We start from the raw sequence: 43,561 nt of genomic DNA, 5'->3' as shown, positions 1-43,561 counted from the left end.
GAGTTGGCTGGTTAATCGCCATCGCGAGCAAGCTCGCTCCCACATTGGAATGCATCCCCCTGTGGGAGCGAGCTTGCTCGCGATGAGGCCGTCAGCAGCCACCTCTAAACCTCAGGCTTGACTCGATCCGCGGGGCGCCGCACTCCGGCAACAATCTTATCCACAGCCTTGGTCGCCGCGACCATGCCAAACGTCGCCGTCACCATCATCACTGCCCCAAAACCACCCGCGCAGTCGAGCTTCACACCGTCCCCGACAAAACTCTTCTGCAAGCAAATGCTGCCATCCGGTTTCGGGTAGCGCAGTTGTTCGGTGGAAAACACACACGGCACGCTGTAATGACGGGTCACGGTACGTGAGAAGTTGTAATCCCGACGCAAGGTCGAGCGCACTTTCGAAGCCAACGGATCATTGAAGGTCCGGTTCAAATCGCAAACCTGAATCAACGTCGGATCAATCTGCCCGCCCGCACCGCCGGTGGTGATGATCTGGATCTTGCGGCGCTTGCACCAGGCGATCAGCGCCGCCTTGGCATTCACGCTGTCGATGCAATCAATGACGCAGTCGATGTTCGGCGTGATGTACTCGGCCATGGTCTCGCGGGTCACAAAATCCGCCACCGCGTGCACGGTGCAGTCCGGGTTGATCCCGCGCAGGCGCTCGGCCATCACGTCAACCTTGGGTTTGCCGACTGTGCTGTCCAGCGCGTGCAACTGACGGTTGGCGTTGCTGACGCAGACGTCATCCAGGTCGAACAGCGAAATCTCACCCACGCCGCAACGTGCAACCGCTTCCGCCGCCCAGGAACCGACGCCACCGACGCCGACAATCGCCACGTGGGCCGCGCGCAAGCGCTCCAGGCCGTCGATGCCATACAAACGGGCGATGCCTGCAAACCGCGGATCTTCTGTACTCATGACCATTACCCCAAAAACCGGCGCGCATTATAGGGCCACAGCGCGAGAACTTTTAACCTTCCAGCGACAAGTGAAAGAACTTATGTGAAACCAGAGTGCCCAATGTCGGGCATTTCCCTGTTCGCTGTACGGTCAGAGAACCTCCAGTGTAGGATGCGCGCCCCTGCCCCCTGGCAGCCAGCCGCAAACCGCTCCTTAGTTCCACAGCCTTTGGAACCCGAAAAAGCTATGTCATCGCGTAAATTTGGACTCAACCTGGTCGTGGTGCTCGCCATCGCAGCCTTGTTTACCGGCTTCTGGGCGCTGATCAATCGTCCGGTCACCGCCCCCAACTGGCCTGAACAGATCTCTGGCTTCTCATACTCGCCGTTTCAACAAGGCCAGTACCCACAGAAAGACCAGTATCCGACCGACGATGAAATGCGTCGCGATCTGGAGATCATGAGCAAGCTGACGGACAACATCCGTACTTACTCGGTCGATGGCAGCCTGGGTGATATCCCCAAGCTCGCCGAAGAATTCGGTTTGCGCGTGACGCTGGGTATCTGGATCAGCCCGGATCTTGCGCGCAACGAGCGTGAAATCCTGCGTGCCATTGACCTGGCCAATACCTCCCGCAGCGTGGTTCGCGTGGTGGTGGGCAACGAGGCGATCTTCCGTAAGGAAATTACCGCCGCCGAACTGAGCGTGATCCTTGATCGCGTCCGCGCGGCAGTGAAAGTACCGGTGACGACCTCCGAGCAATGGCACGTCTGGGAAGAAAACCCGAGCCTGGCCAAGCACGTCGACTTGATCGCCGCCCACGTCCTGCCGTACTGGGAACATGTGCCGATGGAGCAATCCGGGCAGTTCGTACTCGACCGGGCCCGCGACCTGAAAAAGATGTTCCCGAAAAAACCGCTGCTGCTGTCGGAAGTCGGCTGGCCGAGCAACGGCCGTATGCGCGGTGGCGCCGACGCGTCGCCGGCAGACCAGGCGATTTATCTGCGGACCTTGGTCAACAAGCTCAATCGCCAGGGCTTCAACTACTTCGTGATCGAAGCCTTTGACCAACCGTGGAAGGCCAGTGACGAAGGTTCCGTAGGCGCTTACTGGGGCGTTTTCAACGCCGCGCGCCAGCAGAAATTCAACTTTGAAGGCCCGGTCGTCGCAATCCCGCAATGGCGCGTGCTGGCCATCGGTTCGGTGGTGTTGGCTCTGCTGTCCCTGACCCTGCTGATGATCGACGGCTCTGCCTTGCGTCAACGCGGCCGCACCTTCCTGACCTTCACCGCGTTCCTCTGTGGTTCGGTGCTGGTGTGGATCGGTTACGACTACAGCCAGCAATACAGCACCTGGTTCAGCCTGACGGTGGGCTTCTTGCTTGCCCTCGGCGCACTCGGGGTGTTTATCGTGCTGCTGACCGAGGCCCATGAACTGGCTGAAGCAGTCTGGACCCACAAACGTCGGCGTGAATTCCTGCCAGTGGTGGGCGATTCGGACTACCGACCGAAAGTCTCGATTCACGTGCCTTGCTACAACGAGCCGCCGGAGATGGTCAAACAGACCCTCAACGCCCTGGCCAACCTCGACTATCCGGACTTCGAAGTCCTGATCATCGACAACAACACCAAGGACCCGGCGGTCTGGGAGCCGGTGCGCGATTATTGCGAAACCCTCGGCCCGCGCTTCAAGTTCTTCCACGTTGCACCGTTGGCCGGCTTCAAGGGTGGCGCGCTGAATTACCTGATTCCGCACACCGCCAAGGATGCCGAAGTGATTGCGGTGATCGACTCGGACTACTGCGTCGACCCGAACTGGCTCAAACACATGGTGCCGCACTTCGCCAATCCGAAAATCGCCGTGGTGCAGTCGCCGCAGGATTACCGCGACCAGAACGAAAGCACTTTCAAGAAGCTCTGCTACGCGGAATACAAGGGTTTCTTCCACATCGGCATGGTCACCCGTAACGACCGTGACGCGATCATTCAGCACGGCACCATGACCATGACCCGTCGCTCGGTGCTCGAGGAACTGGGCTGGGCTGACTGGTGCATCTGTGAAGACGCCGAGTTGGGTCTGCGGGTATTCGAGAAAGGCTTGTCAGCGGCGTATTACCACACCAGCTACGGCAAAGGCCTGATGCCCGATACCTTTATCGACTTCAAAAAACAGCGTTTCCGCTGGGCTTACGGTGCGATTCAGATCATCAAGCGTCACACCGCCAGTCTGTTGCGTGGCAAGGACACCGAGCTGACCCGTGGCCAGCGTTACCACTTCCTCGCGGGTTGGTTGCCGTGGGTCGCGGATGGCATGAACATCTTCTTCACCGTCGGCGCCCTGTTGTGGTCGGCAGCGATGATCATCGTGCCGCAGCGGGTCGATCCGCCGTTGTTGATTTTCGCGATCCCGCCATTGGCGCTGTTCGTGTTCAAGGTTGGCAAGATCATCTTCCTGTACCGCCGTGCGGTGGGGGTCAACCTGAAGGATGCGTTCTGCGCGGCACTGGCAGGGTTGGCGTTGTCGCACACCATCGCCAAAGCAGTGCTGTACGGTTTCTTCACCAGCAGCATTCCGTTCTTCCGCACCCCGAAAAACGCCGATAACCACGGCTTCTGGGTCGCGATTTCGGAAGCTCGCGAAGAAATGTTCATCATGCTGCTGTTGTGGAGCGCGGCGCTGGGGATTTTCCTGGTGAACGGCCTGCCGAGCAACGACATGCGCTTCTGGGTGACGATGTTGCTCGTGCAGTCGCTGCCGTACCTGGCGGCGCTGATCATGGCGTTCTTGTCTTCGCTGCCGAAACCGGCGGTCGAGGGCGAGACGGCTCCAGCGCTCTAAATCGTTCCGGATGCACTAAACGGCGGCCAATGGCCGCCGTTTTGCTTTAAGATAACCGCCATTTTGCGCGCCTTGCCCCCCAGCTTTCGGAGTTCCCCATGACGGCCCACGCCGACCTTTCGCCGACCCTTCAACTCGCCATCGACCTGATCCGCCGTCCGTCCGTGACGCCGGTCGACGCCGATTGCCAGAAGCAGATGATGCAGCGCCTGGGCGATGCCGGTTTTGCGCTTGAGCCAATGCGCATCGAAGATGTGGATAACTTCTGGGCAACCCACGGTAAACACGACGGCCCGGTGCTGTGCTTCGCCGGTCACACCGACGTGGTGCCGACCGGCCCGGTGACCGCCTGGCAGATCGACCCGTTCAACGCAGTAATCGACGAACACGGCATGCTCTGCGGCCGTGGCGCAGCAGACATGAAAGGCAGCCTCGCTTCCATGACCGTGGCGGCCGAGCGTTTTGTCACCGACTACCCGGATCACAAAGGCAAGGTCGCTTTCCTGATCACCAGCGACGAAGAAGGCCCGGCGCACCACGGCACCAAAGCGGTGATCGAACGCCTTGCCGCCCGTAAGGAGCGTCTGGACTGGTGCATCGTCGGCGAACCGTCGAGCACCACGCTGGTCGGCGATGTGGTCAAGAATGGCCGTCGCGGCTCCCTCGGTGCCAAGCTGACCGTTCGCGGTGTGCAGGGACACGTGGCCTATCCGCACCTGGCGAAGAACCCGATCCACCTCGCCGCCCCGGCGCTGGCCGAACTGGCCGCCGAGCACTGGGACCACGGCAACGATTTCTTCCCGCCGACCAGCTTCCAGATCTCCAACGTCAATTCCGGCACTGGCGCGACCAACGTGATTCCGGGTGATCTGGTGGCGGTGTTCAACTTCCGCTTCTCCACCGAGTCCACCGTTGAAGGCCTGCAAAAGCGCGTCGCCGACATCCTCGACAAGCATGGCCTGGACTGGCACATCGACTGGGCGCTGTCCGGCTTGCCGTTCCTCACCGAGCCGGGTGCGTTGCTGGATGCCGTTGCGTCGAGCATCAAGGACGTGACCGGTCGCGAAACCAAGGCGTCCACCAGCGGTGGCACCTCCGACGGGCGCTTCATTGCGACCATGGGTACTCAGGTTGTTGAACTGGGCCCGGTCAACGCGACGATCCATCAGGTCAACGAGCGTGTGCTGGCTGCCGACCTCGATGTGCTGACCGAAATCTACTACCAGACCCTGATCAAGTTGCTCGCCTGATGCTGGCCTGCCCGATCTGCAGCGAACCGCTGAATGCGGTGGACAACGGCGTGGCCTGCCCCGCCGGGCATCGTTTCGACCGTGCGCGCCAGGGTTACCTGAACCTGTTGCCGGTGCAGCACAAGAACAGCCGCGACCCTGGGGATAACCTGGCGATGGTCGAAGCCCGACGCGACTTTTTGAACGCTGGTCATTACGCGCCAGTGGCCAAGCGTCTGGCAGAACTGGCGGCGCAATACGCGCCACAGCGCTGGCTGGACATCGGTTGTGGCGAGGGTTACTACACCGCGCAAATCGCCGAGGCTTTGCCGAACGCCGACGGTTACGCACTGGATATTTCCCGGGAAGCGGTCAAACGCGCCTGCAAACGCAACCCGCAGCTGACGTGGTTGATCGCCAGCATGGCGCGGGTGCCGTTGGCCTCGGGCAGCTGCCAGTTTCTCGCCAGCGTCTTCAGCCCGCTGGATTGGGAGGAAGCCAAACGCCTGCTCAGCCCCGGCGGCGGCTTGATGAAAGTCGGACCGACCAGCGGCCACCTGATGGAACTGCGCGAACGTCTGTACGACGCAGTGCGTGAATACACCGACGACAAGCATCTGGCCCTGGTGCCGGAAGGCATGACGCTGCAACACAGTGAAACCCTGGAATTTAAACTGACGCTGGAAAAGGGTCAGGACCGTGCGAACCTGTTGGCTATGACCCCTCACGGCTGGCGCGCCAGTGCTGAACGCCGAGCGGCAGTCATCGAACAGGTCGAGCCGTTCGAGGTCACTGTTTCAATGCGCTACGATTACTTTGTTCTTCAATAACTCTTTAATTTTTTGGTCTTCGGCAGTTGCCGTAGGCCGGCTAAATCCGCGAATGGATTTTTCAAACCCGCAGTGAGGACATCCATGCGCCAACCCGATATCGAGATTTACCTGAAAGACGCCGACGTCGACTACAAGGCCGTCTCGGCCTGGCTCGGCACTGCTTTGGGCCCATGCACCGACTGGGTCCAGAAAGGCCAGACCTACAAGTGCAAGGCCGGCAACGTGTCGGTCACCTGGCTGCCGAAAGCCGTGGGCAAATGGAACAGCCTGTTCCTGGACAGCGACAAGACCCCGTGGGAAGACGACATCGCCTGTGCCCGCGCAGCGTTTGCCGCACTGAACGTCGAAGTGCGTTGCGCACCGGGTAGCTGGGTCGAGGAAGAAGGTGAAGAGACAGCGGATCGCTGGATGCGCATCAGCGCGGATGGTGAAGAAGAGATCACCTGGAAAACCGCTTAAGCAACACTCAGGCAGGCCGTCGAGGCGACCTGCCCTTCTCTTCTCCCCTTAAATGCCTTGGTCCTCATTTCTGTAGCTGAACAGTCTCGCTGCCGGCATGTTGGGTGCCACCCGGATGACCGGAACCGATCGGCCCGTCACCTTGTAGAAATCCCGTTGTATGAATTTCGCCTGTTCAAGCCCCGCATTTCCATTTGAACCGTCAAGATAAAAGAACGCCTTGATGGGCAACGTCGCGGTGTTCTGAGGCCAGGTTTTGATCACTACTTCATTTTGTCTCCAGCGTACATGCTCAGCCCCCGGGTTATCCCTCGCGGAAAGGCTCAGGGCAAATGAGGGCTGGTCAATTCCGAAGCCACACTGATGCAGGTAGCGGTTTTCATTGGTGGGAGGATAGGCCTGTAAATGCGCGCGCCAAGCTGCAACGGTTGCGATGCCCTGTGCAGCACAAGGCCTGCTGGTTTGTGGAAACTGCGGGGAGTCACCACACCCATTCGTGTACCGCTTGCCGCTCCCTGCGTCATAGGCGAAGGAACAGAGCACCTGCAATGGGTATCCCCCGTTCTCGGTGAAGGCGTGCGCAGACTTGAGAATCAGCCCGTGGTTTCTGCCTTCCTGCAGTCGACTCATCCCAAGGTCCGCTCGCATATAACTGAACGAAACACCACCCAGCGCCACAGCGCCCGGACTGGGATTCCACGCGCGAAACTCGGGTGAGGCATCGACAACCCTGACCAGCACTCCGTTGCAGAAAAATGCAGCCTTGTTGCCGGTGCAGGAACTGCTCGTGTCGGAATACTGCGCATTGAGCTCATTCGCCACACGCTGTCCATCGGTCGGGGCCGTTGCACCCACAATCCCGACCGCCAGCGGCGACGACGTAATCAAACTGCCCGCGCCGCCCACCTTGTAGGTGTAGGTGAGGTTGACATTGCGATTGAGGTTCTCGGTAATCCACGCCTTGGGCAGATTGAAGCTCAAGATACCGACGGTGGATACCGTCTGGATTGGTGCATCCCGCAGTGTCACGCCGGCCAGGCGCACACCGACGGTATCGCGGGCCGCCAGTGTTGGGTAGCTCACCTGCACGGTGGCGTTAGCGCCCAGGGTGTCGGCATTCAACTGACCGGCCGGCGCTTCCACGACCTTGAACACCGCTTGGCCCTGAGCAGCACCCACTACACGGATGCTTAAGGGGCTGGAGGTAATTAAGCTGCCGGCACCACCTACCTTGTAGGTATAGGTCAAGGTCACCGTGCGATTGAGGTTCTCGGTGATCCACGCCTTGGGCAAGCTGAACGTAAGTACGCCGATCGTAGATACGGTCTGAATCGGTGCATCACGCAACGCCACACCAGTCAGGCGCACGCCAACGGTATCGCGGGCCGCCAGCGTCGGGTAACGCACCTGCACCGTTGCGTTAGCGCCCAAGGTGCTGACGTTCAACTCGCCGGCTGGCGCCTCGACCACCTTGAATACTGGCTGGTCCGCAACGACCGTAAACGCACGGGTCAGCCCCCAGTGCGATGTTTTGCCATCAAGAACTTGTCGCCCAGCCATCGAAAAGGGGCCCGGCGACAACTCCAACGCACTGCGACCTGTCCACTGCCCCTGAGCATCAACCGGGACACTTACCAGGACATTATTGACGTGGCTACTCTGCATGACTTGCACGGTCGCCCCCGGAATCCCCGTACCGGAAATCAACGGGTAGCGACCGTTGAGGCTGCCCTGCAGCGGGTTTTCAATCACCGGAGCAGTGGGCGCGTCAACGACGGTAAACACACGCGTCAGGCCCCAGCCCGATGTTTTGCCATCAAGAACTTGTCGCCCAGCCATCGAAAAGGAGCCCGGAGCCAACTCCAACGCACTGCTGGCAGCCCACCGCCCATTCGCTCCTACGACCGTGCTGACCACGACGCGGTTGATCTGGCTGCTCTGCATCACTTGCACCGTCGCTCCCGGAGCCCCTGTACCGGCGAGCAATGGAAAACGGCCATTTAAACTGCTTTGCGTAGGGGTCTCGATGACGGGGGCGGCGGGGGCCGACGCTTGCGAAACTGACAAGGCGCTGGCAAACCCACCATGGGCCTCGGCCAGCGGCGCAGTCGCCCGACCATCACTGAGCTTTCCAGTTTCATCATGGGGAGCACTCGCACAGCCGGCCAGAAAAATGAACAACACTAGGGTCAGTCGACGTTTCATCGTCATTCTCCTTCAGCGAGATGGGCTTCTTATATTTGAAGCAAGAGCTTGAAGGACGAATGTAAGGCTATTAATTTTCTAACGTCTACTGTCAGATATGACAGGTGGTTGAACATCCAGCATCAACGTAAGGACGAGAAAATTACACTACGTTGGTTGAGGAGGAAGGTGAAGAGACAGCGGATCGCTGGATGCGCATCAGCGCGGATGGTGAAGAAGAGATCACCTGGCAAACTGCCTGACACTGATCATTCCCACGCTCCGCGTCACTAGTGTCCTGCACCTGTTCCACCGTCGCTCAGGGTTTCCCGGCTCGTTATTTGAGCTGACGGTCCGGATTGCTCATGTCCTGCATGAGCGTCCTGCTACCCAAGAATTCAAAGGCCGACGAAGGCAAGAGCGAGAAAAGCTGAAGGCTGCCCAAGGCAGCCTTCAGCTATGAAACATGTTTACCGGACACTCGTGACGCGGAGCGTGGGAACGATCTTTAGAGGCCGACTACATCCTCAGCCTGCAAACCCTTCTCGCCAGTCACCACGCCGTATTCCACCTGCTGACCTTCAGCCAGGGAACGATGCCCCTCGCCGCGAATCGCGCGGTAGTGCACGAACACGTCCACCCCGTCTTCGCGCTGAATGAAGCCGTAGCCCTTGGCGTCGTTGAACCACTTCACATTGCCGGTTTCGCGCGTTGCCATGAATCAGTACCCCCTTATTTTTATTTTGAACGGCCGAGTATATGACAGCCGCCAAAACTCTCAACTCACTTTACTTAGGCGCTTTTTTGCCGATTTTCGGCGAATACGGCACACTATCCGCCGCCCGAGCAAACGCTCGGTTTTATTCACTCATGCAGAAGCCGTATGACCCGTTCCCCGCTCCGCCGTCTTGTGTTTGGCACCCTGCGTCGACTGTTGTACCTCTGGGTTCGCTCGGAGACGATCAATCAGTCGTCGTTCACCCTCAACCTCGACCGCAGCCGTCCGGTGTTCTACGTCCTGCAAAACCCTTCGCTGACCGACCTGGCCGTGGTCGATACGGAGTGCAGCAAGGCCGGCCTGCCGCGCCCGGTGTTGCCGGTCTCGGTAGGTACGCTGGTGGAGCCCGCCGCGTTCTTTTACCTGACGCCAGAGCCCGATTGGCTCGGCCGTCAGGATAAGCGTGGTGCACCGCCGACCTTGACCCGCCTGGTCAGCGCCCTGAGCCAGAACGCCGCCGAAGACGCGCAGATCATTCCGGTCAGCGTGTTCTGGGGTCAGTCGCCGGACAGCGAATCGAGCCCGTGGAAACTGCTCTTCGCCGACAGCTGGGCGGTCACCGGGCGCCTTCGCCGGTTGCTGAGCATCATTGTGCTGGGGCGAAAAACCCGCGTGCAGTTCTCCGCACCGATTAACCTGCGCGAGCTGATCGACCATAACAAGGGCCACGAGCGCACCGTGCGCATGGCCCAGCGGATTCTGCGTGTGCACTTCCGCAACCTGAAAGCGGCGGTGATCGGTCCGGACATTTCCCACCGCCGCAACCTGGTCAAAGGTCTGCTCAATCAGCCGCTGGTCAAACAAGCGATCCTCGACGAAGCCGAGCGTGAAAACATCTCCCCGGAGAAAGCCAAAGCCCAGGCCCTGCGCTACGGCAACGAGATCGCCTCCGACTACACCTACACCGCGATCCGCTTCATGGAAGTGGTGCTGAGCTGGTTCTGGAACAAGATCTACGACGGCATCAAGGTCAACAACATCGAAGGTGTGCAAAAGGTCGCACCGGGTTACGAAGTGATCTACGTACCCTGCCACCGCAGCCACATCGACTACCTGCTGCTGTCCTATCTGCTGTTCCGCAACGGCCTGACCCCGCCGCACATCGCCGCCGGGATCAACCTCAACATGCCGGGGATCGGCGGCCTGCTGCGTCGCGGCGGTGCGTTCTTCATGCGCCGTACCTTCAAGGGCAACCCGCTGTACACCTCGGTGTTCAACGAATACCTGCACACCCTGTTTACCAAAGGTTTCCCGGTCGAGTACTTCGTCGAGGGCGGCCGTTCGCGCACCGGTCGCATGCTGCAACCGAAAACCGGAATGCTCGCTATCACCCTGCGCAGCTTCTTGCGTTCGTCGCGGATGCCGATCGTCTTCATCCCCGTCTACATCGGTTATGAACGCGTGCTGGAAGGCCGGACCTACCTAGGCGAACTGCGTGGCGCGACCAAGAAGAAAGAATCGATCTTCGACATTTTCAAAGTCATCGGCGCGCTCAAGCAGCGTTTCGGTCAGGTGGCGGTGAACTTCGGCGAGCCGATCAAACTGGCGGAATTCCTCGACAGTGAACAGCCGGACTGGCGTAAACAGGAGCTCGGCCCGCAGTTCAAACCGGCCTGGCTCAACGAAACCACCAACCGTTTGGGCGAGAAAGTCGCGCAGCACCTGAACGAAGCGGCGGCGATCAACCCGGTCAACCTGGTGGCCCTGGCGCTGCTGTCCACCAGCCGTCTCGCGCTGGATGATCGCGCTATGGCGCGGGTGCTTGATCTGTATCTGGCGCTGTTGCGCAAGGTCCCGTATTCGCCGCACACCACGCTGCCGGAAGGTGACGGCCGGGCGCTGATCGAGCATGTGAAGGACATGGATCTTCTGTCCGAGCAGAGCGATGCCCTGGGCAAGATTCTGTATCTGGACGAACAGAATGCCGTCCTGATGACCTACTACCGCAACAACGTTTTGCACATCTTCGCCTTGCCGGCGTTGCTGGCGAGCTTCTTCCAGAGCGCCTCGCGCATGAGCCGCGAACAGATCCTGCGCTACACCCGCGCGCTGTACCCGTACCTGCAATCGGAGCTGTTCATTCGCTGGTCGCTGGAGGAACTGGATGCGGTGATCGACCAATGGCTCGACGCGTTCGTCGAGCAAGGTCTGCTGCGTTTTGAGAATGATGTCTACCTACGCCCGGCGCCGAGCTCGCGGCATTTCGTATTGCTGACCTTACTGTCGAAGAGCATCGCCCAGACCCTGCAACGTTTTTACATGACCGTTTCTTTGCTGCTCAACAGCGGCCAGAACAGCATCAGTGCCGAAGAGCTGGAAGACCTGTGCACGGTCATGGCCCAGCGCCTGTCGATCCTCCATGGCCTCAACGCCCCGGAATTCTTCGACAAGAGCCTGTTCCGCCATTTCATCCAGACGATGCTGGACCTCGACGTGCTCAAGCGCGACGAGGCCGGCAAGCTGAGCTATCACGAACTGCTCGGCGAACTGGCCGAAGGTGCGGCCAAGCGAGTGTTGCCGGCGGAGATTCGTTTGTCTATCCGTCAGGTCGCGTTGCATCGCAGTGAAGATGCGGCGGATCAGACTTAGTTGGAGTCGTCTGTAACTTTCTGACAATAACTATAGAAACAAGGATGTTCTTATAACCTGTCAATTATGGATTAATAGAGGCCCACTTCAATCCCGATATGGATATCGCGATGAACCCATTAGAAAACACCAGCAACTACGTCACTCTAACTTTCAGTTTGCCTGAAGACTTTCTACCCCCAGATGATGGCGAAGGCGAAACCTATATAAGCGTGCAAACTGCCAACTCGACCACGCCTATCAAAGTTGCGCAATCCCGCAAACCGGTACTGTATAGCGGGCGCTGGAACTTTTCATTTGCACACAACTATTCCGATGTCAGCGTCAAATACCTTGTCACAATCAGCATGACCCACAACGGCGTTCCACTGCTGATTGACCTGGACTACTTCGTGATTGTCCATCGTGCGCCGCACCGACAAACCCTGCATCTCAGCCCTGTTGGCCGCCTCTACCTCCAGGCGCAAGCGCCTCAAGCGGTTCAACCTGAACACGCAGTCACTGTTGTCGCCCACGAGCACGACGATACGGCTGCGCAACTAACGCCAATACATATCAGCGAAAAAATGGCCGAGGCGTTCTATCTGGAATACGACCCGGAGACTGTCGTACCGGGCAAGCGCTATACGCTGACAGCCACTGAAAACGAATACCACAATTCAATTGCGGTATATCCCGGGTCCGTTGTATTGAAACCCTTTAGTAGAGTTTGAAAAAACGCATATCAAAAGATCCATAGAGCGAAATCACCGAAAACCCGTTAAATTGTCGTCGGCGCTCATCAACTTCGGGCGCCAACGACAGGGATTTAACTCATGAAAAAACTCTCGTTTCTAGGGCTTACGGCTCTACTCGCTGCCTGCCAATCAATACAACCTGCCGCAAAAACCAGCCTCGATGGCGAAGTCTTTTACCTGCAACGCATCGCCCTGCCGCCGAGCGCCACATTGAGCGTCAGCCTGCAGGACGTGTCCCTCGCCGACGCACCCGCCGTTATCCTCGACGAACAGAATGGCCCGGTCAAAGGCCAGGTGCCGCTGCCGTTTCATCTGAGTTACGATCCAACGCAGGTCAAACCGGGTCATCGTTATTCGGTCAGCGCACGGATCGAAGTCAACGGAGAGCTGATGTTCATCACCACCGAACATCACGCCGTGCAGCTGGACGGCAGCGACCCGCAGCCACTGAAAGTCCGCGTCGACGCCGCCCGCTAATTCTCTATTTTGAACAAGGAAGCTGCCATGCTCCGTCCTACCCTTCGCTTCGCTGGCCTGTGCGCAGGCTTGATGATCTCCGCCAGCGCACTGGCGCTGTCACTCAGCGACCTGTCGCAAAAGGACGCCACCGGCGGCCTCAAGGATGCCCTGACCCAAGGCGCGCAACTGGCCGTGAAACAACTGGGCACGCCGGGCGGCTTCAGCAACAACCCGGACGTGAAAATCGAGCTGCCGGGCAAACTGGGCAAAGTCGCCAGCAAAATGAAACAGTTCGGCATGGGTGACCAGGTTGATCAGCTGGAAACCAGCATGAACAAAGCGGCTGAAACCGCCGTGATCCAGGCCCAACCGATCCTGGTGGATGCGGTGAAGAAAATGAGCGTGGAGGATGCCAAGGGCATTCTCAGCGGCGGCAAGGACTCGGCCACTCAGTACCTGAGCAAAACCAGCCGCGAACAGATCCGCGTCAAGTTCCTGCCAATCGTCAAGCAAGCCACCGATCAGGTGGGCCTGGCCAAGCAATACAACTCGTTCGCCGGACAAGCCGCGACGATGGGTGTGGTGGATGCGAAGAGCGCCAATATCGAAAGCTACGTGACCGAGCAGGCGTTGAACGGTCTGTTCGAGATGATTGGTAAACAGGAAGAAGCCATTCGCCAGAATCCTGCGGCGGCAGCGACGAGTTTGGCGAAGAAGGTGTTTGGTACGTTGTAGTTTTTGAGCGACTGAAACCCACAAAAAGCCCGCTGACCTTTACAGGTTCAGCGGGCTTTTTCGTTTGCGCTATTGCTGCTGCGATCTTTTGAACCTGATCGTGGAATTCAAGCTTAAAAGCTCGCAGCCTTTGGTAGTTCCTACAACGTGTTCAAGCTGATTCCTTTTTTACTCGGAACCACGCCGCATACAGCGCCGGCAAAAACAGCAACGTCAGCGCCGTTGCCACAATCAACCCGCCCATGATCGCCACCGCCATCGGCCCGAAAAACACGCTACGCGACAGCGGAATCATCGCCAGCACCGCCGCGAGTGCAGTCAACACAATCGGCCGGAAACGCCGCACCGTGGCTTCAATAATCGCCTGCCAAGGCTTGAGCCCGGAAGCAATGTCCTGCTCGATCTGGTCCACCAGAATCACCGAGTTACGCATGATCATCCCGGAGAGCGCGATGGTGCCGAGCATGGCGACGAAACCGAACGGCTGACGGAACACCATCAGGAACAAGGTCACACCGATCAAACCCAAAGGTGCCGTCAGAAACACCATCACCGTGCGTGAGAAGCTGCGCAGTTGCAGCATCAGTAACGTCAGCACCACCACGATGAAAAGCGGCACACCGGCCTTCACCGAATTCTGCCCGCGAGCCGAGTCCTCTACAGTGCCGCCGACTTCCAGCAAGTAGCCGTCCGGCAGTTCGGCGCGGATCGGATCGAGGGTCGGCATGATCTGCTGCACCAGCGTCGCCGGTTGCTCCTTACCGTAAATGTCGGCGCGGACCGTCACGTTCGGCAAGCGGTTGCGGTGCCAGATGATGCCTTCTTCGAAGCCGTATTCCAGCGTCGCGATTTGCGACAGCGCCACGCTGCGACCGTTGTCAGTCGGCACCGCCAGGCTTGGCAGCAATGACAGTTCGGTACGTTCATGCAACGTGCCGCGCAATAGAATCTCGATCAACTCGTTGTCTTCACGGTACTGGCTGACGCTGGAACCGGTCAGAGAGCTTTGCAGGAACTTCGACAGGTTCGCGGTGCTCACGCCAAGCGCCCGGGCGCGGTCCTGATCGACGTTCAGATAAACGACTTTGCTCGGTTCTTCCCAATCCAGATGGACGTTGACCACATGCGGGTTCTCGCGAACCTTGGCGGCCACTTTACGGGCCAGCGCGCGGACTTCCTCGATGTGCTCACCGGTGACCCGGAACTGCATCGGATAGCCAACCGGTGGCCCGTTCTCCAGACGTGTCACCCGCGCACGCAGGGCCGGGAATTGTTCCTTGAGGGCTTCGATCAGCCAGGTGCGCAGGGTTTCGCGCTCCTCGATGGTTTTGGCCAGGACTACAAACTGCGCGAAGCTCGCTGCAGGAAGTTGTTGATCCAGCGGCAGGTAAAAACGTGGCGAACCGGTGCCAACGTAAGCGACATAGTTGTCGATACCGGCGTGATCCTTCAGCAGTGCTTCGAGGCGTTTGACCTCATCTCGGGTGTTGCTCAACGAGGCACCTTCCGCCAGTTTCAGATCGACCATCAACTCCAGACGACCCGATGCCGGGAAGAACTGTTGCGGCACAAAGCGAAACAGGATGACAGAGCCGATAAACAACACGGCCGTAAGGACAATGACCGTCTTGCGCCGCCGTACGCACCACTCCACCAGGCGTCTGACGCGCTGATAGAACGGCGTGCCGTAAGGGTCGGGCTGACCGTCGCCGGTGCCATGTTTGGCTGCATGAATCTTCGCCAGATCCGGCAGGAGTTTTTCCCCCAGATAAGGCACAAACACAACAGCGGCCACCCACGAGGCCAGCAACGCGATGGTCACCACCTGGAAGATCGAACGCGTGTATTCACCCGTGCCCGATTGCGCAGTGGCAATCGGCAGGAAGCCGGCAGCGGTGATCAGCGTGCCGGTGAGCATCGGGAATGCAGTGCTGGTCCAGGCGTAACTGGCCGCCTTGATCCGGTCGAAGCCCTGCTCCATTTTGATCGCCATCATTTCCACGGCGATGATCGCGTCGTCCACCAACAAACCCAGCGCCAGCACCAACGCCCCGAGGGAAATCTTGTGCAGGCCGATTCCCAGGTAATACATGCAGGCGAACGTCATCGCCAATACCAAAGGAATCGCCAACGCGACCACCATGCCGGTGCGCACGCCGAGGGAGAAGAAGCTCACCAGCAGGACGATTGCCAGTGCTTCTACCAGCACCTGAACAAATTCACCGACACTGCTTTTCACAGCGGCGGGCTGGTCGGAGACCTTGCGCAGCTGCATACCGGCAGGGAGGTTTTTCTGGATGCGGTCGAATTCGATTTCCAACGCCTTGCCCAGCACCAGAATGTCGCCACCGTCCTTCATGGCCACGGCCAGACCGATGGCGTTTTCAGCCATGAAGCGCATGCTCGGCGCTGGCGGATCGTTGAAACCCCGACGCACATCAGCCACATCGGCGATGCGGAACGTACGATCACCGACGCGGATCGGAAAGCTCTTGATCTCTTCGACCGTCTGAAAATTCCCCGAGACGCGTAGCTGCAATCGCTCACTGGAGGTCTCGAAGAAACCGGCAGTGGACACCGCGTTCTGCTCTTCAAGGGCCTGCTGCACCGCCGACAAAGGTAGACCCAGGGTGGCGAGTTTGACGTTGGAGAGTTCGATCCAGATCTTCTCGTCCTGTAACCCGAGCAGATCGACCTTGCCCACATCCTTGACCCGTTGCAGCTGAATCTGCACGCGGTCGGCGTAGTCCTTGAGCACCGCGTAATCAAAGCCTTCGCCAGTCAGCGCGTAGATATTGCCAAACGTAGTGCCGAACTCATCATTGAAGAATGGCCCCTGGATGCCCGGTGGCAGGGTTTGACGAATGTCGCTGATCTTCTTGCGAACCTGGTACCAGAGGTCCGGGATTTCCACCGAGTGCATGGAATCGCGAGCGACGAACGTCACTTGGGATTCGCCCGGACGGGAGAACGAAACGATGCGTTCGTACTCGCCGGTTTCCATCAGCTTCTTTTCAATACGCTCAGTGACCTGGCGCGACACTTCCTGCGCCGTGGCCCCAGGCCAGTTGGTACGAATCACCATGGCCTTGAAGGTGAACAGCGGGTCTTCACTTTGGCCGAGCTTGGTGTAGGACAGTGCGCCGACAATGGCCAGCAAGAGCATCAGGAACAGTACGATCTGGCGATTACGCAGCGCCCATTCGGAAAGATTGAAACCCATCGGGGATTACTCCTTGCCCGCCAGATTGACCACGCGGTTGGAGCGATCCACCGGACGCACCTGCTGCCCTTCAAGCAGCACATGGACGCCAGCGGCCACCACCCAGTCGCTGGCATTCAGGCCTTCGAGCACCGGTACGGTTTTCTCGCCGAAGGCACCGACCCGGACCGGGGTTTTCTTCAAGGTGTTGTTGGCACTGACGACCCAGACGTAGGTCGCGCCGTTTTCTGCGGTGACGGCCGACAACGGTACCGACAACGACACCACGTCGGCGGTCTGGATAAACACCCGGGCGCTCTGGCCGAGTTCAGCGGGGACCTTGCCGGCAGTGAACGCGATGCGGGCGGCAAAGGTGCGCGATTTTGGATCGGCAGCGGGCGAAAGCTCACGGATGCGCCCGACGAAACGTTGGTCGGGTTGGGTCCAGAGTTCCACCGACACTGGCTGACCGACCTTGAAGCGGCCAAAGCTCTGCTCCGGCAAGCTGATCAACACTTCGCGCTCGCCATCGGTCGCCAGGGTAAATACGGTTTGCCCCGCCGCCACCACTTGCCCGACTTCAACCGCGCGTTTAGCCACCACGCCATCCTGAGGCGCACGCAGCACGGCGTAACTGGCCTGATTGGTCGAAACGTTGAATTCGGCTTTGATTTGCTTGAGGCGTGCTTCACCGGATCGGTAAAGGTTTTCGGAATTGTCGTACTGCGAACGGCTGACCATCTGACGGTCCATCAGGGTCTTATAGCGATCACGTTCGGCGCGTACCAGGCTCAGGTTGGCCTCGGCAGCGGCGACCTGTGCGCGGGTGGCTTCCAGTTGCAGGCGCACGTCCTGAGGATCGAGTTCTGCCAGAGGTTGATCGGCCTTGACCCGCTGTCCCTCTTCGACCAGTCGTCGACTTACTTTTCCGCCAATGCGAAACGCCAACTCCGGTTCATAGCGAGCGCGGACCTCCCCGGGGAAACTTTCCATCGCCTGGGACGACGGCTCTGGCTGCACCACCATGGCCGGGCGAACGGTGACTTGAGGCGCCTCTTCGTGACCACACGCAGACAATAAAAACGCCAGACTGACTGGCAACGCGAGGGGCAAGGCATAGCGGAACATGGTGAAGGACCTTTCGCTAATGGTGCTTGGAATAATTATACTGAGCGGTATGTTATTAATAGCAAACTCACCAGTCCAGTAATAAAAGCGCATATGCCTAACAATCTTTCAGTACCCAACGGCCCGGGCCGTCCCAAGGATCTGGCCAAGCGCCAGGCGATCCTCGATGCGGCGAAAATTCTGTTTCTGAGCAAGGGTTATGCGAATACCAGCATGGACGCCGTCGCGGCCGAGGCCGGCGTGTCGAAGCTGACGGTCTACAGCCATTTCAACGACAAGGAGACGCTGTTCTCCGCCGCCGTGATGGCCAAGTGCGAAGAGCAATTGCCGACGCTGTTTTTCGAATTGCCGGATGGCACTGCCGTAGAAACAGTGCTGTTGAACATCGCGCGTGGTTTTCATCAGCTGATCAACAGCGACGAATCGGTGAACCTGCACCGGCTGATGATGACCCTGGGCAGCCAGGACCCGAAACTCTCGCTGATCTTCTTCGAGGCCGGGCCTGAGCGCATGCTGCATGGCATGGAGCGGTTGCTGACCAAGGTTGATCACAGTGGCGCGTTGAGCATCGACAAACCGCGTAATGCGGCCGAGCATTTCTTCTGCTTGCTCAAGGGTGCGGGGAATTTCAGGCTGCTTTATGGCTGCGGCGAGCCGCTGACCGGGGATGCGGCCGAGAGCCATGTGCAGGAAGTGGTGGGCTTGTTTATGCGGGCGTATCGACCAGAGTCAGCCTGATAGAGGGTTGGTGCCGGGACTGACGCTATCGCGGACAAGCCCGCTCCCACAGGTTTCCGAGGTGTTCTCAGATGTTGTGCTCAACACAAAACCTGTGGGAGCGAGCTTGCTCGCGATGGGGGCGACGCGGTCTTAAGGTTTCAGCGCTTTCTTCGGATAAATGTCATACCGGCTGGATTTACCGTCCAGCGCATGACTCGGTTTCGGCCCTTCGATGCACGGCGCCTTGCGCGGGCGCTTGACCACCACCCGGTGGCTGGCCAACGCCAACGCCGCTTCGAGCAGTGCAGGCGCATCCGGATCATCGCCGACCAGCGGCCGGAACAGGCGCATTTCCTTCTTCACCAAGGCCGTTTTCTCACGATGGGGAAACATCGGGTCGAGGTAGATCACCTGCGGCGGCTCGCCTTCCCAATTGCGCATCACCTCGATCGAATTACCCTTGAGCAAACGCATCCGCGCCACAATCGGCGCCACGTCAAAGTCTTCCGCGCCGCGTGCCAGGCCATCTTCAAGCAACGCGCCAATCAGCGGCTGACGCTCGATCAGGCTCATCTCGCAGCCCAGGCTCGCCAGCACGAACGCATCTTTGCCCAGCCCCGCCGTGGCATCCAGCACGCGCGGACGCACACCTTGGGCAACCCCGACAGCCTTGGCGATCATCTGACCGCTACCGCCGCCGTACAAGCGGCGATGGGCCGCACCACCCTCGACAAAGTCCACCCGCACCGGCCCCGGCGCGTCCGGGCCCAGTTGCTGCAGCTGCAACCCCTGGTCGCCGACCTGCAAGGCGAACTCACCGTCATCCACCTGCATCGGCAAACCCAGGCGCTCGGCCCATTGTTCGGCTTGTAGCTGAAAAGTCGCGGCCAGGGCCTCGACGTGGATGCGGCAGGCCGCAGGTTGCTCAATCATGAGAAAACACGCTCAAAAAATTAATGATCGGCAAAAACGGCCGATAACAAAACTATCGAGCATTTTGCCAGAGCTGAGCGTCGACCGAGAGAAATGTCAGACATTCGAAGCACATCCGTAGGCTATATATCGCGTCATGGCGATTATGGTCTGCGAAATTCCCAAGCACTGAGCGGCGTCAGTCACCTGTGGCAGGATTTTTTTGCCCAGGCCCTGGCCGATCAGTCGGGCGATGTCGTACCGGCTTCTCTCAACTTTCCACCGGTCGATCTCGACAGCCCGGTCGAACCCACCGTTGGCAGCGAACTGCTGGCTCACATCATTTCCCAGCGCGAATGCGATGTGAAAGAAACCGAGATCCGCCCGCCTGAGCCACTGTTCCTGCCGATTGCCGAGTTCGAAATGGACCTGGCCGACAAACCTTTCCCACCGTTCCCGGCACAAGAAATCGTCGCGCAACAGAAACAGCAGGACTTCGAAAGCCGATGGGTCCGCCCGATCGTGCTCACCGCAGGTCAGCCTGTGCCGGAAGCAGGTCCGGCACCGCAACCGCGTCCGTTGCACCTGCCGATCGCCGAATTCGAACTCGATCTGCTGGACAAGCCATTCCCGCCGTTCTCGCCCGAAGAGCTGGTGGAACAACAAAAACAATTCGATTTCGATAACGGCTGGGCTCGCCCGATCGTCCTGCAAAACCTGCGAATCGCCGCCTGACCTTCAATAACAGGCCCTCAGCGACACACCCACCACGGCCCGACATCCACATGAAAGTGATTGCGATGGGCGGCGTTGTAATCCGGACTCAAGACCACACTGAACAGGTCGCAGGCGCCATCGCGGACCTGACGTAAAAACCGTGCGTCCTGATTATCCTTCGGCCAATCCTTGAGCACGTTGATGGAGCGGCCATCGGCCAAGCGAAAACCGGCGATGTCCAGCGCATCGGCGCTGGCATGCTGGCTGCGCCTGCCGTTTTCGCGGCTGTAGACGTTGCGACAGGCAAAGCTGCCGAGATGGTCCACACGCGTTACCGCTTGACCGTAGACCGCTTGTGCGGCGGGTTGCAGGGCATGGTGTTCGAACAGGGCGAACGTCACCGCCAGGCGGCAACTGGCGAGGAAACTGCTGCTCAGGGCCACCTCGCCGCCTTGCACACGCAAAGTGTTGATCAACGGGCACGTCGCGTCGGGGCTATCGGCCTGATGGGTTACGCGCAATCCAGAGCTGCTCAGGGCTTGATCGCACAACTGCGGATCATCGCGCAGGCGTATCAGTTTGTAGCGGGTCAGAAAATTGGGCGCGGCCTTCACGTCCAGCGGTGCCCAAGGGTTCCACTGCGCCGGCACTGAGATCCAGCCGCGCCAGACGCTCACGGCCGCCGCACCCATGAACAACAGCATCACCAGCAGCCACCACCGAAACCGCATCGTCAGCCTTTGAACAATTGATTGGCCTGGGCGTACGGCATGGACCGCGACGTGAACCCGAACGTACCCGACGTCTTGATCTCTTGGGCAGCGCGGAAAAACTCGCCATACGCTGCCAAGGCCAGCGCCGAACCGACGCTAATCCGCTTGACGCCCATTTCGCTCAACTGCTCGACCGTCAATTTCAGTCCGCCAGACATCAACACATTCACCGGTTTCGGCGCCACGGCACGGACCACCGCCAACACATCTTCAGCACTGCGCAGACCCGGCGCATACAGTACGTCGGCACCCGCCTCGGCAAACGCCTGCAAGCGGCGAATGGTATCGGCGAGATCAGGATTGCCGTGCAGAAAGTTCTCCGCGCGAGCGGTCAACATAAAGGGAAACGGCAAGCTGCGAGCGGCTGCCACGGCAGCCTCGATGCGCGCGACGGCATGCTCGAAGCAGTAGATCGGCGCTTCTTCACGGCCGGTGGCATCTTCGATAGAGCCGCCAACCGCACCGGCCTCTGCCGCACGCAAAATACTCTGTGCGCATTCGGCTGGATCATCAGCGAAGCCGTTTTCCAGATCGACGGCGACGGGCAGATCGGTTGCCGCAACAATCGCCCGAACGTTTGCCAGGGTGTCGTCCAGCGTCAGCGCGCCATCGGGGCGGGCGTTGGAAAAGGCGTAACCGGCACTGGTGGTCGCCAGCGCTTCGAAACCAAGGCTGGCGAGCATTTTCGCCGAGCCGGCATCCCACGGGTTAGGAATGACAAAAGCCCCCGCGCGTTCGTGCAGTGCTTTAAACGCTTGGGCTCGAAGGGTTTGCGCATCCATTGGCAGGCTCCTGAAAAGGGCAGGGAATCCGCTTCAGAGCAGGCCAAGTTGCTCGGAAGCGGGCTCTCTGTATAGCTCAGGCAGCGGCGGCAGGCCAGGTAAACGCAGCATCAGTTTTGCGTGGAAACGTTGCGCCAGTTTGGCGGCCAGCAGGTTGTCGGCGGTGTGCAGGAAGATATAAGGCGTACGACCCTCTTCGATCCACACGGCGATTTTCTCGACCCACGGCAGCAGGAACGGGTCGTTGGCCTCAAGCTGCGGATGGCCAATGAAGCGCACCTGCGGACATTGCGTGAAGGCTGCCGGACGGGGCGGCACCCTGGGCTTTTTCGATTGGGCGTGAAGTACAGAAGGATCGGTCGATGTGCAGCTGAACAGCGCGCGGGGATCGAGGCAGATACGCTCGACACCGCGATCCAGTAGCAGGCGATTGAGCATTCTCTCGGCATCGCCCTTGGCGAAGAACTCGTCATGCCGCACTTCAACCGCCAGAGGCCGGTCCACAGCATCGATAAAACCGGCAAGCTCCGACAGTCGCTGCGGCGTAAAGCTTTTGGACAGTTGCAGCCACAGCGGTGAAACCCGTTCGCCGAGGGGGCTGAGCAATTGCAGGAAGGTTTCGGCAGCGGTCAATTGTTCGCGCAGGTCACCGCTGTGGCTGATGTCACCGGGGAACTTGGCAGTGAAGCGAAAATGTTCGGGCATGGTCTCGGCCCAACGCTGCACGGTGGTCGCAGCCGGGCTCGCGTAGAAGGTCGTATTGCCTTCCACGGCGTTAAACACTTGGGAATAGAGATTCAAAAATTCAGCGGGTTTGGCGTCCGGCGGATACAGGTAGTCGCGCCAGGCGTTCTCACTCCAAGACGGACAGCCCAGGTAGTAAGGCAGCCGCATCAGATGTACAGGTCGAGGCCCAGCACATCGGAATCCCAATCAACAAAACCGGCGGTGCTCAGGTAGCTGGCCAGGGCCTTCGCGACACTGCTGCTCATGGCACGGTGATAAAGCATGTCTTGTTGACGGGCGGGGAGATTGCTCAAACGTTGCGCAGAGGCTTTGGCAGCGCGGGCAGCCATTTGCTCTTCGGATGGAATTTCCAGCTCGCCGTCGATATCGACGTAGTCGTCATCCGCCACAGGGCCTTTGCGAGGCTTGCGCTTGATGGGGTAGGACTGAGAGGGAACGCCGTCTATACGCATGAGTACATGTCCGGGATCAATGATGGCAGTTTAGTGGCGCAAAACCCACTACGCAAACCGCCGAGTGATAACTAGAACACAGAAAATGGAAAAGGTTTAAAACGGGCGGGTAGAAACTGACGATTGGCTGCGTTGCGCAGGCCGCCATCGCGAGCAAGCTCCCACAGGGATTAGCGTAAACCCTGTGGGAGCGAGCTTGCTCGCGATGAGGCCAACTCGGTGCAATTGAATTAACGCGCCTTTGGGGTCGCAACCTTATCCCGCAAATAAACCGGCTGAGCCTCATCAGCCACGATCGCCTCACCACGCGCCCAGGCAAAACGCGCCAGTGTCAGCAGGTCCTCAGCGTGAGGCAGCATGCCCGCATCCTGCCCGGTCAGGCTGACGGCGATTCGCTCGGCATAACCCCAGCCAGTGCCGGCGCCAAACCACTCACCGCTGGCGTCAGCCGGCAACGCGGCCACTTCCGGCGCCAGCACCGCTTCATTGCCGACCAGCCGCATCTCCCCCGCCGTTTCGCGGTAGCAGCCCCAATACACTTCGTCCATGCGCGCATCGATGGCGGCCGCGACCTGGCTCACGCCGTGTTCGCGATAGGCCCGCTGCGCCAACACGGCCAGGTTCGATACTGGCAACACCGGACGATCCAGCGCAAACGCCAGCCCCTGCACCACGCCGATGGCGATCCGCACGCCGGTGAACGCACCCGGTCCACGGCCGAACGCGATGGCATCGACCGCTTGCAGGGTGGTCCCGGCATCCGCCAGCAACTGCTGAATCATCGGCAGCAGCTTCTGCGCATGCAGGCGCGGGATCACCTCGTAATGGCTTGTGACTTTACCGTCATGCAGCAAGGCAACGGAGCAAGCTTCAGTCGCGGTGTCCAGGGCCAGCAAGGTGCTCATCGATGTTTCCGTAAGAGAGGTCAGAAAAAGTGCGCCAGTATAAACAACTACGGCCCGCAAGCGGGCCGTAGAAGATGAAGCGATTCAGACTTTTCAGCTCAGAGCTTCAAGCACCTTGCCGGTGATCACTTCAACTGAGCCGACGCCCGCAATGTGGCTGTACTTCGGCTTGCCGTCAGTAGCAGCAGACAGCGTCTGGTAGAACTCGACCAAAGGCTTGGTCTGGGAATGGTAGACGGACAGGCGATGACGCACGGTTTCTTCAGTGTCGTCCTTGCGCTGCACCAGCGCTTCACCGGTGATGTCGTCCTTGCCGGCGATTTTCGGCGGGTTGTAAACGGTGTGGTACACGCGGCCGCTGGCCTCGTGAACGCGACGACCAGCGATACGCTGAACGATTTCTTCGTCATCGACGGCGATTTCGACCACGTGATCCAGCTCCACGCCGGCTTTCACCAGGGCTTCAGCCTGAGGAATGGTGCGCGGGAAACCGTCGAACAGGAAACCGTTGGCGCAATCGGCCTGGCTGATGCGTTCCTTGACCAGATTGATGATCAGGTCATCGGAAACCAGACCACCGCTGTCCATGACGCTCTTGGCGATCAGGCCCAGCTCGGTGCCAGCCTTGACTGCGGCACGCAGCATGTCGCCGGTGGAGATTTGCGGAATGCCGAATTTCTCGGTGATGAACTTAGCCTGAGTACCTTTACCGGCCCCGGGAGCTCCCAGCAGAATGACGCGCATCGATGTGCTCCTCAATTTTTTATATAGATAACGTCAGATTCGCCTCGTGGGGCCAATCTCAAAAAAAGGGTCGTGACCGCCCAAACGGTCAAAGGCTGATCAAGATACACAGCAGGCCCGGAGCACACAAGCCGCCGAAAGTCGGAGAAACCCGCGCTTGATGTGGCCTTTCGTCGGGGTAACCCTAGTCGCAACCCCATCACTAACTGTCGCCTGGCAGCACTTTTCAAGCCCTCGCCCACAGGCAACTCGACGCTTGCGCCGAGTGCCTTGCCCACGACGAAAACCTTAGCCGGTATTACGCAAACCGGCGGCAATCCCCGCCACAGACACCAGCAGCGCCTGTTCTACCGGGCTGCCCTGTGCCACTTCCTGTTGTCGCGAACGCGCCAACAACTCAGCCTGCAATAGATGAAGAGGGTCGAGGTAAGTGTTGCGCAAGCGGATAAATTCAAGCGTGGCTGGGCTATGTGCCAGTAGCTGCGACTGACCGGTCAGCCCCAGGACCACCGAGCACGCCTGCGACAATAGGTCGCGTAAATGCGCCCCCAAAGGGAGCAGATCCGGCTCGACCAAACGCTCATCGTAAGACCGGGCGATATCGGCATCGGCCTTGGCCAACACCATTTCCAGCATATCGATGCGCGTGCGGAAGAACGGCCACTGCTCGCGCATCTGCCCCAGCAGCTCGCCTTCGCCGCGCTCCAGCGCCTTGCTCAGCGCTGCTTCCCAGCCAAGCCACGCCGGCAACATCAGACGCGTCTGGGTCCAGCCGAAGATCCACGGGATCGCCCGCAGGCTTTCAATCCCGCCAGCGCGGCGCTTGGCCGGGCGACTGCCCAACGGCAAGCGTCCCAGTTCCTGCTCCGGGGTGGACTGGCGGAAATACTCAACGAATTGCGGATTTTCCCGCACCACGGCGCGATAAGCGCTGACACCGTCGGCGGCCAATTCGTCCATCAGATTGCGCCAGGCAGGCTCCGGTGGTGGCGGCGGTAGCAAGGTCGCTTCCAATACCGCTGCCAGGTACAGATTGAGGTTCTGCTCGGCGATGTCTGGCAGGCCGAATTTGAAACGAATCATTTCCCCCTGCTCGGTGGTACGGAAACGCCCCGCCACCGAACCCGGCGGCTGCGACAGAATCGCCGCGTGTGCCGGGCCGCCGCCGCGACCCACGGTGCCACCGCGACCGTGGAACAACAGCAGTTCCACTTGCTGCTCGCGGCAGATGTCGACCAAGCGCTCCTGCGCCCGATACTGCGCCCAGGCCGCTGCCGTCGTGCCGGCGTCCTTGGCCGAGTCGGAGTAGCCAATCATCACTTCCTGCGGCCCTTGCAGGCGCGAGCGATAACCCGGAAGTAGCAAGAGCTTTTCAATCACCGGGCCGGCGTTGTCGAGGTCAGCAAGGGTCTCGAACAGCGGCACCACGCGCATCGGACGCAACACGCCAGACTCTTTGAGCAGCAGTTGTACGGCCAGCACGTCGGAAGCGGCGCCGGCCATGGAGATAACATACGACCCAAGCGAAGCACCCGGCGCGGCAGCGATTTCCCGGCAGGTCGCCAACACTTCAGCGGTGTCGGCGGACGGCTTGAAGTACGCCGGCAGTAACGGCCGGCGGTTGTTCAGCTCACGAATCAGGAAGGCGATACGCTCTTCCTCGCTCCAGTCCTCGTAGCGGCCCAGGCCCAGGTAATCAGTGATCTCGTTCATGGCCGCGGTATGTCGCGTCGAATCCTGACGCACATCGAGCCGCACCAGGAACAACCCGAACGTCACCGCCCGGCGCAGGCAATCGAGCAGCGGACCATCAGCGATCACGCCCATGCCGCACTCATGCAGCGAGTGGAAGCACAGCTCCAGCGGATCGAGCAGTTCGCGGTTGTTTTGCAACACATCGGCGGGTGCCGGCGTGGTCTTCGTCAAGGAGGCGTGAGCCCAGCTACGCGTCGCGCGCAGGCGGTCACGCAGCTGTTTAAGCACCGCGCGGTAAGGTTCGGCGCTGTCCCCGGCCTTGGCCTTCAAGTCGTCGCTGGCCTGCTGCATCGACAACTCGGCCGCCAGGTGATCGACATCGCGCAGGTACAAGTCAGCGGCCATCCACCGCGCCAGCAGCAAGACTTCACGGGTCACGGCGGCGGTCACGTTGGGGTTGCCATCGCGGTCACCGCCCATCCACGAGGCAAAGCGAATCGGCGCTGCCTCCAGTGGCAAGTGCAGGCCAGTCGCGTCATGCAGGGCTTTATCGGCCTTGCGCAAATAGTTGGGGATCGCCTGCCACAGCGAATGCTCGATCACTGCGAAGCCCCACTTGGCTTCATCCACCGGCGTCGGGCGGGTGCGGCGGATTTCTTCGGTGTGCCAGGCTTCGGCGATCAGGCGCTGCAACTTGGTGTGAATCTGCTCGCGTTCGGCAGTGGTCAGATCGCGATGGTCCTGAGCGGCCAGTTGCGCGGCAATGGCGTCGTACTTCTGGATCAGCGTGCGGCGCGCCACTTCGGTCGGGTGCGCGGTGAGGACCAGTTCGATCTCCAGCCTCCCCAGTTGCCGGGCCAGGGATTCGGCGCCATGACCTTCAGCACTCAGGCGGGCGAGCAGTTCCGGCAGTACGCGCGCTTCGAACGGCGCAGGCTGTGACTCTTCGCGACGGTGAATCAGCTGATATTGCTCGGCGATATTGGCCAGGTTGAGAAACTGGTTGAACGCCCGCGCCACCGGCAGCAACTCTTCTTCGCTCAATTGGTTGAGGCTGGCGCTCAGTTCAGCGTCCATCGAGCCGCGACGGTCGGCCTTGGCGCCCTTGCGGATCTGCTCGATCTTGTCGAGAAAACCGTCCCCGTACTGTTCACGAATGGTGTTGCCCAACAGCTCACCCAACAGGTGAACGTCCTCGCGCAAGCGTGCATCAATATCGGTCATCAGCAGTTCTCCAGCGAAAATCCGGGTGACTTGGTGTCCATGCTCTTGCGTTAGAGAGTGCCGCTGTAAAGCGGTTCTTACAAGCGGACGACGATGGGAATGCTATTGGGGATTGGGATTGGTGGGGTACATATCCGTTTCTTCGGTAACGGCGGCGGGCGGTTTCGCTCTTACAGCGAGTCACTTGGAAAAGCCCCAAGTAACCAAGGGCTCTTGCCCCGCCATTCGGTGCCTCGCCTAGGCTCGGCATGCCCTCACTCCGGCATTGCTCCGGGGGCCCGCCGCCATCGGCCATCCATGGCCGGGGGCGGCTACCGCGGCATCCTTGCCGCGGTGCCCCCTGCGCAACGCCTGCGTTCGGCCTCTGGGAAAGGGGCAACAGATCAAAATCAAAAGCCACAGCCACAGCCACAGCAAGATCAAAAGATCGCAGCCTCGTTTCACTCGACAGCTCCTACAGGGGGAGGCGATGTACGCACGCCCCTCACCACTCAACAGGCCGAGCGTTAGCTCGCCTGCAGCTTTTGATCTTGATGCACCGCCGCCTCGAGAGGCCGAGTGGAGGTTCTGCGCAGTGGGCAACCCGGCATGGATGCCGGGTTAGCCGCCCCCGGCCATGGATGGCCGATGGCGGCGGGCCCACGGAGCAGGACCGGAGCGAGGGCATGCCGAGCCTAGGCGAGGCACCGAACGAAAGTGGCAAGAGCGCTTTGGTTACTTTCGCGCTTTTCGAAAGTGACTCGCTGAAAAAGCGAAACCGTAATCAGCCATCACCGCAGAAACGGATATACACCCAATCCCCCCAACGGCATTAGACGACGAAGGGACTTTAAACCTTGGGCGTTAAAGCTAGTCTGAAGAGTAAGCCGTACAACGGCTGTCGCCGGCCATTGCCGGACACTGACACCGCCTGCCACGAGCAGGTGCGCATTGAGGTCACTATGAAAATCCGCGAGCTTGCCCATCACTGGGAAGAAAACGCCAAGGGTCGCCTGACCGACACCGGATACTCGATTCACCTGGATGTGGAGGCCGCCGCACGGCTGGCGGCCATTATCGATATGTACCCCAAACGGCAACCCGAAGAACTGCTCGGCGAGCTGATCGGCGCCGCCCTGGAAGAGCTCGAAAAGAGCTTTCCGTATGTGAAGGGCTCGACCGTCGTGGCAACCGACGAAGAAGGTGATCCGCTGTACGAAGACGTCGGTCCGACTCCGCGTTTTCTGGCATTGTCCCGTCGTCATTTGCACGATTTGTCGGCCGTCGACGACAAACAGAAACACTGATTACCACACTTCTTTCCCCCTCCAAAAATGCGTATTCCAGGCCCCCTACAGGGCCGGGAATACTGCTGATTGCGGGAAGAATTCCCGGTTTAGAGCCTTGTCCGCCCGGTCAAAGTTTTTTCGGGCAATGAGTCATATTCTCTGAACTTTCGAAAAACGCCTTGGGTCACACCCATTAACCACGCCTGGGACGGCCGTTTCAAAACACCCCCGGAAATTGAAAGTTGCGGCTCCATGCCCAGGATGGATTTTTAAGTTTTTCAGGAGTTTTTCCAATGGAGTTGAAGACCATGAAGACCCGAACTGCCAAATCCTCGTTCCCCCCTCTGCGTAGCCTGAAACTGGCTGCACTGGCCATCGGCAGCAGCCTCGTTCTGGCCGGTTGTGCCGGTAACCCGCCAAGCGAGCAATTCGCCGTGACGGAATCGGCGGTCAACAGCGCAGTCAGTGCTGGCGGTACCGAATTCGCGGCAGTGGAAATGAAGTCCGCGCAGGACAAGCTCAAACAAGCCGAAATCGCCATGCACGACAAAAAGTATGACGAAGCCAAAGTCCTGGCCGAACAGGCCGAGTGGGACGCTCGTGTGGCTGAACGCAAAGCCCAGGCGTTGAAAGCTGAACAGGCTGTGAAGGACTCTCAGAAAGGTGTTCAAGAACTGCGTCAGGAAAGCCAGCGCACCGTTCAATAAGCGGCCGGCACGACGCACTTCTTACTCGACTAAAAGGACGAAACCACCATGCGTAAACAATTGATGATCCCTGCCCTGCTGGCCGCAAGCGTTGCACTGGCTGCCTGCTCCACGCCGCCGAACGCGAACCTGGAACAGGCCCGTAGCAACTACACCGGTCTGCAAACCAACCCGCAAGCCAGCAAAGTCGCGGCGCTGGAAACCAAAGAAGCCAGCGATTACCTGGACAAGGCCAACAAGGCGTACCAGGACAAAGAAGACCAGGCCAAGGTCGACCAACTGGCTTACCTGACCAATCAACGTGTTGAAGTGGCGAAACAGACCATCGCCCTGCGCAACGCCGAAGCCAATCTGAAAAATGCTTCCGCGCAGCGTGCCCAGGCTCGTCTGGATGCCCGCGACGCGCAGATCAAACAATTGCAGAACAGCCTGAACGCCAAGCAGACCGATCGCGGTACCTTGGTGACGTTCGGTGACGTGTTGTTCGCCACCAACAAGGCCGACCTGAAATCCAGCGGCCTGGTGAATATCAACAAACTGGCCCAGTTCCTACAGGAAAACTCGGACCGTAAAGTGATTATCGAAGGCTATACCGACAGCACGGGTGCCGAGAACTACAACCAGTCGCTGTCCGAACGGCGTGCGACTTCCGTGCAAGTGGCTCTGATCAAGATGGGTGTCGATCCAGCGCGCATAGTGGCCCAGGGTTACGGCAAGGAATACCCGGTGGCCGAGAACAGCAGCGTCTCGGGCCGTGCGATGAACCGGCGGGTGGAAGTGACCATTTCCAACGACAACCAACCGGTGATCCCGCGTTCGGCGGTCAGCTCTAACTAAGCTTCATCTGCCGAAACACAAAAGCCCCGCCTGATCTGATCAGGCGGGGCTTTTTGTTTAGCAAACACACAACCCTGTGGGAGCGAGCTTGCTCCGGGCGGCGTTCCGACGATGAGGGCATAACATTCAACATCAATGTCGGCTGTTACACCGCCATCGCGAGCAAGCTCGCTCCCACAGTGGATATTTGGTGAACACAGACCGAGATTACTGCTCGAGCTTCTGTGGGGTTTCCTCACCCACGCAGCGCACCGCTTTTTTCTTGTTGTTGACCAACACGCCGCTCAGGCCTTTCTGTTCGGTGTCGAACATCACCAGCACGCCATCGATGCATTGCGCGACTTGCGGGGCCGGCTCGAGGGAGACTTTGTAGTCTTCGCCCGGCACAGTCTTGAGCATGGTGAAGTCGCTGAGCAGCAGCGCATCTTCGGGTTTGGCGAAGTGCAGGTAACCGTAGAACCACAGGGCCCCGACGGTGCCGAGGATGCTGCAGATACCGGTGATGATCAGCGGGATGGCGTTACGTTCTTCACTCATTGCGGACTCTCTGGTGGTTCATCTTCAGAATTTTTCGGCGCCGGGTAATTCGGGACTTCACCCAGGCGGCGCAGACCGTTGAAATGCTGCGGGTCGTCGAGAAAACGCAGCATGACTTTGCGCCAGACCGGGTCGGCGAACGTCTGCACATGACCGCCACGGGTCAGTTGCAGCACCCGCGGCGGCGGCGCAGCTTTATACAGACGGATGCCGTTGGAAAGGGGCACGATTGGATCGTCGATGCTGTGGTAGATCAGTTTCGGCACGCCATTGAGCTGCGCCATGGAGTTGATCGCGCTGTCTCCATCCGGCACCAGCCACGATAGCGGGACCTGGAACGTCCAGAACACCCAAGAGTTGCTCAACGCATAGCGACCGACACTGCGGTAACTGGCGGGCACGCCGTCGAGGACGAAGGCCTTGAGTTGTTTCTGGCGTTCGGGGTGCTGAACCAGATAATGCACGGCCATCGAACCGCCAAGGCTTTGGCCCAGGAGGATCAGCGGCTTGCCCTTGACCTCCGGCGCTTGGTCGAGCCATTTGAACGCCGCGTCGATATCCTGGTAGATCTCTGGCAGCGTCGGTTCACCCTCGGACAATCCATAACCGCGATAGTCCAGCAGCAGCACTTGATACCCTTCTTTGGGTAACCACCAACTCCCCCCGAGATGCATGGGCAGGTTGCCGCCATTGCCGTGCAGATGCAGCACCGTGCCTTTGACTTCGACACCTTGTTTGGCCGGCAACCACCAGCCGTGCAGTTTCAGGCCATCGGCGGTGGTCAGGGTGACGTCGCGGTATTCGAGTTTGGCTTTTTCCGGGGTAAACAGCTGGCCAGGCTCGGGGTAGAACAGCAGCGAGCTGCAGCCGCTCAAGGTCAGGAGAAGGCAGAAGAAGCCGAGGATTCTCATCCGATGAAACCTCGCGAAAATGGAGTTGGAACACAGTACCTGTGGGAGCGAGCTTGCTCGCGATGGCGGCGTTTCAGACAACAGCAGTGTTGAATGTTAGACAGCAATCGCGAGCAAGCTCGCTCCCACATTGGGTTCGGGTGATCCTTAGAGGATGTTGGAGTAATCCGCTTCGATCCGGTCCAGGCTCAGGTGATTGAGGAAGTTGGAGAAGCACATCCACGCCGACAGCGCGTTCAGGTCACGGAACTGATCCGGCAGATACTTGGGTGGCACCACCAGCCCTTCATCCACCAACTGGCGCAAGGTCCGCATGTCTTCCAGCGTGGTCTTGCCGCAAAACAGCAGCGGTATCTGCTCAAGCTTGCCTTTACGCACGGCCAACTGAATGTAGTTGTAAACCATGATAAAGCCCTTGAGGTAGGACAAGTCTTTGGTAAATGGCAGACCTGTCGGCACCGAGCCACGGAAAACCCGACTGGCGTTGCCGTAGCTTTCCGCCATTTCAAAACCTTGTTCGCGGAAGAACTCGAAGATCTGCAAGAAGTCAGCGCCCTCTTCCACCATGTGAATGGCACGGGTTCGGTTGGTCAGTTTGCGCAGGCGACTCGGGTAGGAGGCAAAGGTGATGATTTCCATCAGGATCGCCAGGCCTTCCTGAGTCACCGTCGACGACGGCGGACCTTTGGAGAGGAAGGTGCAGATCGGCTGGTTCAGACCATTGAGCGTGGTCCCCACATGCACCAGCCCTTCGTGGACTTCCAGAGCACGCACGTCACGGTCGTTGAACATCGCGTCGGCGCGGATCTTGATGTAGTCGGCGCCAGCCGCCGCATCGGCGACGATCCCGTCGGACTCGAATACGCGAATGGTTTCCTCGGCCTCGCCGAATACCTTGTTCAAGCGGGTTTGCAGCAGGTGGACGGCTTCCTTGGCGGTGAGGATTTTCGGTTCGTCCTTCAGGTCGCCACGGCCATCGATATTGTTCAGGTAATCGGAGAGCATCAGGCCCAGGTCGGAAAGGGTCGGATCGCCGGCGTGGAACGCGTCGGAAGCGGCACCGTAAAGCTCCTGTGAAATCAGCCCGAAATCCTCGGTGCCGCGCGCTTCGAGCATGCGCACCACCATCCGGTATTCCTTGCACATGCGGCGCATGATCTGGCCAACCGGGTTGAACTGTCCGAGCTGACGGGTGATGTCGCGTTCGATGTTCTGGAATTCCAGCTTCACCTTGCTGGAGTCGAACGCCAGCGGCCGGTTCAGGTAGTAATCGCGGTCCACCGCCGGCATTTCCTTGCCCTTGGCCTTGAGGAAACCCTTGCGGATGCTGTCGTCCCACTTGACTGCATCGAGGACGCGAATCGGCGTCTGCGCCAGCACAATGCGATCGGACAAAATGCGTATCGACTGCTGGTAATCGTCCACCCGAAACTCCTGTAGAAAACCGTTTACGTGCTGGTTTTATTTGACTTTGGCCAGGCGCTGATAGCGCACGGCCTCGACGAACACATCGGAATTGGCCGGGTCGTCAAGGTAGGCGAAGACCTGGTCCAGATTGTTGTTGATCAACACACCGTCGCCGTCGTCGGTCTGGAAGCCTTCGCCGCTGAGGACTTTTTGCCTCAGGGCCTGGTTGATCTGCTCGAGGTCGAGGTTATAGACCACCAGCTCATGCTTATCGGTGAGTTCAAAACCCAAGAGCGTGAAATGCCCACCGAATTGCGCCGGCACCTTCGCCGACAGGTACCAGCGACTGCCATGACGGGTCACCGTGAAGGGATAGGCTTCGCGTTGCTTGGGCTTAGCCTTGAAGTAGCTGACCGCCTGATATTGATTGTCGCCGAGGCGTGTCAGCTCCAGATTCAGCGGTTCGCCCCAGGCGTTGGTACTGGTCCATTTGCCGAGTAACCCCTTAGGCGCGGGCTCGCTCGAGGGCAGCGGCTCCTTGAAGGTCACCAGACAGCCGCTGAGCAGCAGGAACGACAAGGCGATCACAACGCCACGCCAGGCTTTCATTCAACACTCCCTATGAACACAACGCCGACCTCAGGTGGCCACGAACCCTGTGGGAGCGAGCTTGCTCGCGATTACGGTCTAACAATCGACATTGATGTCGCCTGACACTCCGCTATCGCGAGCAAGCTCGCTCCCACAGGGTTGAGTGTCCCCAAGGATCACACCGACGCCAATACCAAATGCATGTAACGGGTCAGGATGCCGAGCATTTCGGCTTCGGCGACAGGGTCGGCGTCGTTGAGCAGGCCCTGATATTCCATCCGTCCGATAATCGCCGTCAACACTTTGGCATCCTGTTGTGGCTCGCGGGAACCCAATACCTCGAAAAAATGGCAGGTGCCTTGCAGAAGAATTTGCTGATGCGAGCGCACCAACTCCGCCAGACGCGGGTTCAACAGGGCCTCTTGACGGAACGCCTGCTCGGCCATCAAGTGTTCGCGACGGTTGTGCAATTGGCGCTGCACGTAATCGGCGGTCAGGCGTGCGATATCGTCGGCCAGCTGTGAACGGGACGCGGGGCTGCCATCGCCATAAGCGACCATCTCACGTAGCAGGCCTTCGTTGCTGGCCCACAGCTTGGCCATGAACGCCGCGCTGCGTTCCACGTATTGGGCAAAGGTATCGGTGAGCAGGTCATCGATATCCTTGAAATAGTAAGTGGTGGCCGACAGCGGCACACCAGCCTCGGCGGCCACCGCACGGTGACGCACCGCCCGCACGCCATCGCGCACGACAATGCGCATCGCCGCATCGAGAATGTCCTGTCGACGCTGCTCACTGCCCTGTCGGCTGGCCTTGCGCCCCTGGTACTGAACACTTTCAGCGACCGCAGTGGCGACGTCCGCTGCACCCTCTTGAGCAATTGCACGGTTCACGACAGGTATTCCTCTCTTACGTCAAAAGTAACCAATTGATACGTTTGTACCAGACAGGCAATAAAAAGCCGCCTGTTTTAGGCGGCTTTTTTATTGAAACACTTACGCTTGTGGCCGCATGTGCGGGAACAGGATGACGTCGCGGATCGACGGGGAGTTGGTCAACAGCATCACCAGACGGTCGATGCCGATCCCTTCACCGGCCGTTGGCGGCATGCCGTACTCCAGCGCGCGAACGAAGTCGGCGTCGTAGTGCATGGCTTCGTCGTCGCCGGCATCCTTGTCGGCCACCTGGGCCATGAAGCGTTCGGCCTGGTCTTCCGCGTCGTTCAACTCGGAGTAGGCGTTGGCAATTTCGCGGCCGCCGATGAACAGTTCAAAACGGTCGGTGACGTTCGGGTTGTCGTCGTTACGACGGGCCAGCGGCGACACTTCGAACGGGTATTGAGTGATGAAGTGCGGTTGCTCCAGCTTGTGCTCGACCAGCTCTTCGAAAATCATCACCTGCAGTTTGCCCAGACCTTCGAAGCCCAGCACCTTGGCGCCGGCCTTCTTGGCGATGGCGCGGGCCTTGTCGATGTCGGTCAGGTCGTCAGCGGTCAGCTCAGGGTTGTACTTGAGGATCGAGTCGAACACCGACAGACGCACGAACGGTTCGCCGAAGTGGAACACCTTGTCGCCGTAAGGCACGTCGGTGCTGCCCAGAACCAGCTGCGCCAATTCGCGGAACAGTTCTTCGGTCAGGTCCATGTTGTCTTCGTAGTCGGCGTAAGCCTGGTAGAACTCCAACATGGTGAATTCAGGGTTGTGACGGGTCGAAACGCCTTCGTTACGGAAGTTGCGGTTGATCTCGAACACTTTTTCAAAACCACCGACTACCAGACGCTTGAGGTACAGCTCCGGCGCGATACGCAGGAACATTTCCATGTCCAGCGCGTTGTGGTGAGTCTCGAACGGCTTGGCTGCCGCGCCACCCGGAATGGTTTGCAGCATCGGCGTTTCCACTTCCAGGAAGTCACGCTGCATCAGGAAGCTGCGGATGTGCGCAATCACTTGCGAACGCACGCGGAAGGTCTGGCGCACGTCTTCGTTGACGATCAGGTCAACGTAGCGCTGACGATAGCGCTGCTCGGTGTCGGTCAGGCCGTGGTGTTTGTCCGGCAGCGGGCGCAGCGACTTGGTCAGCAGGCGCACTTCAGTCATTTCGACGTACAGGTCGCCCTTGCCGGAACGCGCCAGGGTGCCAACGGCTGCGATGATGTCGCCCATGTCCCAGGTTTTCACCGAGGCCAGGGTTTCTTCGGACAGGGTTTTACGGTTGACGTAGACCTGAATGCGACCGGTCATGTCCTGGATCACCATGAACGAGCCACGGTTGAGCATGATGCGACCGGCAACCTTGACCGGGATCGCAGCCTCTGCCAGCTCTTCCTTGGTCTTGTCCGCGTACTGCTTCTGCAAGTCTTCGCAGTAGTTGTCGCGGCGGAAGTCGTTCGGGAAGGCATTGCCCTTGGCGCGCTCGGCAGCCAGCTTTTCCTTGCGCAGGGCGATCAGGGAGTTTTCTTCCTGTTGCAGGGCTTGCGGGTCGAGTTCTAGGTCGCTCATGTCTTTAAAAATTCCATCACAGGTTCGTTGCCCCCACCGGTGGCAGGGGACTTGAGGTCTTGACTGGTGGTTTACAGGCCTTGTTTCAGGCTGGCCACCAGGTATTCGTCGATGTCGCCGTCGAGCACCTTGTCACAGTCGCTGCGTTCGATGTTAGTGCGCAAATCCTTGATTCGCGACGCATCGAGCACATAAGAGCGGATCTGGTGACCCCAGCCGATGTCGGACTTGGTGTCTTCCAGGGCCTGGGAGGCGGCGTTGCGTTTCTGCACTTCCTGCTCGTACAAGCGCGCCCGCAACATTTTCATCGCGGTGTCTTTGTTGGCGTGCTGGGAGCGTTCGTTCTGGCAGCTGACCACGGTGTTGGTCGGTACGTGCGTAATACGGACGGCCGAGTCGGTGGTGTTTACGTGCTGACCACCGGCACCGGAGGAGCGATAGGTGTCGATGCGCAGGTCCGACGGGTTGATGTCGATTTCGATGTTGTCATCGATTTCCGGCGACACGAACACGGCAGAGAAAGAGGTGTGGCGACGGTTGCCGGAGTCGAACGGGCTCTTGCGCACCAGACGGTGCACGCCGATTTCGGTACGCAACCAGCCAAAGGCGTATTCGCCCTTGATGTGCACGGTCGCGCCCTTGATCCCGGCGACTTCGCCGGCCGACAGCTCCATGATGGTCGCGTCGAAACCGCGTTTGTCAGCCCAGCGCAGGTACATGCGCAGCAGGATGTTGGCCCAGTCCTGGGCCTCGGTACCGCCGGAGCCGGCCTGGATGTCCAGGTAGGCGTTGTTGGCGTCCATCTCACCGCTGAACATGCGACGGAATTCGAGTTTCTCCAGGGACTCGCGCAGACGTTCGACTTCGGCAGCAACGTCATCGACGGCGGCCTGGTCTTCTTCTTCGGCGGACATCAGCAGCAGGTCTTTGGCGTCGGCCAGGCCTGTGTGCATTTCGTCGAGGGTTTCGACGATCTGAGCCAGCAGGGACCGCTCGCGGCCCAGCTCCTGAGCGTACGACGGGTTGTTCCAGACAGACGGATCTTCAAGCTCGCGATTGACTTCAGTCAGACGCTCATGCTTTTGATCGTAGTCAAAGATACCCCCGAATAGTTTCGGAGCGCTCGGACAGGTCCTTGATGCTGTTAAGGATCGGGTTGATTTCCATGGCGGGCAGCACTCGTTGGCGAACTTTTGAAAGCCGGCGAGTATAACGTAATCAGGCTGTCACGGCAGCCCGCCTGGCGGCTTTAGGGGCGAATGGTTTTTTACTGAATGCCGGAAGGGACAACGCTTGTAGCAGCTGCCGAGCTGCGCGAGGCTGCGTTCGGCGGCGTAGCCGTCGCAAAATCAGGCAACGCGTTCTTTCGGGTAAACCGCGTACAGACGATTTGCGAGGACTTCGTCCTCGAACGCAGCCTCGCGCAGCTCGGCAGCTGCTACAGGAAGTTGTATTTCGTAGCGAATTACTCAATCCCCACCTGATTACGCCCATTGTTCTTCGCCAGATACAGCCCCTTGTCCGCCGCCGAGATCAATTGTCGGCAATCGCTCCCCGGTTGCGGGGTCATGGTCGACAGGCCGATGCTGATGGTCAGGCTCGAACCTTCGGTCGGGGAGACGTGCGGGATCTTCAGCGCCGCCACGGTCTGGCGCAGTTTTTCCGCGACCAGTCGCGCGCCGCCCGGCGAAGTATTGGGCAGCACCAGAACGAACTCTTCGCCGCCGTAACGGGCCGGCAGGTCCGAAGGTCGCGAGCTGGCATCACGGATCGCCGTCGCCACTTTGCGCAGGGCCTCATCGCCTTCAAGGTGGCCGAAGCTGTCGTTGTAGGACTTGAAGTAGTCAACATCGATCATCAGCAACGACAGTTGACTCTGGTCACGCAGCGAACGGCGCCACTCAAGCTCCAGGTACTCGTCGAAATGCCGGCGGTTCGACAGCCCGGTCAGACCGTCGGAGTTCATCAAGCGTTGCAGCACCAGGTTGGTGTCGAGCAACTGCTGCTGGCTGACCCGCAACGCGCGGTAAGCGGCGTCACGCTGCAGCAACGTCATGTAGGAGCGCGAGTGATAGCGGATGCGCGCCACCAGCTCGATGTTGTCCGGCAACTTGACCAGGTAATCATTGGCCCCGGCCGCAAACGCCGCGCTCTTGATCAGCGGGTCTTCCTTGGTCGACAGGACAATGATCGGGATGTCCTTGGTCGCCGGATGGTTGCGGTACTCGCGCACCAGGCTCAAGCCGTCAAGACCGGGCATCACCAGATCCTGGAGGATCACCGTCGGTTTGATGCGGATCGCCTGGGCGATGGCCTGGTGCGGGTCAGCGCAGAAGTGGAAGTCGATGTTATCTTCGTTCGACAACCCGCGGCGCACCGCCTCGCCGATCATTGCCTGATCGTCCACCAACAACACCATGGCGGCGTTTTCGTTGGTTTTGAAGTCGTCGAGCTGTAAATCATTCATGGGCAGTCACCTGAGTACTACTTGGGCCAGATTGCTGTGAAAAGTCGTCATTTGGGGAAAATCTCCAGCAATCGTGGCGCTATCTTTTCCAGTGGGCGAATCTCCACCGCGGCGTCGATGGCCGCTGCCGCCTTCGGCATTCCGTATACCGCACTGCTGTTCTGATCCTGAGCGATGGTCAGGTAGCCCTGTTGGCGCATGAGTTTAAGCCCCTGTGCGCCATCGCGTCCCATGCCGGTGAGCAAAACACCTACGGCATCGCCGTTCCAGTAATTGGCCACGCTCTCGAAGAACACATCGATCGAGGGCCGGTAGATCTCGTTGATCGGTTCGGCGGTGTAGGCCAGCGTACCGTTTTTCAACAAGCGAATATGGTGGTTGGTGCCCGCCAGCAGCACCGCGCCGGCCTGCGGAGGCTCACCTTCCTGGGCCAGGCGCACGTTCAGGCCGCTGGCGCTGCTAAGCCATTCGGCCATGCCGGCGGCGAACACCTGGTCAACATGCTGCACCAGTACGATGGCGGGCGAAAAATCTACCGGCAACCCCTTGAGCAATACTTCCAGCGCGGCCGGCCCACCTGCCGATGAGCCAATGGCGATCAGGCGCTGGCGCGAAGCCGAACTGCGCAGCGGGCTCGGGGCGGTTCGCTCCCGATTGCCCCGGTCACCGATCAGCCAACCGACGTTCATGATCTTGCGCAGTAACGGGGCCGCGGCCTCTTGGGCATTGCCGGCACCGATGGCCGGCGTATCGACTACATCCAGCGCGCCGTGGCCCATGGCCTCGAACACCCGATGCACGTTCTGCTGACGGTCGACCGTGACGATAACGATCGCGCACGGCGTATCGGCCATGATCCGCCGGGTCGCCTCCACGCCATCCATCACCGGCATGATCAGGTCCATCAGGATCAGATCAGGCGTTTTTTCAGCGCAACGCTGCACCGCCTCGGCCCCATTACTGGCGACCCAGACCACCTCGTGCGCCGGATCGAAGGCCAGGGCGCGGCGCAGGGCCTCCACCGCCATGGGCATGTCGTTGACGATCGCTATTTTCATGCACGTGCTCCTCCAATGAGCTCAACCACCGCGTCAAGCAGGGCGTCGTCATGAAAACTGGCTTTGGCTAGATAATAGTCAGCTCCAGCGTCCAGTCCACGACGACGGTCCTCTTCACGATCCTTGTAAGACACCACCATAACCGGAAGGGATTGCAGGCGATTGTCCCGACGCAATAAAGACACCAGTTCGATGCCATCCATGCGGGGCATATCGATGTCAGTGATCAGCAGATCGAAATCCTCCGATCGCAAGGCGTTCCAGCCGTCCATTCCGTCCACCGCCACCGCCACGTCGTAGCCGCGATTGAGTAACAACTTGCGTTGCAGCTCACGCACGGTCAGCGAATCGTCGACCACCAGAATCCGTTTTCGAGCTGCTTCAACCGCCTGGCTGCCTTGACGGGCAATGCGCTCAAGACGCCCGGTATTGAGCAGTTTGTCCACCGAACGCAGCATGTCTTCGACGTCGACGATCAGCACCACCGAACCATCGTCGAGCAAGGCCCCGGCGGAAATGTCCTGCACCTTGCCCAGACGCTCGTCCAGCGGCAAAACGACCAACGTCCGCTCGCCGATAAAACGCTCGACCGCCACGCCGTAAATCGCCTCACGCTCGCGAATCACCACCACTTTGAGGGTTTGCTGACTGTTCTGGCTCGCCGGACGCTGCAACAGCTGACTGGCCGCGACCAGCCCGACATGCCGGCCTTCGTGCCAGAAATGCTGACGGCCTTCGACCTGGACAATGTCCGCCGGCTCCAGGTCGCACATCCGTTCGATGTGGGCCAGCGGAAAGGCATACGCCTCGTCACCGACTTCCACCACCAGACTGCGCACCACCGACAGGGTCAGCGGCACTTCAAGATGGAAGCGACTGCCCTCGCCCGCCACCTGCTCCAGCACGACCGCGCCACGCACCTGGCGGACCATGTGCTGAACCACATCCAGCCCGACACCGCGCCCGGAGACTTCGGTGACCGCGTCGCGCAGGCTGAACCCCGGAAGAAACAGGAAGGTCAGCAGCTCTTCTTGACTCAATTGCGCGGCGGTTTCGGCCGGGGACAATTGGCGCTCGATGATGCTGCGGCGAACCTTTTCCAGATCGACGCCATTGCCGTCATCGCTCAGCTCCAGCACCAGCAAACCGGCCTGATGGGAAGCGCGCAAACGGATCAGGCCTTCAGCGGGTTTACCCGCCAATAGCCGTTGCTCCGGGGATTCGATGCCGTGATCCACGGCATTGCGCAGCAGGTGAGTCAGCGGCGCTTCAAGTTTCTCCAGCACGTCGCGGTCGACCTGGGTTTTCTCGCCCTCGATCTCCAGCCGCACCTGCTTGCCGAGGCTGCGACCGAGGTCACGGACCATGCGCTCTTGCCCGGCCAACACATCGGCAAACGGCCGCATGCGGCAGGCCAGCGCGGTGTCGTACAACACTTGCGCCCGTTGACTGGCCTGCCAGGCGAACTCATCCAGTTCGGCGTTCTTTTCCACCAGCAATTGCTGAGACTCAGCCAGTAGCCGACGAGCGACTTCGAGGGCTTCCTGTGCTTCCAGACTCAAGGCATGTTCCTTGAGGTGGACGTTGAGGTTTTCCAGGGCCCGCAGGCCGTTGTTCTGCATACGCTTGAGGCGTTGCATGGTGGCCAAGTGCGGTTTGAGCCGCAGGGTTTCCACCAGGGACTTGCTCGACAGGTCAAGCAGGCTGTTCAGGCGTTCGGCCGTGACTCGCAGTACCCGCTCGCCGTTTTCGGTGGTGCGTTTGGCCTTGCGCGGCAGCTCTGCGGGTTGCAGTTCGGCGACCGGGATGGGCGTCTCGACCTTGGGCGTCGGTGGTTCGAGCTGAAGTTCCGCCATCACTGGGGCCACAGGCGCAGTGACCGGCGCGGGCGCCGCCATCGGATCAAGCAACAGCGCCATCAACACCACATAGGCCTCGATTTCCGCCAGTTCAGGGTTGTTGCCCGGCGTCGCAATGCGCATCAGCAAATCGGTGCCTTGCAGCAAGGCATCGATGTGCTCGGGCCGCAGGTGCAGGCGCCCTTCCTGGGCACTGACCAGGCAATCTTCCATCACATGCGCGACGCTGACCCCGGCATCGACGCCGACAATCCGCGCCGCGCCCTTGAGCGAGTGCGCCGCGCGCATGCACGATTCAAGGTGATCGGCCTGGGTCGGGTCGCGCTCCAGCGCTAGAAGACCTGCGCTCAGCACCAGCGTCTGGGCCTCGGCTTCCAGACTGAACAGTTCCAGCAAAGAGGCGTCGCGCATTTGCTCGGGGGTCATGTAAGGCTCCGGGTCACGGCGGACAGCAGCTGTTCTTCATCCAGCCACCGCAGGCTGCGACCTTGGAATTGCAACACGCCACAGGTGTATTTGGCGCTGGCCTGCGTGCCGGAGCGGGACGCCGCCTCGAGGATGCTTTCGTCGATGGCGTGAATCCCGTCCACCTCATCCACCGGTACCACCACCGGTCCGCCGTGGGCGGCGATGATCAGCATTCGCGGCATGACCCGCGCGCCGGACGCCACGCTGCTGGCGCCGTCGAGCCCCAGCAATTCCACCAGCGACAGGCACGCCACCAACGCGCCGCGCACATTCGCCACGCCGAGCAAGGCCCGGGAGCGCTGATGCGGCAAGGAATGTATGGCTTGTAGCGGCGCCACTTCCACCAGGCTGCGGGTGGCCAGGCCCAGCCATTCTTCGCCGAGACGGAACATCAACAGCGAACGGGTTTTCACCTCGCTCTCGACTGCCGTGGAGACTTGCCCGCGGTCTTCCTGCTGCAACGCGTAGCGGTCAAGCAATCGCGTTGCAGCGGCCGAATACACCGCGCAATTGCGGCAGTGAATGTGATCGCTCAGCAGCGGGCAGGACTTATCGCCGTGGATACCGATGCGGTTCCAGCAGTCGTCGATGGCCTGGGCATCTTCATGGGTGAGGCTAAAGGTGTCGACGGCGTTCATCGTTTGCGCTCACTGTCAGCGGCGCGCTCGCTGCGGGCGGCGCGGTCCTGCAATCGTCTGGCTCCCGCCGTGTCGCCCAAGGATTGCAGCAACGCCGCCAGGTGCATCAACGCGTCGGGATGTTGCGGGTCGAGGTACAACGCCTTGCGATAAAAACCCTGAGCCTCAAGGACTCTACCGGCGACATCGCTGAGCAAACCCAGCCAGTAGAAGACCTGGGCCACTGGCTCGTGACTGCGCAAATAGCTATCGCATGCGGCGCGGGCCTCGGCACTTTTGCCTTCGTTGGCCAGCGCGGCGATGTTCGCCAGCAGCGCGGCGGTGTCCGGGTTGGCGACTTTCGTCACGACAGGTAGCGGCGCTACCGTTGCGAAGGGCCGACTGAGAACGGGCGGCGGTGTCACGCTGCGCACCGGTTGGCGCACGGGCAGAGGCGTCGGTATGAACGTCGGGAAATGCTCCGGCTCAGGTGCGCTTTGACGACTGAACGCAAAGGACTGCGGGATGCCGATCGAACGCATGCCAAAACGGCCGAGCATACTGCCCTCGGCGGGGCCGATAAACAGCACGCCAT

Annotated in this window: 38 protein-coding genes (1 of these 38 running past the window's edge); 13 read left to right on the top strand and 25 right to left on the bottom strand. The window is 59.8% G+C overall.

The features are described from left to right. Window positions 1-104: 104 nt before the first annotated feature. The gene (gene tcdA / locus MO767_RS25335) at window positions 105-923 is read right to left on the bottom strand and encodes a tRNA cyclic N6-threonylcarbamoyladenosine(37) synthase TcdA (protein WP_008146693.1); all 819 of its coding nucleotides are present in this window, start codon (window positions 921-923) and stop codon (window positions 105-107) included. Between the two features lie 222 nt (window positions 924-1,145). Here tcdA and MO767_RS25330 point away from each other — a divergent pair, with 222 nt between their 5' ends. The 4 genes from MO767_RS25330 (at window position 1,146) to MO767_RS25315 (ending at window position 6,258) form a co-directional block, all read left to right on the top strand. Further along, the gene (locus tag MO767_RS25330) at window positions 1,146-3,737 is read left to right on the top strand and encodes a glycosyltransferase (protein ID WP_282482758.1); all 2,592 of its coding nucleotides are present in this window, start codon (window positions 1,146-1,148) and stop codon (window positions 3,735-3,737) included. A 98-nt stretch (window positions 3,738-3,835) separates the two neighbouring features. Next, window positions 3,836-4,987: a succinyl-diaminopimelate desuccinylase gene (gene dapE, locus MO767_RS25325; RefSeq protein ID WP_282482757.1), complete on the top strand. Its 1,152-nt coding sequence runs from the start codon at window positions 3,836-3,838 to the stop codon at window positions 4,985-4,987. Further along, a complete protein-coding gene (locus MO767_RS25320; RefSeq protein WP_282482756.1) occupies window positions 4,987-5,796 on the top strand; it encodes a putative RNA methyltransferase in 810 nt (269 codons plus the stop codon). Before dapE ends, MO767_RS25320 begins: the two co-directional genes overlap by 1 nt. An 84-nt stretch (window positions 5,797-5,880) precedes the next feature. Next, window positions 5,881-6,258, top strand: a complete 378-nt coding sequence (locus MO767_RS25315; protein WP_282482755.1) for a hypothetical protein — start codon at window positions 5,881-5,883, stop codon at window positions 6,256-6,258. 48 nt (window positions 6,259-6,306) lie between these two features. Here MO767_RS25315 and MO767_RS25310 read toward each other — a convergent pair whose 3' ends face one another. Together MO767_RS25310 and MO767_RS25305 are read right to left on the bottom strand one after the other, a co-directional pair. Further along, a complete protein-coding gene (locus MO767_RS25310) occupies window positions 6,307-8,463 on the bottom strand; it encodes a hypothetical protein (RefSeq protein ID WP_282482754.1) in 2,157 nt (718 codons plus the stop codon). A gap of 487 nt (window positions 8,464-8,950) precedes the next feature. After that, complete coding sequence (locus MO767_RS25305; RefSeq protein ID WP_008146705.1) at window positions 8,951-9,160, bottom strand: cold-shock protein; 210 nt, start codon at window positions 9,158-9,160, stop codon at window positions 8,951-8,953. Window positions 9,161-9,325: 165 nt separating this feature from the next. Between MO767_RS25305 and plsB the strand changes: the two genes are divergently transcribed. The 4 genes from plsB (at window position 9,326) to MO767_RS25285 (ending at window position 13,740) form a co-directional block, all read left to right on the top strand. Continuing rightward, window positions 9,326-11,809, top strand: a complete 2,484-nt coding sequence (gene plsB / locus MO767_RS25300) for a glycerol-3-phosphate 1-O-acyltransferase PlsB (protein WP_282482753.1) — start codon at window positions 9,326-9,328, stop codon at window positions 11,807-11,809. 110 nt (window positions 11,810-11,919) lie between these two features. Beyond that, a complete protein-coding gene (locus MO767_RS25295; protein ID WP_282482752.1) occupies window positions 11,920-12,522 on the top strand; it encodes a hypothetical protein in 603 nt (200 codons plus the stop codon). Between the two features lie 102 nt (window positions 12,523-12,624). Next, entirely contained in the window at window positions 12,625-13,023 is a 399-nt protein-coding gene (locus tag MO767_RS25290) for a YbaY family lipoprotein (RefSeq protein ID WP_282482751.1), read from the top strand. Between the two features lie 27 nt (window positions 13,024-13,050). Next, entirely contained in the window at window positions 13,051-13,740 is a 690-nt protein-coding gene (locus MO767_RS25285) for a DUF4197 domain-containing protein (RefSeq protein ID WP_282482750.1), read from the top strand. A 151-nt stretch (window positions 13,741-13,891) separates the two neighbouring features. Here the strand turns inward: MO767_RS25285 and MO767_RS25280 are convergent, their stop codons facing one another. Both MO767_RS25280 and MO767_RS25275 read right to left on the bottom strand, forming a co-directional pair. Beyond that, window positions 13,892-16,963 (bottom strand): efflux RND transporter permease subunit, encoded by a 3,072-nt coding sequence (locus MO767_RS25280; RefSeq protein ID WP_282482749.1) that lies wholly within the window; start codon window positions 16,961-16,963, stop codon window positions 13,892-13,894. A 6-nt stretch (window positions 16,964-16,969) separates the two neighbouring features. Then, window positions 16,970-18,070, bottom strand: a complete 1,101-nt coding sequence (locus tag MO767_RS25275) for an efflux RND transporter periplasmic adaptor subunit (protein ID WP_282482748.1) — start codon at window positions 18,068-18,070, stop codon at window positions 16,970-16,972. A 93-nt stretch (window positions 18,071-18,163) separates the two neighbouring features. On the opposite strand from MO767_RS25275, the gene MO767_RS25270 reads away from it, so the two are divergent. Continuing rightward, complete coding sequence (locus MO767_RS25270; protein WP_282482747.1) at window positions 18,164-18,808, top strand: TetR/AcrR family transcriptional regulator; 645 nt, start codon at window positions 18,164-18,166, stop codon at window positions 18,806-18,808. A 132-nt stretch (window positions 18,809-18,940) separates the two neighbouring features. Here MO767_RS25270 and MO767_RS25265 read toward each other — a convergent pair whose 3' ends face one another. After that, window positions 18,941-19,720 (bottom strand): class I SAM-dependent methyltransferase, encoded by a 780-nt coding sequence (locus tag MO767_RS25265; RefSeq protein ID WP_282482760.1) that lies wholly within the window; start codon window positions 19,718-19,720, stop codon window positions 18,941-18,943. Window positions 19,721-19,816: 96 nt separating this feature from the next. On the opposite strand from MO767_RS25265, the gene MO767_RS25260 reads away from it, so the two are divergent. Beyond that, window positions 19,817-20,437: an energy transducer TonB gene (locus MO767_RS25260; protein WP_282482746.1), complete on the top strand. Its 621-nt coding sequence runs from the start codon at window positions 19,817-19,819 to the stop codon at window positions 20,435-20,437. Window positions 20,438-20,454: 17 nt separating this feature from the next. Here MO767_RS25260 and MO767_RS25255 read toward each other — a convergent pair whose 3' ends face one another. The 7 genes from MO767_RS25255 to ppc all read right to left on the bottom strand — a co-directional run bounded on the left by MO767_RS25255 (window position 20,455) and on the right by ppc (window position 27,741). Continuing rightward, window positions 20,455-21,150 carry an extensin family protein gene (locus tag MO767_RS25255; RefSeq protein ID WP_282482745.1) on the bottom strand — a complete coding sequence of 232 codons (696 nt, stop codon included), beginning with the start codon at window positions 21,148-21,150 and terminating at the stop codon, window positions 20,455-20,457. Window positions 21,151-21,152: 2 nt separating this feature from the next. Then, window positions 21,153-21,974 carry an isocitrate lyase/phosphoenolpyruvate mutase family protein gene (locus MO767_RS25250; RefSeq protein WP_282482744.1) on the bottom strand — a complete coding sequence of 274 codons (822 nt, stop codon included), beginning with the start codon at window positions 21,972-21,974 and terminating at the stop codon, window positions 21,153-21,155. A 33-nt stretch (window positions 21,975-22,007) separates the two neighbouring features. Continuing rightward, window positions 22,008-22,868 carry a DUF72 domain-containing protein gene (locus MO767_RS25245; protein WP_282482743.1) on the bottom strand — a complete coding sequence of 287 codons (861 nt, stop codon included), beginning with the start codon at window positions 22,866-22,868 and terminating at the stop codon, window positions 22,008-22,010. Next, entirely contained in the window at window positions 22,868-23,173 is a 306-nt protein-coding gene (locus MO767_RS25240) for a hypothetical protein (RefSeq protein WP_008156859.1), read from the bottom strand. Before MO767_RS25240 ends, MO767_RS25245 begins: the two co-directional genes overlap by 1 nt. Window positions 23,174-23,403: 230 nt before the next feature. Next, entirely contained in the window at window positions 23,404-24,078 is a 675-nt protein-coding gene (gene tsaB / locus MO767_RS25235; protein ID WP_033056334.1) for a tRNA (adenosine(37)-N6)-threonylcarbamoyltransferase complex dimerization subunit type 1 TsaB, read from the bottom strand. A gap of 93 nt (window positions 24,079-24,171) precedes the next feature. After that, window positions 24,172-24,822, bottom strand: a complete 651-nt coding sequence (gene adk, locus MO767_RS25230) for an adenylate kinase (protein ID WP_134418737.1) — start codon at window positions 24,820-24,822, stop codon at window positions 24,172-24,174. 288 nt (window positions 24,823-25,110) lie between these two features. Further along, a complete protein-coding gene (gene ppc / locus MO767_RS25225; RefSeq protein ID WP_282482742.1) occupies window positions 25,111-27,741 on the bottom strand; it encodes a phosphoenolpyruvate carboxylase in 2,631 nt (876 codons plus the stop codon). A 941-nt stretch (window positions 27,742-28,682) separates the two neighbouring features. Here ppc and MO767_RS25220 point away from each other — a divergent pair. From MO767_RS25220 to MO767_RS25210, 3 genes are all read left to right on the top strand, one after another. Further along, window positions 28,683-29,027, top strand: a complete 345-nt coding sequence (locus tag MO767_RS25220) for a pilin assembly protein (RefSeq protein WP_282482759.1) — start codon at window positions 28,683-28,685, stop codon at window positions 29,025-29,027. Window positions 29,028-29,302: 275 nt separating this feature from the next. Then, complete coding sequence (locus tag MO767_RS25215) at window positions 29,303-29,716, top strand: DUF4398 domain-containing protein (RefSeq protein ID WP_282482741.1); 414 nt, start codon at window positions 29,303-29,305, stop codon at window positions 29,714-29,716. A gap of 48 nt (window positions 29,717-29,764) precedes the next feature. Next, complete coding sequence (locus MO767_RS25210; RefSeq protein ID WP_282482740.1) at window positions 29,765-30,553, top strand: OmpA family protein; 789 nt, start codon at window positions 29,765-29,767, stop codon at window positions 30,551-30,553. A 207-nt stretch (window positions 30,554-30,760) separates the two neighbouring features. On the opposite strand, the gene MO767_RS25205 is transcribed toward MO767_RS25210, so the two are convergent. From MO767_RS25205 to MO767_RS25150, 12 genes are all read right to left on the bottom strand, one after another. After that, window positions 30,761-31,090 carry a hypothetical protein gene (locus MO767_RS25205; RefSeq protein ID WP_282482739.1) on the bottom strand — a complete coding sequence of 110 codons (330 nt, stop codon included), beginning with the start codon at window positions 31,088-31,090 and terminating at the stop codon, window positions 30,761-30,763. Further along, window positions 31,087-32,001 (bottom strand): alpha/beta hydrolase, encoded by a 915-nt coding sequence (locus MO767_RS25200; protein ID WP_282482738.1) that lies wholly within the window; start codon window positions 31,999-32,001, stop codon window positions 31,087-31,089. Before MO767_RS25200 ends, MO767_RS25205 begins: the two co-directional genes overlap by 4 nt. Before the next feature lie 147 nt (window positions 32,002-32,148). Beyond that, a complete protein-coding gene (locus MO767_RS25195; protein ID WP_282482737.1) occupies window positions 32,149-33,426 on the bottom strand; it encodes a flavohemoglobin expression-modulating QEGLA motif protein in 1,278 nt (425 codons plus the stop codon). Between the two features lie 36 nt (window positions 33,427-33,462). Then, window positions 33,463-34,017, bottom strand: a complete 555-nt coding sequence (locus MO767_RS25190) for a hypothetical protein (protein ID WP_282482736.1) — start codon at window positions 34,015-34,017, stop codon at window positions 33,463-33,465. A 158-nt stretch (window positions 34,018-34,175) separates the two neighbouring features. After that, window positions 34,176-34,892, bottom strand: coding sequence for a TetR family transcriptional regulator (locus MO767_RS25185; protein WP_282482735.1), 717 nt, complete (start codon window positions 34,890-34,892; stop codon window positions 34,176-34,178). 102 nt (window positions 34,893-34,994) lie between these two features. After that, window positions 34,995-36,497, bottom strand: a complete 1,503-nt coding sequence (lysS, locus tag MO767_RS25180) for a lysine--tRNA ligase (protein ID WP_282482734.1) — start codon at window positions 36,495-36,497, stop codon at window positions 34,995-34,997. A 71-nt stretch (window positions 36,498-36,568) separates the two neighbouring features. Continuing rightward, a protein-coding gene (prfB, locus tag MO767_RS25175; protein WP_123365773.1) for a peptide chain release factor 2 occupies window positions 36,569-37,664 on the bottom strand; the annotation gives its coding sequence in 2 pieces (ribosomal slippage) (window positions 36,569-37,591 and window positions 37,593-37,664; 1,095 coding nt in all). Between the two features lie 298 nt (window positions 37,665-37,962). Further along, window positions 37,963-38,964 carry a PleD family two-component system response regulator gene (locus MO767_RS25170; protein WP_282482733.1) on the bottom strand — a complete coding sequence of 334 codons (1,002 nt, stop codon included), beginning with the start codon at window positions 38,962-38,964 and terminating at the stop codon, window positions 37,963-37,965. Window positions 38,965-39,011: 47 nt separating this feature from the next. After that, window positions 39,012-40,022, bottom strand: coding sequence for a chemotaxis response regulator protein-glutamate methylesterase (locus MO767_RS25165; RefSeq protein ID WP_282482732.1), 1,011 nt, complete (start codon window positions 40,020-40,022; stop codon window positions 39,012-39,014). Then, window positions 40,019-42,307: a hybrid sensor histidine kinase/response regulator gene (locus MO767_RS25160; RefSeq protein WP_282482731.1), complete on the bottom strand. Its 2,289-nt coding sequence runs from the start codon at window positions 42,305-42,307 to the stop codon at window positions 40,019-40,021. Before MO767_RS25160 ends, MO767_RS25165 begins: the two co-directional genes overlap by 4 nt. Next, window positions 42,304-42,987: a chemotaxis protein CheW gene (locus tag MO767_RS25155; RefSeq protein WP_282482730.1), complete on the bottom strand. Its 684-nt coding sequence runs from the start codon at window positions 42,985-42,987 to the stop codon at window positions 42,304-42,306. Before MO767_RS25155 ends, MO767_RS25160 begins: the two co-directional genes overlap by 4 nt. After that, window positions 42,984-43,561: the final stretch of a CheR family methyltransferase gene (locus tag MO767_RS25150; protein WP_282482729.1), read on the bottom strand. It continues 694 nt past the right edge of the window; the window shows 578 of its 1,272 coding nt (coding positions 695-1,272); the start codon falls outside the window, past its right edge; the stop codon is at window positions 42,984-42,986. The genes MO767_RS25155 and MO767_RS25150 overlap by 4 nt, the downstream gene beginning before the upstream one ends.

The sequence above is a fragment of the Pseudomonas sp. UYIF39 genome, from assembly GCF_029963765.1.
GTDB lineage: Bacteria > Pseudomonadota > Gammaproteobacteria > Pseudomonadales > Pseudomonadaceae > Aquipseudomonas.
Note: the sequence above shows the minus strand (reverse complement) of the source record. Positions and strands in the feature narration are given on the sequence as shown.

What these genes read in the sequence shown, in the direction of transcription:
- tcdA (WP_008146693.1), bottom strand. Translation starts at nt 923, where the DNA reads ATGGTCATGAGTACAGAAGATCCGCGGTTTGCAGGCATCGCCCGTTTG.
- MO767_RS25330 (WP_282482758.1), top strand. Translation starts at nt 1,146, where the DNA reads ATGTCATCGCGTAAATTTGGACTCAACCTGGTCGTGGTGCTCGCCATC.
- dapE (WP_282482757.1), top strand. Translation starts at nt 3,836, where the DNA reads ATGACGGCCCACGCCGACCTTTCGCCGACCCTTCAACTCGCCATCGAC.
- MO767_RS25320 (WP_282482756.1), top strand. Translation starts at nt 4,987, where the DNA reads ATGCTGGCCTGCCCGATCTGCAGCGAACCGCTGAATGCGGTGGACAAC.
- MO767_RS25315 (WP_282482755.1), top strand. Translation starts at nt 5,881, where the DNA reads ATGCGCCAACCCGATATCGAGATTTACCTGAAAGACGCCGACGTCGAC.
- MO767_RS25310 (WP_282482754.1), bottom strand. Translation starts at nt 8,463, where the DNA reads ATGAAACGTCGACTGACCCTAGTGTTGTTCATTTTTCTGGCCGGCTGT.
- MO767_RS25305 (WP_008146705.1), bottom strand. Translation starts at nt 9,160, where the DNA reads ATGGCAACGCGCGAAACCGGCAATGTGAAGTGGTTCAACGACGCCAAG.
- plsB (WP_282482753.1), top strand. Translation starts at nt 9,326, where the DNA reads ATGACCCGTTCCCCGCTCCGCCGTCTTGTGTTTGGCACCCTGCGTCGA.
- MO767_RS25295 (WP_282482752.1), top strand. Translation starts at nt 11,920, where the DNA reads ATGAACCCATTAGAAAACACCAGCAACTACGTCACTCTAACTTTCAGT.
- MO767_RS25290 (WP_282482751.1), top strand. Translation starts at nt 12,625, where the DNA reads ATGAAAAAACTCTCGTTTCTAGGGCTTACGGCTCTACTCGCTGCCTGC.
- MO767_RS25285 (WP_282482750.1), top strand. Translation starts at nt 13,051, where the DNA reads ATGCTCCGTCCTACCCTTCGCTTCGCTGGCCTGTGCGCAGGCTTGATG.
- MO767_RS25280 (WP_282482749.1), bottom strand. Translation starts at nt 16,963, where the DNA reads ATGGGTTTCAATCTTTCCGAATGGGCGCTGCGTAATCGCCAGATCGTA.
- MO767_RS25275 (WP_282482748.1), bottom strand. Translation starts at nt 18,070, where the DNA reads ATGTTCCGCTATGCCTTGCCCCTCGCGTTGCCAGTCAGTCTGGCGTTT.
- MO767_RS25270 (WP_282482747.1), top strand. Translation starts at nt 18,164, where the DNA reads ATGCCTAACAATCTTTCAGTACCCAACGGCCCGGGCCGTCCCAAGGAT.
- MO767_RS25260 (WP_282482746.1), top strand. Translation starts at nt 19,817, where the DNA reads ATGTCAGACATTCGAAGCACATCCGTAGGCTATATATCGCGTCATGGC.
- MO767_RS25255 (WP_282482745.1), bottom strand. Translation starts at nt 21,150, where the DNA reads ATGCGGTTTCGGTGGTGGCTGCTGGTGATGCTGTTGTTCATGGGTGCG.
- MO767_RS25250 (WP_282482744.1), bottom strand. Translation starts at nt 21,974, where the DNA reads ATGGATGCGCAAACCCTTCGAGCCCAAGCGTTTAAAGCACTGCACGAA.
- MO767_RS25245 (WP_282482743.1), bottom strand. Translation starts at nt 22,868, where the DNA reads ATGCGGCTGCCTTACTACCTGGGCTGTCCGTCTTGGAGTGAGAACGCC.
- MO767_RS25240 (WP_008156859.1), bottom strand. Translation starts at nt 23,173, where the DNA reads ATGCGTATAGACGGCGTTCCCTCTCAGTCCTACCCCATCAAGCGCAAG.
- tsaB (WP_033056334.1), bottom strand. Translation starts at nt 24,078, where the DNA reads ATGAGCACCTTGCTGGCCCTGGACACCGCGACTGAAGCTTGCTCCGTT.
- adk (WP_134418737.1), bottom strand. Translation starts at nt 24,822, where the DNA reads ATGCGCGTCATTCTGCTGGGAGCTCCCGGGGCCGGTAAAGGTACTCAG.
- ppc (WP_282482742.1), bottom strand. Translation starts at nt 27,741, where the DNA reads ATGACCGATATTGATGCACGCTTGCGCGAGGACGTTCACCTGTTGGGT.
- MO767_RS25220 (WP_282482759.1), top strand. Translation starts at nt 28,683, where the DNA reads ATGAAAATCCGCGAGCTTGCCCATCACTGGGAAGAAAACGCCAAGGGT.
- MO767_RS25215 (WP_282482741.1), top strand. Translation starts at nt 29,303, where the DNA reads ATGGAGTTGAAGACCATGAAGACCCGAACTGCCAAATCCTCGTTCCCC.
- MO767_RS25210 (WP_282482740.1), top strand. Translation starts at nt 29,765, where the DNA reads ATGCGTAAACAATTGATGATCCCTGCCCTGCTGGCCGCAAGCGTTGCA.
- MO767_RS25205 (WP_282482739.1), bottom strand. Translation starts at nt 31,090, where the DNA reads ATGAGTGAAGAACGTAACGCCATCCCGCTGATCATCACCGGTATCTGC.
- MO767_RS25200 (WP_282482738.1), bottom strand. Translation starts at nt 32,001, where the DNA reads ATGAGAATCCTCGGCTTCTTCTGCCTTCTCCTGACCTTGAGCGGCTGC.
- MO767_RS25190 (WP_282482736.1), bottom strand. Translation starts at nt 34,017, where the DNA reads ATGAAAGCCTGGCGTGGCGTTGTGATCGCCTTGTCGTTCCTGCTGCTC.
- lysS (WP_282482734.1), bottom strand. Translation starts at nt 36,497, where the DNA reads ATGAGCGACCTAGAACTCGACCCGCAAGCCCTGCAACAGGAAGAAAAC.
- MO767_RS25170 (WP_282482733.1), bottom strand. Translation starts at nt 38,964, where the DNA reads ATGAATGATTTACAGCTCGACGACTTCAAAACCAACGAAAACGCCGCC.
- MO767_RS25165 (WP_282482732.1), bottom strand. Translation starts at nt 40,022, where the DNA reads ATGAAAATAGCGATCGTCAACGACATGCCCATGGCGGTGGAGGCCCTG.
- MO767_RS25160 (WP_282482731.1), bottom strand. Translation starts at nt 42,307, where the DNA reads ATGACCCCCGAGCAAATGCGCGACGCCTCTTTGCTGGAACTGTTCAGT.
- MO767_RS25155 (WP_282482730.1), bottom strand. Translation starts at nt 42,987, where the DNA reads ATGAACGCCGTCGACACCTTTAGCCTCACCCATGAAGATGCCCAGGCC.